The 57,671-nt window shown below is 44.7% G+C and carries 51 protein-coding genes, 1 tRNA gene and 1 pseudogene (2 of these 53 cut by a window edge); 15 read left to right on the forward strand and 38 right to left on the reverse strand.

Annotation, left to right across the window (positions count from 1 at the left end):
- Positions 1–383: the 3' end of a LysR family transcriptional regulator gene (locus BCV39_RS06470; protein ID WP_048660822.1), read on the forward strand. It extends 493 nt beyond the left edge of the window; 383 of the gene's 876 nt are visible here — the last part of the coding sequence; the start codon falls outside the window, past its left edge; its stop codon occupies positions 381–383.
- A gap of 76 nt (positions 384–459) precedes the next feature.
- Here BCV39_RS06470 and purF read toward each other — a convergent pair whose 3' ends face one another.
- The 9 genes from purF to BCV39_RS06520 form a co-directional block, all read right to left on the reverse strand.
- Positions 460–1,974: an amidophosphoribosyltransferase gene (gene purF, locus BCV39_RS06475; RefSeq protein ID WP_048660823.1), complete on the reverse strand. Its 1,515-nt coding sequence runs from the start codon at positions 1,972–1,974 to the stop codon at positions 460–462.
- A gap of 34 nt (positions 1,975–2,008) precedes the next feature.
- The gene (locus BCV39_RS06480) at positions 2,009–2,500 is read right to left on the reverse strand and encodes a CvpA family protein (RefSeq protein ID WP_009848678.1); all 492 of its coding nucleotides are present in this window, start codon (positions 2,498–2,500) and stop codon (positions 2,009–2,011) included.
- A 61-nt stretch (positions 2,501–2,561) separates the two neighbouring features.
- Positions 2,562–3,137 (reverse strand): SPOR domain-containing protein, encoded by a 576-nt coding sequence (locus BCV39_RS06485; protein WP_102433601.1) that lies wholly within the window; start codon positions 3,135–3,137, stop codon positions 2,562–2,564.
- Positions 3,138–4,400, reverse strand: coding sequence for a bifunctional tetrahydrofolate synthase/dihydrofolate synthase (gene folC, locus BCV39_RS06490; RefSeq protein WP_102433600.1), 1,263 nt, complete (start codon positions 4,398–4,400; stop codon positions 3,138–3,140). It lies immediately after the preceding gene.
- Positions 4,401–4,442: 42 nt separating this feature from the next.
- Positions 4,443–5,369, reverse strand: coding sequence for an acetyl-CoA carboxylase, carboxyltransferase subunit beta (gene accD, locus BCV39_RS06495; RefSeq protein WP_010436898.1), 927 nt, complete (start codon positions 5,367–5,369; stop codon positions 4,443–4,445).
- Between the two features lie 176 nt (positions 5,370–5,545).
- Positions 5,546–6,340, reverse strand: coding sequence for a tRNA pseudouridine(38-40) synthase TruA (gene truA / locus BCV39_RS06505; protein ID WP_004734161.1), 795 nt, complete (start codon positions 6,338–6,340; stop codon positions 5,546–5,548).
- A gap of 193 nt (positions 6,341–6,533) precedes the next feature.
- Positions 6,534–11,369, reverse strand: a complete 4,836-nt coding sequence (locus tag BCV39_RS06510; RefSeq protein WP_102433599.1) for a FimV/HubP family polar landmark protein — start codon at positions 11,367–11,369, stop codon at positions 6,534–6,536.
- A 207-nt stretch (positions 11,370–11,576) separates the two neighbouring features.
- The gene (locus BCV39_RS06515; RefSeq protein WP_010436890.1) at positions 11,577–12,590 is read right to left on the reverse strand and encodes an aspartate-semialdehyde dehydrogenase; all 1,014 of its coding nucleotides are present in this window, start codon (positions 12,588–12,590) and stop codon (positions 11,577–11,579) included.
- A 12-nt stretch (positions 12,591–12,602) separates the two neighbouring features.
- A complete protein-coding gene (locus BCV39_RS06520) occupies positions 12,603–13,736 on the reverse strand; it encodes a 4-phosphoerythronate dehydrogenase (protein WP_048660828.1) in 1,134 nt (377 codons plus the stop codon).
- An 86-nt stretch (positions 13,737–13,822) separates the two neighbouring features.
- Between BCV39_RS06520 and BCV39_RS23490 the strand changes: the two are divergent.
- Positions 13,823–14,116, forward strand: a pseudogene (locus BCV39_RS23490) (hypothetical protein).
- Positions 14,117–14,195: 79 nt separating this feature from the next.
- Here BCV39_RS23490 and fabB read toward each other — a convergent pair.
- On the reverse strand, positions 14,196–15,422 hold the full coding sequence (fabB, locus tag BCV39_RS06530; RefSeq protein ID WP_057622324.1) for a beta-ketoacyl-ACP synthase I: 1,227 nt from the start codon (positions 15,420–15,422) through the stop codon (positions 14,196–14,198).
- A gap of 56 nt (positions 15,423–15,478) precedes the next feature.
- Between fabB and mnmC the strand changes: the two genes are divergently transcribed.
- Entirely contained in the window at positions 15,479–17,629 is a 2,151-nt protein-coding gene (gene mnmC / locus BCV39_RS06535; protein ID WP_102433598.1) for a bifunctional tRNA (5-methylaminomethyl-2-thiouridine)(34)-methyltransferase MnmD/FAD-dependent 5-carboxymethylaminomethyl-2-thiouridine(34) oxidoreductase MnmC, read from the forward strand.
- A 120-nt stretch (positions 17,630–17,749) separates the two neighbouring features.
- Here the strand turns inward: mnmC and BCV39_RS06540 are convergent, their stop codons facing one another.
- The 3 genes from BCV39_RS06540 to BCV39_RS06550 form a co-directional block, all read right to left on the reverse strand.
- The gene (locus tag BCV39_RS06540; RefSeq protein ID WP_102433597.1) at positions 17,750–18,271 is read right to left on the reverse strand and encodes an NADPH-dependent FMN reductase; all 522 of its coding nucleotides are present in this window, start codon (positions 18,269–18,271) and stop codon (positions 17,750–17,752) included.
- Positions 18,272–18,446: 175 nt separating this feature from the next.
- Entirely contained in the window at positions 18,447–18,710 is a 264-nt protein-coding gene (locus BCV39_RS06545) for a YfcL family protein (protein ID WP_017632537.1), read from the reverse strand.
- A 9-nt stretch (positions 18,711–18,719) separates the two neighbouring features.
- Complete coding sequence (locus tag BCV39_RS06550; RefSeq protein WP_102433596.1) at positions 18,720–19,250, reverse strand: elongation factor P hydroxylase; 531 nt, start codon at positions 19,248–19,250, stop codon at positions 18,720–18,722.
- A gap of 299 nt (positions 19,251–19,549) precedes the next feature.
- Here BCV39_RS06550 and BCV39_RS06555 point away from each other — a divergent pair, with 299 nt between their 5' ends.
- Positions 19,550–20,173 (forward strand): trimeric intracellular cation channel family protein, encoded by a 624-nt coding sequence (locus BCV39_RS06555; protein WP_004734183.1) that lies wholly within the window; start codon positions 19,550–19,552, stop codon positions 20,171–20,173.
- Positions 20,174–20,285: 112 nt separating this feature from the next.
- Here BCV39_RS06555 and aroC read toward each other — a convergent pair whose 3' ends face one another.
- Together aroC and BCV39_RS06565 are read right to left on the reverse strand one after the other, a co-directional pair.
- On the reverse strand, positions 20,286–21,371 hold the full coding sequence (aroC, locus tag BCV39_RS06560) for a chorismate synthase (protein WP_004734182.1): 1,086 nt from the start codon (positions 21,369–21,371) through the stop codon (positions 20,286–20,288).
- A gap of 270 nt (positions 21,372–21,641) precedes the next feature.
- Positions 21,642–21,718 (reverse strand) — tRNA-Arg (locus BCV39_RS06565).
- 211 nt (positions 21,719–21,929) lie between these two features.
- Between BCV39_RS06565 and folD the strand changes: the two genes are divergently transcribed.
- Positions 21,930–22,787: a bifunctional methylenetetrahydrofolate dehydrogenase/methenyltetrahydrofolate cyclohydrolase FolD gene (gene folD / locus BCV39_RS06570; protein ID WP_017629535.1), complete on the forward strand. Its 858-nt coding sequence runs from the start codon at positions 21,930–21,932 to the stop codon at positions 22,785–22,787.
- 117 nt (positions 22,788–22,904) lie between these two features.
- On the opposite strand, the gene BCV39_RS06575 is transcribed toward folD, so the two are convergent.
- From BCV39_RS06575 to BCV39_RS06595, 5 genes are all read right to left on the reverse strand, one after another.
- A complete protein-coding gene (locus BCV39_RS06575; RefSeq protein ID WP_102433595.1) occupies positions 22,905–24,719 on the reverse strand; it encodes a sodium:proton antiporter in 1,815 nt (604 codons plus the stop codon).
- A 164-nt stretch (positions 24,720–24,883) separates the two neighbouring features.
- Positions 24,884–26,083: a NupC/NupG family nucleoside CNT transporter gene (locus tag BCV39_RS06580; RefSeq protein ID WP_019826134.1), complete on the reverse strand. Its 1,200-nt coding sequence runs from the start codon at positions 26,081–26,083 to the stop codon at positions 24,884–24,886.
- Positions 26,084–26,288: 205 nt separating this feature from the next.
- A complete protein-coding gene (locus tag BCV39_RS06585; protein WP_080967320.1) occupies positions 26,289–27,209 on the reverse strand; it encodes a LysR family transcriptional regulator in 921 nt (306 codons plus the stop codon).
- Positions 27,210–27,343: 134 nt separating this feature from the next.
- The gene (locus tag BCV39_RS06590; protein WP_102433616.1) at positions 27,344–28,342 is read right to left on the reverse strand and encodes a lytic murein transglycosylase; all 999 of its coding nucleotides are present in this window, start codon (positions 28,340–28,342) and stop codon (positions 27,344–27,346) included.
- A 30-nt stretch (positions 28,343–28,372) separates the two neighbouring features.
- Complete coding sequence (locus tag BCV39_RS06595) at positions 28,373–28,663, reverse strand: YcgL domain-containing protein (protein ID WP_017062372.1); 291 nt, start codon at positions 28,661–28,663, stop codon at positions 28,373–28,375.
- Between the two features lie 220 nt (positions 28,664–28,883).
- Between BCV39_RS06595 and minC the strand changes: the two genes are divergently transcribed.
- From minC to minE, 3 genes are read left to right on the forward strand one after another with little or no spacing between them, the layout of a single operon-like run.
- Complete coding sequence (minC, locus tag BCV39_RS06600) at positions 28,884–29,546, forward strand: septum site-determining protein MinC (protein WP_017629530.1); 663 nt, start codon at positions 28,884–28,886, stop codon at positions 29,544–29,546.
- Between the two features lie 21 nt (positions 29,547–29,567).
- Complete coding sequence (minD, locus tag BCV39_RS06605) at positions 29,568–30,380, forward strand: septum site-determining protein MinD (protein ID WP_009848498.1); 813 nt, start codon at positions 29,568–29,570, stop codon at positions 30,378–30,380.
- A gap of 6 nt (positions 30,381–30,386) precedes the next feature.
- Positions 30,387–30,650: a cell division topological specificity factor MinE gene (gene minE / locus BCV39_RS06610; protein ID WP_004737949.1), complete on the forward strand. Its 264-nt coding sequence runs from the start codon at positions 30,387–30,389 to the stop codon at positions 30,648–30,650.
- A gap of 113 nt (positions 30,651–30,763) precedes the next feature.
- On the opposite strand, the gene rnd is transcribed toward minE, so the two are convergent.
- From rnd to BCV39_RS06650, 8 genes are all read right to left on the reverse strand, one after another.
- Positions 30,764–31,882 (reverse strand): ribonuclease D, encoded by a 1,119-nt coding sequence (gene rnd, locus BCV39_RS06615; RefSeq protein ID WP_102433594.1) that lies wholly within the window; start codon positions 31,880–31,882, stop codon positions 30,764–30,766.
- Between the two features lie 143 nt (positions 31,883–32,025).
- On the reverse strand, positions 32,026–33,720 hold the full coding sequence (gene fadD / locus BCV39_RS06620; RefSeq protein WP_048664620.1) for a long-chain-fatty-acid--CoA ligase FadD: 1,695 nt from the start codon (positions 33,718–33,720) through the stop codon (positions 32,026–32,028).
- A 106-nt stretch (positions 33,721–33,826) separates the two neighbouring features.
- Positions 33,827–34,678 carry an alpha/beta hydrolase gene (locus BCV39_RS06625; RefSeq protein ID WP_102433593.1) on the reverse strand — a complete coding sequence of 284 codons (852 nt, stop codon included), beginning with the start codon at positions 34,676–34,678 and terminating at the stop codon, positions 33,827–33,829.
- 47 nt (positions 34,679–34,725) lie between these two features.
- Positions 34,726–35,286, reverse strand: a complete 561-nt coding sequence (locus BCV39_RS06630; RefSeq protein ID WP_048660838.1) for a Slp family lipoprotein — start codon at positions 35,284–35,286, stop codon at positions 34,726–34,728.
- A gap of 39 nt (positions 35,287–35,325) precedes the next feature.
- Positions 35,326–35,631: a hypothetical protein gene (locus tag BCV39_RS06635; RefSeq protein WP_017074520.1), complete on the reverse strand. Its 306-nt coding sequence runs from the start codon at positions 35,629–35,631 to the stop codon at positions 35,326–35,328.
- A gap of 91 nt (positions 35,632–35,722) precedes the next feature.
- A complete protein-coding gene (tsaB, locus tag BCV39_RS06640) occupies positions 35,723–36,424 on the reverse strand; it encodes a tRNA (adenosine(37)-N6)-threonylcarbamoyltransferase complex dimerization subunit type 1 TsaB (RefSeq protein ID WP_048664625.1) in 702 nt (233 codons plus the stop codon).
- Positions 36,425–36,483: 59 nt separating this feature from the next.
- The gene (locus tag BCV39_RS06645; protein ID WP_048660840.1) at positions 36,484–38,412 is read right to left on the reverse strand and encodes an ATP-dependent DNA helicase; all 1,929 of its coding nucleotides are present in this window, start codon (positions 38,410–38,412) and stop codon (positions 36,484–36,486) included.
- A 160-nt stretch (positions 38,413–38,572) separates the two neighbouring features.
- Positions 38,573–38,773, reverse strand: coding sequence for a hypothetical protein (locus BCV39_RS06650; RefSeq protein ID WP_102433592.1), 201 nt, complete (start codon positions 38,771–38,773; stop codon positions 38,573–38,575).
- 281 nt (positions 38,774–39,054) lie between these two features.
- Between BCV39_RS06650 and purU the strand changes: the two genes are divergently transcribed.
- Positions 39,055–39,888, forward strand: coding sequence for a formyltetrahydrofolate deformylase (gene purU / locus BCV39_RS06655; protein ID WP_048660881.1), 834 nt, complete (start codon positions 39,055–39,057; stop codon positions 39,886–39,888).
- Between the two features lie 288 nt (positions 39,889–40,176).
- On the opposite strand, the gene BCV39_RS06660 is transcribed toward purU, so the two are convergent.
- The gene (locus BCV39_RS06660; RefSeq protein ID WP_102433591.1) at positions 40,177–40,773 is read right to left on the reverse strand and encodes a VOC family protein; all 597 of its coding nucleotides are present in this window, start codon (positions 40,771–40,773) and stop codon (positions 40,177–40,179) included.
- A 347-nt stretch (positions 40,774–41,120) separates the two neighbouring features.
- On the opposite strand from BCV39_RS06660, the gene argS reads away from it, so the two are divergent.
- The 3 genes from argS (at position 41,121) to BCV39_RS06675 (ending at position 44,054) form a co-directional block, all read left to right on the forward strand.
- Positions 41,121–42,854 carry an arginine--tRNA ligase gene (gene argS / locus BCV39_RS06665; RefSeq protein WP_048660842.1) on the forward strand — a complete coding sequence of 578 codons (1,734 nt, stop codon included), beginning with the start codon at positions 41,121–41,123 and terminating at the stop codon, positions 42,852–42,854.
- A 106-nt stretch (positions 42,855–42,960) separates the two neighbouring features.
- Complete coding sequence (locus BCV39_RS06670; protein ID WP_048660843.1) at positions 42,961–43,389, forward strand: HIT domain-containing protein; 429 nt, start codon at positions 42,961–42,963, stop codon at positions 43,387–43,389.
- A gap of 137 nt (positions 43,390–43,526) precedes the next feature.
- Positions 43,527–44,054: a YqhA family protein gene (locus BCV39_RS06675; protein WP_102433590.1), complete on the forward strand. Its 528-nt coding sequence runs from the start codon at positions 43,527–43,529 to the stop codon at positions 44,052–44,054.
- Between the two features lie 66 nt (positions 44,055–44,120).
- On the opposite strand, the gene BCV39_RS06680 is transcribed toward BCV39_RS06675, so the two are convergent.
- From BCV39_RS06680 to BCV39_RS06695, 4 genes are all read right to left on the reverse strand, one after another.
- Positions 44,121–44,351, reverse strand: a complete 231-nt coding sequence (locus BCV39_RS06680; RefSeq protein WP_048660845.1) for a FeoC-like transcriptional regulator — start codon at positions 44,349–44,351, stop codon at positions 44,121–44,123.
- Positions 44,348–46,621, reverse strand: a complete 2,274-nt coding sequence (gene feoB / locus BCV39_RS06685) for a Fe(2+) transporter permease subunit FeoB (RefSeq protein ID WP_055319700.1) — start codon at positions 46,619–46,621, stop codon at positions 44,348–44,350. The genes BCV39_RS06680 and feoB overlap by 4 nt, the downstream gene beginning before the upstream one ends.
- Positions 46,622–46,843 carry a FeoA family protein gene (locus BCV39_RS23135; protein ID WP_004734203.1) on the reverse strand — a complete coding sequence of 74 codons (222 nt, stop codon included), beginning with the start codon at positions 46,841–46,843 and terminating at the stop codon, positions 46,622–46,624. It abuts the gene before it with no gap.
- Between the two features lie 625 nt (positions 46,844–47,468).
- A complete protein-coding gene (locus BCV39_RS06695; protein WP_102433589.1) occupies positions 47,469–50,852 on the reverse strand; it encodes an AraC family transcriptional regulator in 3,384 nt (1,127 codons plus the stop codon).
- A 26-nt stretch (positions 50,853–50,878) separates the two neighbouring features.
- Here BCV39_RS06695 and BCV39_RS23420 point away from each other — a divergent pair, with 26 nt between their 5' ends.
- Complete coding sequence (locus BCV39_RS23420) at positions 50,879–51,004, forward strand: hypothetical protein (protein ID WP_277870819.1); 126 nt, start codon at positions 50,879–50,881, stop codon at positions 51,002–51,004.
- Positions 51,005–51,099: 95 nt separating this feature from the next.
- On the opposite strand, the gene znuA is transcribed toward BCV39_RS23420, so the two are convergent.
- The gene (gene znuA, locus BCV39_RS06700; protein WP_102433588.1) at positions 51,100–51,984 is read right to left on the reverse strand and encodes a zinc ABC transporter substrate-binding protein ZnuA; all 885 of its coding nucleotides are present in this window, start codon (positions 51,982–51,984) and stop codon (positions 51,100–51,102) included.
- An 83-nt stretch (positions 51,985–52,067) separates the two neighbouring features.
- Between znuA and znuC the strand changes: the two genes are divergently transcribed.
- Positions 52,068–52,847, forward strand: a complete 780-nt coding sequence (gene znuC, locus BCV39_RS06705; protein ID WP_048617861.1) for a zinc ABC transporter ATP-binding protein ZnuC — start codon at positions 52,068–52,070, stop codon at positions 52,845–52,847.
- Positions 52,847–53,632, forward strand: coding sequence for a zinc ABC transporter permease subunit ZnuB (gene znuB, locus BCV39_RS06710; RefSeq protein ID WP_048660851.1), 786 nt, complete (start codon positions 52,847–52,849; stop codon positions 53,630–53,632). Before znuC ends, znuB begins: the two co-directional genes overlap by 1 nt.
- A 116-nt stretch (positions 53,633–53,748) precedes the next feature.
- On the opposite strand, the gene sucD is transcribed toward znuB, so the two are convergent.
- The 4 genes from sucD to sucA form a co-directional block, all read right to left on the reverse strand.
- Positions 53,749–54,621, reverse strand: a complete 873-nt coding sequence (gene sucD / locus BCV39_RS06715) for a succinate--CoA ligase subunit alpha (protein ID WP_004734209.1) — start codon at positions 54,619–54,621, stop codon at positions 53,749–53,751.
- Positions 54,621–55,787: an ADP-forming succinate--CoA ligase subunit beta gene (gene sucC, locus BCV39_RS06720; protein ID WP_010436793.1), complete on the reverse strand. Its 1,167-nt coding sequence runs from the start codon at positions 55,785–55,787 to the stop codon at positions 54,621–54,623. The genes sucD and sucC overlap by 1 nt, the downstream gene beginning before the upstream one ends.
- A 206-nt stretch (positions 55,788–55,993) precedes the next feature.
- The gene (gene odhB / locus BCV39_RS06725; RefSeq protein ID WP_009847318.1) at positions 55,994–57,202 is read right to left on the reverse strand and encodes a 2-oxoglutarate dehydrogenase complex dihydrolipoyllysine-residue succinyltransferase; all 1,209 of its coding nucleotides are present in this window, start codon (positions 57,200–57,202) and stop codon (positions 55,994–55,996) included.
- Between the two features lie 21 nt (positions 57,203–57,223).
- On the reverse strand, positions 57,224–57,671 hold the end of the coding sequence (sucA, locus tag BCV39_RS06730) for a 2-oxoglutarate dehydrogenase E1 component (protein WP_102433587.1). The gene runs 2,369 nt beyond the window's last position; only the last 448 of its 2,817 coding nucleotides appear in the window; its start codon lies beyond the right edge, outside the window — the gene reads right to left on this strand; it ends in the stop codon at positions 57,224–57,226.

The following is a 57,671-nucleotide window of genomic DNA, read 5'->3' on the forward strand; positions in this document are numbered from 1 at the left end:
TCGCGAGCCCTGAGTATTTAGCGAAGAACCCAGCACCAAGCCATGCTGAAGAGCTAGCGAACCATTCGCTACTCAAAGGCTACCCGCTGATTAAGTGGCAGCTGAGTAATTCGAATGAAGAGACGGTGGTGAATAGCGAGAAAGGCCGTTTCAATGCGAATGCGCTTAATGTCGTGAGACAAGCCTGTTCAGAAGGCCTAGGTATCACCCTAATGCCTGACGTGATGATCCGTGAATACATTGAAGATGGCAGCTTAGTCCAAGTTTTAGAAGACTGGAGCGCTAACCCTCGTGATATTTACATGCTTTATAACCACAAAGACCATCTACCAGAGAAAGTTAGATTGTTTATTGATTTTGTGATCGCGTACCACATTCATTAAGGTCAATCCCCTTCTCCGTAAACAAAAAAACCAGAGCCGATGCTCTGGTTTTTTATATTCTTGCCACTAACGAAAACTAAGCACCTTCGTTGTGTAACTCTAGGTTCGCTAGATCTTGTTGAATCTCACGCTGAACCTTTGAGTCGTCATTACGCAAAGAGTCTAGGAAATCTAGGTACGCTTGGTCGATATCACCCGTTACATACTCGCCGTTAAATACAGAAGTATCGAAACGAGAAATGTCTTGATTGCCCATGCCCACTGCCGAAATCAGATCTGGTAGTGTTTGGAAAATCAAGGCATCTGCGCCAATCTGCTTACAAATCGTTTCGTTATCACGACCATGAGCAATCAGCTCTGTCGCGCTCGGCATATCAATACCGTAAACGTTAGGGAAGCGAACCTCTGGAGCTGCTGAAACCATGAACACTTTGTTTGCGCCAGAATCACGAGCCATTTCAATGATCTGCTCTGATGTTGTGCCGCGAACGATAGAGTCATCAACCAATAGAACGTTCTTACCTTTAAACTCAGAACGGATTGCGTTCAGCTTACGGCGAACCGACTTCTTACGCTGTTGCTGACCAGGCATAATGAACGTGCGGCCAACATAACGGTTTTTTACGAAACCTTGACGGTATGGCTTATTGATCGCTTGAGCGATTCGCAGCGCAATATCGTTTGATGTTTCAGGGATTGGGATAACCACATCAATATCTAAGTCTGCGTACTCTTCTTTAATACGCTTACCAAGCATCTCACCCATCTCAACGCGTGCGCTGTAAACCGAGATTTTATCGATGAATGAATCTGGGCGTGCAAAGTATACAAACTCAAAGATACATGGGTTTAGTTGTGGGTTGTCTGCACATTGCTTAGTGAAAAGCTCACCGTCGAATGTTGCGTAGATAGCTTCACCTGGCGCTACGTCGCGCATGAAGTCGAAGCCAACAGCATCGAGTGCTACCGATTCAGACGCAACCATGTACTCTGTTTTACCATTAACTTCACGCTTACCAAGACACAGTGGACGAATACCATGTGGGTCACGGAATGCGATCATACCGTGGCCGATGATCATCGCAGTTACGGCGTAAGCACCGCGAATTGTGCGGTGCACATTTGCCACAGCGCGGAAAACATCATCCGAAGTCACGTTACCTTTAACAGTATCGATCTCATGAGCCAATACGTTCAGTAGAACTTCAGAGTCAGAGGTTGTGTTTACATGGCGACGGTCTTTTTCGAACAACTTCTCACGAACTTCGTTTGCGTTCGTCAGGTTACCGTTGTGCGCCAACGTAATGCCAAAAGGAGAGTTTACGTAGAAAGGCTGAGCTTCAGACGCACTTGAACTACCCGCTGTAGGATAACGAACATGGCCAATACCAACTTCACCTTGTAGGCGCTGCATGTGTTTTGCTTCAAAAACATCTTTTACTAAACCGTTCGCCTTACGCAGACGGAAACGATTGCTTTCTATGGTACAAATACCAGCGGCATCTTGGCCACGATGCTGCAATACCGTTAAAGCGTCATAAATAGACTGGTTTACAGGTGTTGAACCCACGATTCCAACAATACCACACATGTCCTAATCCTCGATTTTTCGACATTAACTGGCGCTAGAGCGCGCCAGATAAGAAACTAGATGTTGCTTGTAAATGCTCGAAGAACGGCGCAATGATTCGACTAAATTCCGGAACCAATTGCGAATTCTTCCACCACTCAGAACTTGGGAATGCAGTAAACGCATCCATGAAAAACAACACTGCAGAAACAATCAAAACACCACGTAAGCCACCAAAGACGACACCGAGGATTCTGTCTGTACCTGACAGGCCTGTTTTCTGAACTAGCTGACCGATGACATAGTTAACTAAGGCACCAACAACTAACGTTGCAACAAACAATGCTGCTATCGCAGTTCCGTTTCGAAACATCTCATCTTCGATATTGGTGAAGTACATCGCTAATTTAGCGTAGTACTGGCTAGCAATAAAAAATGCTCCAAACCAAATTACGAGTGACAAGGCTTCTTTAGCGAAACCACGAACTAAACTGATCACGGCAGAGAAGCCGATCACGCCTAAAATGACAAAATCTAACCAATTCATGAATTCTTCATCTTAAGTTGGCGCGCATTTTAACAGAAAAAATGCTGACGCAAACGTTTTCTTATGGATTTAACGGTTTAAATTTGAGCAATTGGCCTTTTGAACCCGTAATTTTTTCTAATTCCTTAATTTGTCGCTCAAGTTTGGATTTAGAGACATCCGGGCCAATAATTACTCGCGTAAAAGTTTTTTCTTGCTTGGTGTGAGCCTGATAACCACGCTTTTGCAGATCCTCAACAACGTTTTTTGCGTTGTCAGCATTCTTCAAAGCCATCAATTGAATAATCCAAGCACTGTCTTGGTATTCATTTTTTTCCGGTACTGGCTTAACTACTACTGCCACTTTGTCAGCTTCTTTATTATTGGAAGAAGACGCGGTTTGCGTGTTTGAATTATCAGTAGGACCACTTTCAACCACTTGCTCAACTGGAGAATCCGGTAGCGCTATCTGATCTTCAACGGGATCGAGTACTTCAAACACTTCAACATTACTATCAAGCTCAGGCTTAATCGGAATGCTTGCAAACTCTTCTTTATAGTGGAGCTTCTTACCATCTAGCACATCGGGTAATACAATCACGCCAATGGCCACTAAAATGATGGTGCCGACTAATCGGCTTTGGAATTTACTTGCCATTTAGTTTCCTTTTTTCTGCCAATGCTCCAACACTTCACCCACAGTATGGAAAGAACCGACAACCAACACAACATCATCACCTTTAACAGAAGCTAAAGCCGCTTCAAACGCTGCTACAGGGTTTAGATACTGCTCTACACCTTCAGGCAGACTTTGACACAATTCAGCCGCTGTTGCTGCGCGTGGGCCTTGCAACGAAGCTGGATACCAATGTGTTGTGATAGGGGCCAATACTTCCAATGTCGCTGGAATATCTTTGTCATGAAGCATAGCGACTACAACGTGTAAATTTTTGCCTGCGTATTGCTTCGTTACTTGCTGTGCAAAGTACTCAGCGGAATGTGGGTTGTGTGCCACATCAAGAACAATCACAGGTTGATCGCTAATTTGCTGCATACGCCCAGGAAGCTGTGCGTTCTTCATACCATTAACGACATTCACATCACTGATGCTAAGTTCTGATGTACCTAATGCCATCAACGCGGTTGCTGCGTTTGGTAGCGGTAGACTTGGAATCGGTAGCGACTCCAATTGGAATGCACCGCTGCGCCAGTTCCAAATATCACCATCCACATCGTAGGTGTATTGAATGCCAACTTGGTAGAACTCAGCCTTAATGTCATCAGCGTGCGCTGCAACCGTTGCCGGTGGTTTAGGTTGACCACAAATAGCGGGTTTACCACTACGATAAATGCCGGCTTTCTCAAAACCAATCACATTGATGTCATCACCTAGCCAGTCAACATGGTCGACAGCCAAACTAGTAATCAAAGAAACATCATGCTCAACGATATTGGTCGCGTCTAGACGTCCGCCTAAACCAACTTCTAATAGCACAACATCAACCGCTTCAATTTGAAATGCACGTAACGCCGCTACAGTGCCATATTCGAAAAAGCTCAGGCTGATTTCGCCACGCTCTTTCTCAATAAAATCGAAAGACTGAACCATCTTTTCATCAGATAGATCTTGGCCGTTGATACGCACACGTTCGTTATAGCGAATTAAGTGAGGAGAGCTGTAGACACCAACTGAGTAACCAGCGTCCAATAGAATCGCTTCCATCAGTGCACATGTTGAGCCTTTGCCATTGGTTCCGGCAACAGTAATAACATGTTGAGCAGGTTTGGTGAGGTTTGCCTTAGAGGCGACGGCCTGAACTCGGTCTAATCCAAGATCAATAGCGCTTGTGTGGATGTTTGATAAATAATCAAGCCACATCTCCAAAGAGGATGTGGCTTGAGGAATAGGTTGTTGACTCATCTAACTCATAACCATAATTAAGTTGGTTTGTTAGAAGGTACTTTACCCTTTTTCTGGCGCTTCTGGTACTTCATAAGTAGCTTCATTCGGTGAATCGTTCACAGAAACTACTAATGGTGAAGGCTGGTTGGTCATTTTAGCAACAAGGCTTGCAACGCGCTGACGCATCTCACGACGGTCAACAATCATGTCGATAGCACCGTGGTCTAGTAGGAACTCACTGCGTTGGAAACCTTCAGGAAGGTCTTCACGTACCGTTTGTTCGATTACACGACGTCCAGCAAAGCCGATAAGTGCTTTTGGCTCACCAATGTTGATATCGCCAAGCATCGCCAAACTTGCAGAAACACCACCCATTGTTGGATCAGTCATGACTGAAACAAACGGTAGGCCTTTCGCAGATAAACGCTCTAGAGCAGCACTGGTTTTCGCCATTTGCATTAGAGACATCAATGCCTCTTGCATACGCGCACCACCACTTGCAGAGAAACAAACTAAACCACAGTTGTTCTCGATAGCAGCATCTACCGCTTTCACGAAACGAGCACCAACAACAGAACCCATTGAGCCGCCCATGAATGAGAATTCAAAAGCACACGCTACGATAGGTAAACCAAGCAGTTCGCCTTTCATTGCAACTAGTGCATCTGTCTCACCACTGTTTTTCTGTGCAGCAGAGATACGTTCTTTGTAACGCTTAGAATCTTTAAATTTCAGCTTATCTTGTGGCTCAAGATCAGTACCTAGTTCAACACGTTCACCTTTGTCTAGGAATGTATCCAGACGACGACGTGCTTTCATGCGCATGTGATGGTCACATTTTGGACATACTTCTAGGTTACGCTCTAGTTCAGCATGGTACAGAACCTGCTCACAAGAAGTACATTTAGTCCAAACACCCTCAGGGATAGACGCTTTACGAGATGTTACGATGTTGCTTTTTTCTAAAATCTTTTCAAGCCAACTCATGGAAGACCTTTTTGTTTCGATTCTTCCGCTTGATTGCGAAAGAAATAAATTTGGGAATTATGCGTGGGAATTAAAGCACATAAAACAGCGACTGTAGATAAAAAACTGGTTGTACCTATTTTCTGGGACTATCTTACGCACTAAACCGTAATAATTTTTGAACCTAAGTCTCACATTTAGTTCAAATTATCCGGCAAAAATAGAGGACCAATTGGCTCTCGTGGTAGTTCAAAATGTTCGGGATAATCAACATCCACCAGATACAAACCTTCCGCTTTTGCAGTTGCGCCGGCTACTTTTCGATCTTTAGCTTCTAAAAGCCACTGGATCCACTCTGGTTTCTGCTCACCCTTACCAACGGCAATAAGGCTACCAGTAATATTCCTCACCATGTGGTGAACAAACGCATTCGCTTTAATATCGATCACAATGTAGTGTCCATGGCGAGTCACATTCAAGTGAATCATGTTTCTCCATGGGCTACGGGATTGACAATGTGTTGCCCTGAACGAAGTGAAGTCATTCTCACCAAGTAAGTACTGACCCGCTTCGTGCATTTTTTTCTCATCAAGATGACCATGATAATGGCTCACGCCTGAATTCAAAATGCCTGGGCGAAGTGCATGGTTAAAGATAATGTAGCGATAACGGCGGGCAGTTGCTGAGAAACGAGCATGGAAATCCTCATTCACTTCTGTCGCCCAACGAACCGCAATATCTTTTGGCATGTTGGCATTCGCGCCCATTGTCCATGCCACCATTTTACGATCGACATTAGTTTCAAAGTGAACGACTTGTCCCGTACCGTGAACACCGGCATCTGTACGACCTGCGCACATAACTTCTACAGGGTGATTCGCGACAACTGAAAGAGCCTTTTCCAATTCTTCTTGGACACTTTTCACGTCTCGTTGGCGCTGCCAACCAAAGTAGTGGGTACCGTTATATTCAATACCTAAAGCAATTTTCATGTTCTTGTTCTCTTTGAAAATGGGCGAGAAGTATATACGGAAATCAGTGCTAGCCCAAATAGGATGGGGCTAAAACTTCAATAAACAATCAGCATCGACCGAGACGATACTTTTAAGAAACCAAATAATACAATGGCGCTCTGTATTGCCTTAAAACAAAGGGTAGCCAACGCTACCCTTTATGATTTTTAATTTATCGACCGTTTAACGAATCGATCAGGTTTTTTGCCTCTCGACGAATATCATCGCTACCGTCAACGATTGCCTCTTCTAGAAGCTTAATTGCACCTTGCGAGTCACTCATCTCGATGTAAATTTTAGCCAAATCAAGCTTACCTGCAGCCTCTGCGTTGCTATCAACATCATAGTTGCCAATGTCGCCGATAACGTCTGGGAATTCATTTAGGCCAACATCCAGTTTAAGCTCTTCATCATCCGGATTAATGACCTCTTCACCTTCTTGCTCGACTTGAGCCATCAGTTCATCAATGGTCATGTATTGCTTATCACGGCTGCTGCCTGATTCGGTTAGGTTGTCTTGTTGAGCCCAGTTCTCTTCTTTGATCTTCGGTTCAGCTTGCTGTTCAGCCGACGCCCAAATCTCTTGTTGGTCATCAGGCACATCATTATGCATGCTCGATTGTTGCTCTGGCGCTAGGTTAAAACCTTTCCAGTCTTCGCCGCCCACTTCAAGCATGGCATCAATATCTAGCCCTGCACTATCAATCGATGTTGCATCCAATGGCTTATCGAACATGTTGTCGACAGAGTCTTGAACATCTTCAGAAAGCAACTCAGCTAATGCTGTCTCATCAAAGTCATCAAAGCCTTCTAGTGGCTCGTCTTGAACCGCTGCAGGCGTTGAGTTTAGCTCTGACGCAGCGCTCAGTGATTCTTCTGGCTGTGCAAAACCAGCCAACTCAGAGTCTTGTGCATTCGAGAAATCTTCAGCGTGACTGAAGCTCTGTGGGTTTGAGAACAAATCATGCAACGCATCTTGCTCTTCGCCTTGTGGACTGAAAGACGTTAGCGGTGTTGGCTTCTCAGCAAAAGCATCAGAGATGGCTTCATCTTCACCGTATTCTGGTAAATCAAGTTCATTGAACTCTACGCCTTCATCTTCTGCTACTGGCTCAGCACTGCTTTGCTCAATATCATCTAAGACAGAATCGGCTTTCGCACTCTCTTCATCGTATTCAGGCAGTTCAAGGTCATCGAATTCGAACTTCTCAGTGCCATCAGATAGATCTTGTTCTAATTGAGCTTCGTCTGGTTCGCTAACAACTTCAGCTAATGCATCTTCTTCACCGAATTCTGGCAGCTCAAAATCATCAAACGAGAACTCTTCTTCGCTTTCTGGTTTCGCAGTTTCAGCCAGTGGTGCAGCCTCTAGCTGAGGCGCAGCGGTTGGTTGCGATTCAACACTTGGTTGAGAGTCGATATCAGGCGTTGCTGGCTCTGATGTTGATTCAGCATCAGCTTCCGCCAGTGCGTCTTCTTCACTAAACTCTGGCAACTCAAAGTCATCAAACGAAAACTCTTCGTCGTCTTGACTCTTAGCTTCAGCTTGAGTCTCAACAGCAGGTACTACTGATTCTGGTGTTGCTTCAGCATCAGCTTCCGCCAGTGCGTCTTCTTCACCAAACTCAGGTAATTCGAAGTCATCAAACGAGAATTCGTCTTCGCTTTCTTGTTCTGCTACTTCCGCTTGTGGAGTAGCTTCAACTTGCGATTCAGCGTCTAATTTAGGTTCAACAACAGGTGCTACAGGTTCTGGTGTTGCGTCAGTTTCTGCTAATGCTTGTGGTGCAGACGTCTCATCTTCAATCAGCCAATCGTCGTCTTGTGGTACGCCAAATTCATTTGGAATAATTTCTGGCATATTGGCAGCACGAACTGGCTCTGGCTCTGGCTCTGGCTCTGGCTCTGGCAAGGGTTCAACGACATCTTCAAATTCATCGCTACCTTGAATTTTAGGCTCAAAGTCGAAATCAGAGTCGATGTTCGCTGGAGACTCTACATCGTCGATCGCTTCAGCTAACCAATCTTCAACCGTCTCTTCATCATCTTCAGAGATATCATTTAAAGAGGATGGCGAAGCTTGATCTTCAAAACTAACAGCAATGTCTTCACGCTGCTCTTGTACGTCGGCTTCTTTCGACTCTGGTTCTTGTTGTGCGGTTTCTTCTTGAACTCGCTCTTCAAAAGCTGGTTTATCAAAATCAGAATTCTCAGATAACAGCGAGTCGATATCCAGTTCATCATCTTCAACCGATGATGCGCTTTCTTCCGATGATACTTCGTTGCTGTTTGAAAAATGCGCTTGCTCTGATTCAACCGTATTTTCAAGAGATGGTTCAGCAGGCTCTTCTGTCGCTGGCAGCGAATCGTTGTCATCAGAAGTCATTAACTCATCAATCAACGCTTCGTCTGTTGTTTCTAGCGAGTCATCAAGCAAAGCATCCGTTGCCGGTGCGACACCGAACAAATCATCGATAAAGTCATCACGATTAAAGTCTTCATCATTTTCTGGCTTAACGTCAGCACTTTCTTGGATCAGTTCCGAATCTAACGACTCATCACTAACGGCTTCAGATTGTGGTGTTTCACTTATATCCGACGCTTGCTCAGGCTCAACTTCAGATGTTTCAGAGGTTAACGGAGTATGCTCAACGTCTGCGTTATTTGCAGACTCATCGTTAGCGTTGTCAAAACCAAAGGCCGCGTCTAGCTCTTTATCAAACGCCTTCTCTTCAGATTCAAGCTCGTCTTCAATGCCAGTTGTCAGTAAGTCATCAAACGGGTCTAAAGATTCCGCTTTTGGGGCATCTGCTTCGTCTGCTGACAGCCCATCATCTGACAATTCACTATCAAGGAAGTCATCCAATAAGTCGGTACTTTCGGCATCAAGTTCGAAATCATCATCGTCAGAATCACCTATCAATTCATCTAAGGTTTCCGTGCTGTCTTCTGCGATGTTTAGGTCATCATCGGTCGATAAACCAGAAAGCTCTTCAAGTTCAGATAATGAGTCAAAACCTAAAGGCTCACTTTCAGACTCATCACCCGATTCGTCTTCCAACATTTCATCAAGAAGGTCGGTCGAGTGACTTAGATCAACGTCATCCCCAGCCAATTGCTCATCAAGCAGGTCAACGCTGTCTTGAGGTTCTTCATCTACGATTGGCTTATCGAACCGAGACAAAATGTTTTCGATATCATCATCAGACGCTAAACCACTGTTTAGGTTAGTGGCAATCTCATCGTCATTATCGAGGTTGAAAGGGTCATTCGCCTGATCGTTCTGAGCGGCAACCTGGGCAAAGATGTCATCAATATCATCATTTGCTGTCGGTGACGCAGGCTCAGGGCTCTGTTGTTCAGAGATTAGAGCATCAATATCAAAATCGTCATTGCTCAAATCAGCAGGCTTGGTATCGCTTTGTTGCTCTGAGATAAGTGCATCAATGTCAAAATCATCGCTTGCTGGTGCTTCAGTGTTAGACGGCGAATTACTTTGCTCTTCCGAAATCAACGCATCAATATCAAAGCTGTCATCATCTTCGTCATCAAGAGCAAACAGATCATCTAATAAAGATTGGTCTAGCTCGTTAGAGCCTAAGTCCTCAGTTTCACCCTCTTGAGATAACAAGGCTTCAATGTCATCAGCAGACATTGCGTTATCATCAGAAAGGTCAAAATCGACTTCATCTGTATCAAGTGCGCTTTCCGCGGTTTTATCGAGCGCGCGCTCCATCTCTTCAAGACCAAGAGCCTTCTCTTCGCCATTAACACTAATGCCGTTACTGCTGTCTAAATCAAGATCATCGAAGTTGGTGTCTAAATCACCGTTTTCGCCAATGCTGGCAAACGGGTCATCATCTTCACCGTCGAGGTTAAAATCGAGATCCGACTCATCTAAACCGGCAAAGACATCGTCTTCTTCAGCTAGCGCTTGATCGTCAAACAACTTGTTGGCGTCATCTTCCGTACCAAACAAATCATCGTCTAACGACAGCTCGTTAAGGTCATCCATCTCGTCGCCCAATGTAATAGGCGCGACGACGCTTGGTTCTGGCTGAATCGGTTGCTCTTGAATAGTTTGCTGTTGCTCATCATTTTTAGAACGACGGCCTAACAACATCACAATGATCAAACCAAGTAGCAGACCTGGAATAATCGCAAGAGCCGCCACTAACCAACCATTCGATAACAATTCGTCCATGGCACTTGGTGCCATCTTTTCAATTTCGGCGTTCTTTCTGCGCTCTTCATCAAGCAGCTTTTCCACTTCGCTACGAATGCGGTCTTCATCACTGAGCTCAGTTTTTAGTTCATCAACTTCCGATTGAACATTCGACAACATCAAACGAAGTTGGTGGTTTTTCTCTTCAAGTGACAAGAGTTCAGTTTCTGAAAGCTCTAGCTGCTTCTCTAACTTGTTCATCTCTTGGGTTGGAGCGGATTGTTCTAGAGAAGACTGAGTTGGAGACAATGGTTTTTTTGCAGTTTCAGCAGAGCTTACTTGCTTGGCAGGAGTAGTATTTTTTGCATCAGAACTCGAGGTTTTTGGTTTTGAAGCGACAGGCTTGCTCGCAGGAGCATCAAGCTTAGCAAGATGTGAGTTCATGATGTTGATAGCTTGCTGCGTCGAACTTGCACGTGTTTGTTCTAAAGAAGGCACACGTAAATTGCTGGCAGATAGCAGACTATGGATATTCTGGTTTTCAAACGCTTGTGGGTTTAAGCGATAAATAGCCAACAGGGTTTGTTGGACTGAAACGGAGTTATCAGGGCGTAACTTTGAAGCAATAGACCACAATGTCTCTGAGCCGCGAGTTGGACCATAGAAACGTGAAGGCTCAGCGCTATTCGATTGCGCTCTTTGAAGAGGTTCTGAAAACGTAGGCGCTGATTGTATCTGACCATTAGGCCCTACAACTCGAATGGAATCTGCACGAACAACGGAAATCTGAGTCGCAATGATAAAGGCAAAAGGCATTAACCACGGCTTGAAAATTTGAAACATAAAAGGCTCAGCTAGGTGCTTAAATTCGGAAAAGTGATGATCTATTAAATATATCGGATAAATGACGTAAAACTATAGAGATGAAAACAAAAAATGTGTTGCAGCAACAATATTCGCAGCAATTTCACACAATTTGACTAACAATATTTTTAATCGATTAAAAAAGCCCCACTAAAGAGTGAGGCTTGTTTATCAAAGCAATAAAGCTTAGAAGTAATCGCGAATCAGAACTTCAGCGATTTGCACTGCGTTTGTTGCTGCGCCTTTACGAACGTTATCAGCTACAACCCACATATTCACGCCGCTGTGATGGCTGATGTCGTTACGAATACGACCAACCATTACGTGGTCTTTACCGCCTGCATCACGAACTTGAGTTGGGAAGTCTAGCGCTTGGAATACTTCAACACCTTCTGTGTTCTCTAGAAGCTGAACGACTTGCTCTGCACCGATAGGCGCGCGAGTTTCAATGTGTAGAGACTCTGCGTGACCGTAAAATACTGGTACGCGAACACAAGTCGGGTTCACTGTGATTGAAGAGTCAGCAAAGATTTTTTGAGTTTCCCAAACCATCTTCATCTCTTCACGCGTGTAGCCGTTCTCTGTAAATTCATCGATTTGAGGAATACAGTTGAAAGCGATCTGTTGTGAGAACGCTGAATTTTCAGCTGGCATGCCGTTAAGAAGCTTAGCCGTTTGACCCGCTAGCTCATCGATACCTGGCTTACCTGCACCAGACACAGATTGGTAAGTTGAAACGTTAATACGCTCAAGGCCCACTTCATCGTGAATTGGTTTTAGCGCTACTACCATTTGGATAGTCGAGCAGTTAGGGTTCGCGATGATGTTACGGTTACGGAACTCAGCAATTGCTTCAGGGTTCACTTCAGGCACAACCAGAGGAACATCGTATTCGTAACGGAAACGTGATGTGTTATCGATAACAACAACACCTTCATCAGCAGCAATTGGAGCCCAACGCTCTGAAAGTTCGCTACCTGCAGAGAAAAACGCAATATGTACTTGAGACCAATCGAAGTCTTCTACGTTTTGTACTTGTATTGTTTTGCCGTTAAAACGGGAAGTTTTGCCTTCACTACGTTCACTTGCTAGTAAGTGCAGTTCACCGACAGGGAATTTACGCTCTTTAAGTACTTCAAGAATGGTTTCACCAACCGCACCAGTCGCACCTAAAATAGCAATATTAAATTCTTGGCTCATTGTTTCTCTCTTTTATAAAGTTGGCTTTACCATAAAACCGAGTTTAGATAACGGCGTTAAATTACAAGATTCGTCGCCCGTTAACTCGACTGCACTGTATTCTCTGCGGTCCCAATATTCTTTACGCATCTTGTCAAAAGAACCCGGCGTAGCGATATTGCGACGGAATAAGGCGTCGTCTTTGCGCACATCATAGATCAACTGAGTCAAATTGTGCAGTGTTGCTTCATCCCAAGCTCTATCTAATTTCATTTGAGGTACAGGCGCTGTCGGCAATAAGTCACTTGCATACGCACGCTGTTCAGTACCTAAAAACTCACAATAACTGTTGAAGATCATCGTGGTACCACGCGCTTTACCCTCTAAACCGTAGCCCGCTACGTGAGGAGTTGCAAAAGCGAGTAACGGAAGAAGTTCAAAGTCGACTTCAGGTTCAAATTCAAACACATCAAGAACCGCAGTAAATCCATCAGCTTTTTGTAAACGAGCTTTTAGCGCTTGGTTATCCACCACAGGGCCACGAGCGGCATTAATCAGAATTTGATCAGCACGTAAGTTGTTCAGCACTTGATCATTGATCAAGTGATGCGTTGGAAACTCACCCGTCTTAGTGATTGGCGTGTGCAATGTAATAACGTCTGATTGCTCAAGCAGAGTCTCTAGCTCAGTAAATTCGCGAGAATCACCCTCTTGTTGTTTTAGAGGATCGTTCAGCAGAACTTTAATACCTATGCCTTCTAAGCACTTCGCTAAGTAGCTGCCCACTTGACCACAGCCGATAATACCAACCGTTTTATCAAAAACAGAGAAGCCTTGCTGCTGCGCAAGAACCATCATCGCACTGAACGCGTACTCAGCAACACCCACCTTGTTACAGCCAGGAGCCGCAGTAAAGAAAATGCCACGCTCTTTCATCAATTCTTGGTCAACGTGATCCATACCAGCCGTCGCAGTCCCGACAAACTTCAGCTTATTGGCTTTGCTGATTAATGACTCGTTTACTTTGGTAACAGAGCGAATCATCAATGCGTCTACGTCAACTAGGTCGTCAGCTGTTAATGTGCGACCAGACTTCATTGTCACTTCCCCTAGCTGGCTAAATAGCGCTTCAGCGTAAGGCATATTTTCGTCGATTAAGATTTTCATTTGGCGAGTACTTTCGTTGGGGTCTATCGACCTAAATGTGAATTGAAATGATTGTGCAAAATTCCACACACGGTGTCGAGTAGCAATTGGAATACATTATAAATAAAGGGCTGAATCGGCTAGCCTTGACAGACAAGAACCGAAACCAAAGTGAACACCCAAGATCAAACGGCTAAAACGAAAAATGCCCGATTGAATAAACAATCGGGCAAACATCCAGAACAAAAGGATCCTATCTCGCTCTCCAGGAGACAGAGTCTTGCGTCTGTTCAACCAGTACTAACTAAGTCACTACTGATCAAGCTCTGGAAACCTTTCAACTTTTAAACCTAGATTTAAAACCCATGTTTATAAAGCTTTGTTCTGTGGTTCATAATTAATGAGTTACCTGTGCGTGTTGAATCTACACTCGCGTAACCCTTTAACGATTAACCTTTGTATATCTGACTCAAGCCTAAATTAAGCTTGGTACTTTTTGATTACTAGCGTTGCGTTCGTACCGCCGAAACCAAAGCTGTTAGACATAACCGTTGTTAGCTCTTGTTCACGAGCTTCAGTTACGATATCTAGGCCAGCAGCTGCTTCGTCTAGGTTAGAAACGTTAATGCTTGGAGCGATGAAGCCGTTGTCTAGCATTAGCGTTGAGTAAATCGCTTCGTGTACGCCAGCTGCACCTAGAGCGTGACCTGTCATCGCTTTAGTTGCAGAAATTGCTGGGCTGTTACCGCCGCCATTACCTTGAGAGAAAACTTCTTGGATAGCGCCTAGCTCTTTCACGTCGCCAACTGGAGTTGAAGTACCGTGAGTGTTCACGTAGTCAACGCCATCAACGTTTTGCATAGCCATCTTCATACAACGAACCGCGCCTTCACCAGAAGGAGCAACCATGTCGTAGCCATCTGAAGTTGCGCCGTAACCTACGATCTCACCGTAGATTTTTGCGCCACGAGCAACTGCGTGCTCAAGCTCTTCGATTACTAGCATGCCGCCACCACCAGAGATAACGAAACCGTCACGGTCTGCATCATAAGTACGAGAAGCCAGCTCAGGAGTGTCGTTGTACTTAGTAGAAAGTGCGCCCATTGCGTCGAACATCATAGTCAGAGACCAATCCAGTTCTTCACCGCCACCAGCGAATACAACGTCTTGCTTACCAAGTTGGATAAGCTCCATTGCGTGACCAATACAGTGTGCAGATGTCGCACATGCAGAGCTCATAGAGTAGTTCACACCACGGATTTTGAAAGGAGTTGCTAGACAAGCAGAAACCGTAGAAGCCATTGTACGTGGAACCATATATGGACCAACGCGCTTCACGCCTTTCTCACGAATGATGTCTACCGCGTTTACTTGGTTTAGAGATGAAGCACCACCTGAACCCGCAACGATACCCGTGCGGTCATTAGATACTTGATCTTCAGTTAAACCAGAATCAGCAATTGCTTGCTCCATTGAAAGATAAGCGAATGCCGCTGCATCACCCATAAAGCGCATTTTTTTGCGATCGATATGGTCAGCAGGGTTCATTTTTAGGTTACCCCATACTTGAGAGCGCAAGCCATTTTCCTTGAACTGCTCTGAAGCGGTAATACCAGATTTACCCTCTTTCAGTGATGCTAAAACTTCTTCGACGTTGTTACCGATACTTGAAACAATACCCATACCGGTGATTACGACTCGTTTCATGTGACATTCCTATAATTCTAAATTCAGCTAGATGATAACTAAGAAGCCTAACAAAAGTGGTCAGCTTTCCTAGAAATTCGTACAATCCCTACCAACATATCGCTTCAAATCACAAAATGATAGATTTTATGACTTCAATTACTAATGCAGAACTGGAATGGAATGAGTCTGGCACGCCAGTTTCAGACCAATTTGACGACGTTTACTTCTCCAATGTTAACGGTTTAGAAGAAACTCGCTACGTCTTTTTAAAGCAAAACCACCTTCCAGAGCGTTGGCTTGAACATGAACAACGCCGTTTTGTGATTGCAGAAACCGGCTTTGGCACAGGTTTGAACTTTCTTGCAGTTTGGCAATGGTTCGATGCTTTTCTTAAAGATAACCCACAAGCGATGACCAAAGAGTTACATTTCATCAGTTTTGAAAAATATCCTTTAAATAAAGAGGATCTCATCAAAGCACACCAATCGTGGCCAGAATTAGCCGAGTATGCGACGCAACTCCAACAACACTACCCTATCGCCCTGCCTGAATGTCACCGCATTGTGCTTGGCGACGGTGCAATCACGCTTGATTTATGGTTTGGCGATATTAAAGATTGCATGCCTAACGTACCAACCCCACGTGAAGGTTTGGTTGATGCTTGGTTCTTAGACGGTTTTGCTCCGAGCAAGAACCCAGAGATGTGGAATCAAAACCTATTCAACGGTATGGCCAAGCTCGCCAAGCAAGATTGTAGTTGCGCGACTTTCACCGCGGCTGGCTTTGTGCGCCGTGGCTTAATTGAAGCTGGCTTTGAAATGAAGAAGGTCAAAGGTTTTGGCACCAAGCGAGAAATGATTGCAGGCCGACTTGGCGAAAAGCATGCTCACACCAACATCAAACCTTGGTATGGCCTATCACAGCACAACGAATCGCAAGACATCGCTATCATCGGTGGTGGTGTTGCTAGTGCAGCACTCGCTAAAACGCTGAGCCGCCGTGGTAAAGACATCACGCTTTATTGTGAGCACCCACAAGCAGCGGGTAATGCATCAGGCAACAATCAAGGTGCGATTTATCCATTGTTAAGCGAAGCCACCTCGAACGTGTCTCGCGTGTTTGGACCAGGCTTACTGTTTGCTCGCCAGTTCATTAATCAGGCGGCGCAATCTATTCAGTTTGACCACAGTTGGTGTGGCGTGAACATTTTGATGTGGGACGAAGGCTCCACTAAAAAGCTCAACCGCATGTTGGAAGGCAATTTCCATACAGATTTGATTCAGCGTTTATCGCCAGAACAAGCGAATGAAAAGATTGGCCTACCGGTCGATAAAGAGAGCGTTTACTTCCCACTGGGTGGTTGGTTGAGCCCTCTGCAACTGACACAAGGCCTGATCGGGAAGTTAGAAGAGACCCACCAAGTTAGCACTCACTATCAACATCAAGTGACTCAACTAGAATGGCTCGAAACTGAACAACAATGGTTGCTCATCATTGAGACACCACAAGGTGAGATTCAAACCAAGCATGACCAAGTGGTGGTTGCGAACGGCCACAAGTTCACTCAGTTTGAGCAGACTCAGCCAGTACCACTGACACCGGTTAAAGGTCAAGTGAGCCACATTCCGACCACGGATAACCTCAGTAAACTAAAAACCGTGTTGTGCTTTGATGGTTACTTAACACCACAAAACCCAAACAATGGACACCATTGTATTGGCGCAAACTACGACAAAACCAACATCGACCAAGAGTTTGATATTGAGGTTCAGCAACATAATGGCGAGCGTCTGCATGGGTCACTGCCAGACCAAGCATGGACAAAAGATGTCGATACCAGTAGCAACCTAGCGCGCCAAGGTATCCGTAGCGTGAGCCGTGACCACTTGCCATTTGTTGGCAATGTGGGCGATTTCGAAGCCATTAAAGATCAGTACCAAGATCTACACAACTTTAACCCACAGCGTGACTCGGTTGATGATGTTGAAACGGTGACAAGCTTCCCTAACCTATACTGTTTTATCGGATTAGGCTCACGTGGCTTGAGCTCTGCGCCATTATTGGCTGAAGTGTTAGCATCACAAATTTGTGGCGATCCGCTTCCCTTACCTGTCGATGTGCTTGAAGCGATTCACCCAAGCAGAATGTGGGTACGCAGGCTGCGTAAAGGTAAAGCATTAACCGCTGGCTGGGTTGCAGATAAGCACTCAAAAACAAATCAGTAGTTTCTAGTTCAACTATTCTGAATATCTAAATATTGGAAATACCTGAAACTAAAAGCTAAAAAGCCCGAGCGACATTATGTCCCTCGGGCTTTTTGTTGTTCGTGTTGATCTAACTTGTATTTACAGCTTAGCAACCGCGTCTTTGATCTGCTGAGCAATCTCTTCGTTGCTGATAGAACCAGACTCAAAATCAAAGTTATCGTAGAAGCTTGGTACTGAAACTGACGCTTTTACGTTTCCGCCAAAGTATGGCGCTGAACCTGTTGCTGCGCCAAGTACCGTTTGTGCACCGCCTGGGCCAGGTGAAGTCGCTAGGTAAACCGCCGGCTTCTCGCCAAACACAGAGCGCTCAATGCGTGTCGCCCAATCAAATAGGTTTTTGTACGCAGCTGGGTAGTGGCCGTTGTGCTCAGAAAAAGAGATAACAAACGCATCTGCTTCAGCTAAATCACGTAAGAATGCTTGTGCGCCTTCCGCTTGGCCAATCTCTTTTTCAGTGTCTTCACTGAACATAGGAACGTTGTAATCGTTGATGTTTAGAACTTTAACTTCAGCACCTTCAATCAAGTTAGCTGCGTAAGTTGCTAGAGTTTTGTTGATAGAAGTAGAGCTTGTGCTTGCGCCGAATGCGATAACTTTCATGATGTGACCTTTTCTGTAAATCCGTTAAGTGGGATTAGAATAACGTAGTCAGAAAATGGAACCATCACAAGGATTGAACGGACTCATTCAAAAATTTCGAATGAGTCTCAAATAATTAACAGCTCAGCAAAATGGAAAGGAAGGGACTGAGCGGATAGTGATAAATTGTTAGCTATTAAGCTTGGTTTTGCAGTTCAACCCAAAGGTCATTAACGATGGTGCGATCTGCTGGCGTTAGTTCAGAGCGAGCGTCATCTAGGCTCTTCTCGATGCGTGCTTTTACTTCAGCTACGTCTTCAATGCCTTCTTCTTCACATGAAGCCACTGACAGAGAAATATGACCACGTAAGTAACCACCAGCAAACAGTTCATCGTCTGATGCGTTTTCAATGCGAGCATCAATTACTTCAAGTAGTTTTTCTTCAAATTCGATAATCATAATATTCTCTTATTTCACAATAAATTGGCTAGTACATAAAGGTTCTACATCGTAGAAGCTGCGTAATGCTTCAGAGAGCATTTTTACGCGAGGCGGAAGACCAGCTTCAAAGATACCCATGACTTCGCTGTGTACTTTATTCATAAAGGCCAAACGATCTGGCTCAAAATCGCCGTGTAGATTGTCACAGCTGACATTAAAAGGAAAGCCTGCGCTCATCGCAATGATCCATTCATACGCTTGTGGGCGAATTTCTACTTTTTCAAACTCAGCTTGAACCGACTCAGTTCGACCATCAGGCTCATACCAATAGCCAAAATCTTCCAACAAACGACGCTCAGGACCAGCGACACACCAGTGCGCTATCTCGTGAAGTGCAGACGCATAAAATCCGCGAGCAAATACGATACGGTGATGAAGAACCTCCCCATCGGCTGGCAGGTAAATAGGCTCGTCTGCACCCAGTTCGAGTTTGGTATTGTAACTCTCGAAAAAGGTTTGATTGAAAATATCGATGATGTCTGGGTATTGGTGCGTCATAAAATCAAATTTAAGTAAAAAGAACCGGGGCATTTTGCGTTTTTTTAAGCGCTCGGTAAAGCCCTATCACGAGCAATGGCATTAGGTTGCCCCCAATACTTTACTGTGACAATCGATTGCTGATCCCAGATTACACTACTTTGAGGCGAATGATTAGTTTAGCTAATCTGAAACACCCATTCACGGTACAAATATTCATTCGTCAATCAGCGTTTTTACTACTACACTCGCGCTTCATTTTTATATCCCAAAGGCCTATAAGACTCCAATTTATAGACCTATATTATAGAGCTACAGCAATGCTACTAAGTGTTTTGTATATCATTGGCATCACGGCAGAAGCCATGACCGGCGCTCTCAGTGCTGGCAAACAAAAAATGGATTGGTTTGGTGTAATGTTGGTTGCCAGTGCAACGGCAATTGGCGGCGGTACAGTACGAGATATCTTACTCGGCCATTACCCTTTAGGTTGGGTTGAAAACCCACAGTATCTGGCAATCACCTGTATCGCAGGTGTTATTACAACCGGACTGGCTAAATGGGTTATCAAGCTCAAAGGGCTATTCATTCGTTTAGATGCACTAGGGCTTATCGTGTTCAGTATCATTGGTACTAAAGTAGCGATGACCATGGGTCTACATCCAATGATCTGCATGGTGTCTGCGCTAGTCACGGGTGTCTTTGGTGGTTTACTGCGCGACCTTATCTGTCGTCAAACACCATTGGTGTTGCATGAAGAGCTGTATGCCTCTGTTGCACTTGTCGCTTCAGGTTTATATCTAGGTTTGCTTGAACTTGGCATTAACGACGTAACCGCGACGATTGTGACGCTTGTAGTTGGTTACTTGCTGCGTATGGCAGCTGTACGATTCAAGTGGCGTTTACCTTCGTTCCAGCTTGATCCTGAAAGCTCGGTACATTAAATGATATATTCTCAATTACGCAGAATATAAAAAGGGTTGCTTCATCACGAAGCAACCCTCTTTGTTTTTATCAAATCAGTTTCAAATCTGTTCTGATTACAACGAAGCAGAACTAGATTTTTGGCGTTTCAGTTGTCACACCAAAGTTTTGACCACGGTGACGTAGCAAGTGATCAAGCAATACAATCGCTAACATCGCTTCTGCGATCGGCACGGCACGGATACCTACACATGGGTCATGACGACCTTTAGTGATTAGTTGCGTTGCTTCACCGTCTTTAGTGATCGTGTCACCAGGAACGGTAATGCTTGATGTTGGTTTAAGCGCAATGCTTGCAACAATATCTTGGCCAGTAGAAATACCACCTAAGATACCGCCAGCATGGTTGCTGCTGAAACCTTCTGGCGTTAATGGATCACGGTGTTCACTACCGCGTTGATTAACGACGTCAAAGCCATCACCAATCTCAACACCTTTCACCGCATTGATGCTCATTAGAGCGTGAGCAATGTCAGCATCTAGACGATCAAAAATTGGCTCACCAAGGCCTACAGGCACTTTAGTCGCAACCACTTGAATCTTCGCACCAATCGAGTTGCCTTCTTTTAGCAAGTCACGAATCAGTTGATCAAATTCTGGTACTTTGTCGGCATCTGGGCAGAAGAAAGCGTTGTTTTCAATCTCGTTCCAATCCACTTTATCAATTGAGATATCACCCATTTGAGAAAGGTATGCTTGGATTTCAACACCAAATTCTTGTTTTAGGTATTTCTTCGCTATTGCACCTGCAGCAACGCGCATTGCAGTTTCACGAGCTGAAGAACGACCACCACCTCGGTAATCACGTACACCGTACTTTTGATGGTACGTATAGTCAGCGTGGCCTGGGCGGAACTTGTCTTTAATTTCGGAATAGTCTTTAGAGCGTTGGTCTGTATTTTCAATCAATAGACCAATAGAAGTGCCCGTAGTTTGGCCTTCAAATACACCTGATAAGATTTTCACTTCATCCGCTTCACGGCGAGCCGTTGTATAACGAGAAGTACCAGGGCGACGACGATCCAAATCTCTTTGAAGGTCTGCTTCGGTAATTTCTAATCCTGGTGGGCACCCATCTACGATACATCCTAGTGCGATACCGTGACTTTCTCCGAACGTGGTCACGCGGAAATGTTGTCCGATACTGTTTCCTGCCATTACTTCCTCTAAATCAGCTATTGAGCAGAAGGTTTGATTCCGAAACCGACTGGCTAACAGCTTTACTTGTCTATTCTTCGTGAATTCATAGTGGCTTTATTACCAAATGATGTAAACCCCAAAAAACGAACAATTTTAACTTTCTATTACATGAGCCGAATGAAATGAATAACGCGGGGAAATGAGTGGCGCTTTGAGAAGAGTATTTTTATTATGGTAAGAAAGCAAAAAACCCGACAACTCGGAGAGTTATCGGGTTTCTTTAAATAATGGCACGCCCTGAAGGATTCGAACCTTCGACCACCTCCTTAGAAGGGAGGTGCTCTATCCAGCTGAGCTAAGGGCGCGCTACAGGAACGAATTATACGAATTCGAATCAGTAAAGCAACGGCTTTATGTAACATTCTGATCTAAGTGAGTAAAAAAAGGGCAACAAACATATAAGTGTTGGAAAATAGAACAAAGCAAACGTTTGCTTGATGGTAATCAAAAAGATTTTCTGGAATAATGCGCCAAAAACATCAGCCACTAACTTGAATATCAATACTAAGGAAATTCATGACTGCTCAAAATATTGATGGAAAGCTAATTTCTCAAACGGTTCGCTCCGAAGTTGCTGCACGTGTAAAAGCTCGTACTGAAGCTGGATTACGCGCTCCGGGCCTAGCGGTTGTTTTAGTGGGTGAAGACCCTGCTTCTCAGGTTTACGTTGGAAGTAAGCGTAAAGCGTGTGAAGAAGTTGGCTTCGTGTCTAAATCTTACGACTTGCCAGCCACTGCGACAGAAGACGAATTGTTAACACTGGTAGACCAACTGAACCAAGACCCAGAGATCGACGGTATTCTGGTTCAACTGCCTCTACCTGCTGGTATTGATAGCACTCACGTTCTTGAGCGTATCACGCCAGAAAAAGACGTTGATGGCTTCCACCCATACAATGTCGGCCGTTTGGCTCAGCGTATGCCTAAGCTTCGCTCTTGTACGCCAAAAGGCATCATCACGCTGCTTGACCGTTACAACATCGATTTACGTGGTAAGCACGCGGTTGTCGTTGGCGCATCAAACATCGTAGGTCGCCCAATGACGCTAGAGCTCCTTCTAGCAGGTTGTACAACGACAACATGTCACCGCTTCACCAAAGACCTTGAAGGCCACGTGCGTCAAGCAGACGTTGTTGTAGTTGCAGTAGGTAAGCCAAACTTCATTCCAGGTGCTTGGATCAAGAAAGGCGCTGTTGTGGTCGATGTGGGTATCAACCGTTTGGAATCTGGCAAACTAGTGGGTGACGTTGAATACGACGTAGCGAAAGAAAGCGCAAGCTTCATCACGCCTGTACCGGGTGGTGTTGGTCCAATGACGGTGGCGAGCCTAATCGAGAACACCATGATCGCTTGTGAGCAATTTCACTCGAAGTAATCCGCAGCGCATATAAATAAAATTAGAAGGCCGCAACGTGATGAACGCTGCGGCTTTTTTGATACTTAGACATTCGTTTTGAAACAGGGCGACTCGCTTTTGATGCACTGCTATTCGCTACTTATCTGGATTCTCGACTTTTTCCGTCTGTTCAGAAGGCGGTAATAAACTAATAAGCTCACACTCCGTTGATATGAGTTTTTCCAACTCAGATCCTTGTGTAATTAAACGGAAATCACCGCCAGTAATCACCCCAAGAGGAATGGCTTTAGGGTACAGCGCGTTAAACTCGTTTAAATCAAATGCCTCGGTCAAACCTGTACTTTTAATTTGGCTACCCTGAGCCATCAACGAGTTAAGCTTGGAATAGGTAACTCCTTCCGAAAACAAGCTTCTGTTGCCATCGCGGTTCACCTGATGCCTTTCATGTTTATTCTCTGATGACTCAAGCTCAAACACCTTATTTTCACCAAACTCGTCTTGATAGTGCATGCTAACTAATGGGTTGGTTTGACGATAAGGCGAGACGATCATCGCACGCCCTACTCCATCCAATTCCAGATTATTTTCAGCGTGACTCGAAGCTGGATTACCAAAGTAGACATTCAAGTTATCCATGCGTGCTAAGCGAATGCTTTCCCAGTTGGTATCGGCAAGCACACTATTGATGTTGTGTGTCGCCAATACTTTGGCAAACTGGCGTGAAAACTGAGTCGCACCAAAGAAGATAACGCCTTGTGCCTTCTCTTGAGTCACACCTAGCCTTCTTGCCCACCAACTCGCGGTGAGGCTTTGAATCACAACTGTACCGATGATGATCAAGAACACCATTGGTACCAGCAGGTCTGCGCCTTCTATTAATTGTTTTTCTTGAAGCTTGATTGCAAACAGAGAAGAAACCGCGGCTGCAACGATCCCGCGCGGCGCCATCCAGCTCAAAAACCATTTATCCGCAGAGGTAAGATCCGTGCCGATCCCGCTGATCCACACACTTAACGGGCGAGCCACCAGCATAACCACCGCTAATAAACTAATACCGCCCCAACCTATCGAGAGGAAGGTTCCTGAATCGAGTCTACTCGCTAACAGAATAAACAACGCTGAAATGAGTAATACGGTCAGGGTTTCTTTGAATTCGATGATGTCTTCGATATCCAAGCCTTTCACGTTGGCAAGCCAGATCCCCATGATGGTCACGGTTAATAAACCCGATTCTTCACTCAAGTCATTCGAGAAAGAGAACGCAGCGAGCATTAGCGTCAATACAGCCACATTACGTAAATAGTGCGGTACCCAATGCCCTTGCAGCATCTTGGCAATCAAATAGCCACCGATGATCCCTAAACCTAAACCAATGGTTAAGGTTAGTCCCAGAGCTGAAAGTACATGTCCTGTAGGGTCGGCCGAAGAGACGATGTATTCATAAACCAGAACAGCAAACAGAGCGCCAATGGGATCAATCACTATCCCCTCCCATCGCAAGATACTGCCTAGAGAAGATTTAGGCTGAATACTGCGAAGCATGGGTACGATCACCGTTGGGCCAGTTACCACGACTAATGCACCAAACAATGCGGCTAACGGCCAACTAAAGTCCACAAAGTAGTAAGCACCCACCACGATACAGGCCCAGGTAATCAACATACCGAAACTCACGAGGTGAGTCACCATCCGGCCATGGCCTCTGATTTCTTTAAAATTTAGGGTTAATGCCCCTTCAAACAGGATGATGGCAACCCCTAATGAAATCATAGGAAACAACACATCACCAAAAATGGCATCGGGATTTAAGATATTCAAGCCAGGACCTAACAATAGGCCGACGATAAGGAGAGGAAGAATCGCGGGAAGACGTAAACGCCAACCGAGCAGCTGACAAGCTAAAGACAAAAGTCCAATTAACGCCAAAGAAGAAGTAATCGACAAATCCATTTGTGCCCCTAAAAGGTTTGCACCACACCCTGTGGTACAAACTATTCAATGAAATAAGAAAGCCTACGTTCTTACACTATAGGCTCTCTTTTTCACGCTAACCGAATATTATTGTGATTAATCAGTCACTTTACTATAGGGAGAGTAAAGTCATGATCAGTTAGCTACAGAGAAAGTACAACACCAGCAATCGCTGCACTCATCAAGTTAGCAAACACACCCGCACAAATTGCTTTGAAGCCATATTGTGAGATGAAAGAGCGACGCTCTGGAACTAAGCTACCCAAACCACCGATCAAAATTGCCATGGTAGAGATGTTAGCAAAGCCACATAGAGCAAAAGTTACGATCGCTTGAGAGTGCTCACTCAGTGCCTCTTTAGCATCCATTAGTTGGATGAAAGCCACGAACTCGTTCACGACAATCTTGTTACCGATCAATGAACCTGCAACCACAGCCTCAGACCACGGTACACCGATTAGCCATGCAACGGGTGCAAACACATAACCTAGGATAAGTTCGAAGCTTAGGTTTACGCCAAACCAGCCACCAACAATACCTAGCAAGCCATTCAGCATTGCAATCACACTGATAAAGGCAAGAAGTGTTGCACCCACTGCAACGGCAATACGAAGTCCAGACATAGCCCCATCTGCCATTGCCTCAACTACGTTTGTTGCTCGTGGAATTTCTACATCAGACTCAATATTTTCTTGAGCGTCATCTGGGCTGCCAGGTACTAAGATTTTAGCCATCAGTAGACCGGCTGGTGCAGACATGAATGCCGCAGCGATCAGGAAGTTTAAGTCAACGCCAAGAGATGCATAACCCACTAACGTACCACCAGCTACAGAAGCCAAACCACACACCATCACAGCAAACAGTTGTGAATCCGTCATGTGCTTTAGGTAAGGTTTAACCACCAATGGCGCTTCAATCATGCCGACAAAGATATTGGCAGTCGCAGACAGTGATTCTGCACGACCTGTACCCAAGAACTTCTGTAGCGCACCACCAATAAGGTTGATCACCTTTGGCATAAAGCCAATGTGGTACAAACCTGAAATCAATGCAGAGAAAAAGATAATGATGCCAAGAACATTAATCGCGAAAACAAATCCGTTATTCGTTAGGCCACCAAATAGAAAGTTAATCCCCTCTTGACCGTAGTTGATCAAGCTAGATACCGCACCTGTGGCTGCATTCAACGCTTCTTTACCCATTGGTACATACAGAACCAACAGCGCGAATGAGATTTGTAATAAGAAAGCCAAAGAGACTGTTCTTAGTGGAATATTTTTTCTGTCCGTAGATAGTAACCAAGCGGCAACTAAAATAGTGATAATTCCAAGTAGGGAAGCCATGTGCGTCAACCTAAAAGTTATAGATAGGAAAGGCGACGCATTCTATAGAGGAAATCGTTTGCGGCAAGCTGAGGTTGTTAACGTGATGTTGGGGTAATCAAGGTTTAACTATGAGTATAATTAAGTTATTGAATTTTAATAATTAACTTTGATTAAAAAGCGTACTTTTTCCATATGGAAATTATATTTATAGATTAGGAAACAGTTAGCGATGCAGTTCAACACAAGTTTTGAGGTTTTTGTCCCAATACGTCGGCGACCCTATATGATCTTTAATGAACTCAATCACCGCTGAAAGCTTCTTCGGCATGTTCTTTCTGCTTGGGTAAACAGCATAGAATGGCATCAGCTGACTGGCTCTCCACTCTGGTAATACTTGAATCAACTTACCCGTTCTAAACTCTTCTTTCACTAAGTAAGTCGCCAAATAAGCAACACCCCACCCTGATACTGCTGCGTCTCGTACAGCCTCAGCCAAATCGACTGAGTAATCGCCCGCGACTTTAACACTAAGGTTTTCTTGCCCGTTATCAAACGCCCACGATGTGTAATCTCGCTCTCGGCTGCGATAGATAAGGCAATTGTGGTCAATCAGATCAGAAGGCACATGCGGCGTCCCGGCCTTAATCAGATAATCCGGTGATGCAGCCACTACAAACTGGCTGTCGGCTAATCGCTGCGCAATGTAACCTTCAGGCAAGTCTTCATTGTTGGTGATCCAGAGATCCAAACGCTCTTCAATCATATCCACCTTATAATCGAACAAGTGAACCTCGATTCTCAGCTGTGGGTAAAGCTGTCTGAGTTGGTCGATCGCGGGAATGATATGCAGCGTGCCAAATGACTGCGACAAACCGACGCGCAGTATTCCAGAGATATCATCGCGCTGGCTGTCCATATCCATCTGAGCTGATTTCACCGTGTTAAACAGCTGCTCACAGTGTTGATAGAACACGTCTCCCGCTTCGGTAAGCGTGAGGCTTCGTGTCGTCCTTTGCACCAGCTTGATTCCTATCGAGTCTTCAAGCAAAGCGACTTGCTTGCTGATATGAGACACTGAAACATTTAAGCTCTTTGCAGCACTGGTAAAGCCTTCATGCTTAATTAACGCATGGAATATCACCATCTGTGCAGCTCTATCTGTTAGCACAAGGCCACCTTCTCAAATCTCTAAAATATAAAATCAAAAAGGACTCCGAAGAGTCCTTTAGTTCGTTCTGCCTATGGTAGGCCAAATGCTATCAAAGCAAGCTATGCCAATTAATCAAACTTAATTCTGTCGGCTAGGTGGCTTACTGCCAAAGCAAAGTAGTAAGAACGATTCCACTTCATTAACACATTGTAGTTGTTATAAATGAGGTACGAACGTCCGGTTTCATCATCCGGCATGATTAACCAAGCTTTAATGTCTTCATCAAGTGTTGGCAGTGGGCGATCGTCATAACGCTTAATACCGAGTTCAGACCACTCTTTTAAGTATTTCGCTTTGTCTTCAGTTCGACCTTGTAAATCGATCGACACAGATGACGGAACATGAACCTGACGACCCCAAGTATATTTGTCATCCCATCCTGATTGGCTGAGATAATTTGCCGCTGAAGCAAATACGTCTTCTTCAGTGCCCCAAATGTCTTTCTTACCGTCGCCATTACCATCAGCCGCATATGCTAAGAATGAGCTTGGCATAAATTGAGGCTGACCCATTGCGCCCGCCCAAGAGCCTTTCATCTCTTTTGGTGCAATATGGCCTTGATCAAGAATCTTCAACGCCGCCATCGCTTCGCTGCGGAAAAACGCTTCTCTGCGTCCTTCGTAAGCCATGGTCGTTAGCGCATCGATAACACTGTAGTTACCAGTGAACTTACCAAAGTTACTCTCAACACCCCATAGCGCGACAATGAATCTTGGTTGAACACCATATTCATCACCAATACGCTTTAGCGCTGTGTAATGCTTCTTATAAAGTGATCTGGCTTGCTTCACTTTCCAATCAGGCACTGCTCGTGGAATGTATTCATCCAGAGTCAGTTTTTTCTCAGGTTGATTCTTGTCGGCTTTCACCGCTCTTGGCTTAAACGTTACACCATCAAAGGCTTCATCAATGATCGTTTCAGAGATGCCTTCTTCACGGCCTTGTTGCTTTAGTTTTTCTACATATTGTTCGAAGCTCAATTCTTCAGCGTGCACTGAGCTAATGGTCAAGCTATTACCCAATAGTAATGCCGACACAGCCAATATGGTTTTCGAAAATTTACTCAACAATCACTCCTCCTTGAATTGAGGTGGCTATCACTCTTCGTCTTGAGATTTCTGTTGAGCTTTACGCTCTTTATGAAGCTCAAGTTCGTTAACTGGTGGTGGCGGAACCTGCAAAAAGAAACCATCGGTATTCAGTGATTCTTTCACTTTTTCGATGTTCACTTGAGCCAGTTTACGGCCATCCATTTTAATTACCATTACAAAACTAGGTTTACCAAACATTTGCATCAATGCGTCAGGAACTTGTGAAAAATCATCCTTCTTAGGGATATAAAGGTATGTTCCTTCTTTCTTTGAGCTTTTATATATAGAACACAGCATGACAAACCTTTTTAATTGATTATGACTACAAAACTCTCACTTGCGAGATCAATAGTTTATGTTAGGGAAATATTGGGAACAAAACGTCCATTTGACAACAAGATTACTTGCTGTGCTTGGTTTGGGAATATAACATGATAAACCTAGTTTCAGGCAATGCCCTTTATTTTATTGATAAAGAAATTGTACCAATTCGCTATTGAGGTCCTGTAGTTTTTCGATGTCTAGTAACCCAGATCTAAAAGGTAGCAGCTTTACGCTATCTGTTTTGCACTTATCCGATGATCAAGTCGAAAATGCAGTGTCTTTTCTTCAAGAGAAGGTAGACCAAGCACCTACGTTTTTCGCCGCCGCGCCTGTTGTTATCAACATCAGTAAAGTCGCAGGCGATATCGATTTTGTGCAACTGAAAAATGGTATCTCTCAAGCGGGCATGATCCCGGTTGGCGTGGCTGGCTGTTCTGATAAGCGTATGCAAAATCTAGCGAAAGAAGCGGGCTTTGCAGTCATGACGGCAAGTAAATCTCCATCGCAAGCACCGGCTAAGATGGCGCCGATTAAGGTGGTTCGAACCCCAATTCGTTCTGGTCAGCAGGTTTATGCGAAAGATGGCGATCTGTTGATCCTTAGCCATGTGAGTGCGGGTGCAGAAGTGATTGCCGATGGCAGCATCCATATACATGGCACATTACGCGGCCGCGCGATTGCAGGTGCAAGTGGTCAAACTGAAGCAAAAATAATTTGTAATGATTTACAAGCCGAGCTGGTTTCCATTGCGGGAAATTACTGGCTCAGCGATCAAATTGAAAGCGAGTACTGGCAGAAGAAAACCATGTTCAGTATGGCAAACGATGTATTACACGTTGACGTCCTCGCAATATAAGAGAAATAAAAGGAAAACAGAATGGCACGCATTATCGTTGTAACGTCAGGTAAAGGCGGGGTAGGCAAAACGACCTCTAGTGCAGCTATTGCCTCAGGTCTGGCTTTAAAAGGGAAGAAAACCGCAGTTATCGACTTTGATATCGGTCTGCGTAACCTAGATTTAATCATGGGTTGTGAGCGTCGTGTCGTTTACGATTTCGTTAACGTTATCAATGGTGAAGCTACGCTGAACCAAGCGATGATCAAAGACAAGCGCACAGAGAACCTGTTCATTCTTCCTGCTTCTCAAACTCGTGATAAAGATGCACTAACCAAAGATGGTGTTCGTCGCGTATTTGATGAGCTAGATGAAATGGGCTTTGATTTCATCATCTGTGATTCTCCTGCGGGTATCGAACAAGGCGCTCTAATGGCGTTGTACTTTGCTGATGAAGCGATTGTAACGACTAACCCTGAAGTCTCTTCTGTACGCGACTCAGACCGTATTCTAGGTATTCTTGACTCTAAATCTCGTCGTTCAGAAGACGGCTTAGAGCCAGTGAAAACACACCTTCTACTGACTCGCTACAACCCAGCACGCGTAACTCAAGGTGAGATGCTAAGTGTTGAAGACGTTGAAGAGATCCTACACATCTCTCTACTGGGCGTGATTCCAGAGAGCCAAGCGGTACTGAATGCATCGAACAAGGGTGTTCCAGTTATCTTTGACGAAGCAACCGACGCAGGTATGGCTTACAATGATACTGTAGAGCGACTACTAGGTAGCCAAGTGGACTTCCGTTTCTTAACGGAACAGAAGAAAGGCATCTTCAAAAGACTGTTCGGGGGCTAATACGCAATGTCATTACTAGAGTTTTTCAGACCACAGAAAAAGACGACCGCAAACCTAGCCAAAGAGCGTTTGCAGATCATTGTTGCTGAGCGCCGCAGTCATGACGACCCTGCTCCATCGTACTTACCGCAACTGAAAGAAGACATCTTGAAGTGTATTGCAAAGTACGTTGAGGTCGATCCATCAATGGTTGATCTGACGTTCGAACACAAAGATGACGACATCTCAGTATTAGAGCTGAATGTTAAGCTACCAGAAGACGATAAGTGATCTTCGTTATCTTGTAAGTAGTCAGCAGATTAAATAAAAAAGAGAGCCTAGGCTCTCTTTTTTGTGTCTGCATTTTATATCTGTAGCTGGCTAACTCTTAGAACAAGAACAGGTTACTTAATCGCTTTATTCAGCTTTTCGCCAACCAGATCTAAACGCCAGCCTTGCATAACATCAGGCAGTTTTTCTGGGTTACGATCGTGCTTCCACACCCAGCTTAACACTTGGTTAAGTTGCTTCTTAGATGCTAAGAATTCCGTAGCCAAACCGCTGTGCTGTGATGCTGTTTTCACTTCATCTTTCAGCACTTTGAAAAGTTGCTTGTAGCCAGGGAAGTCCATTAAACGTTCTACTGGTGCTGGGTACTCTTCTTCAGGCGTGTGTTCCGCCAACTTAACGATTGAGCTAATCTTCGCACCATGGCGGCGTACAGAGCGGTAATCAAAACCTTCTTGCTCCATGTGCTTAGGATCTTTCATCGCGAAACGAGCCACAGCCCATAGGTCTTGTTCTTTGAAGACAAAGTTCAGCGCTAAATCGCGCTTGATTGCTTCTTTTAGACGCCAAGTTGCTAGAGGTCGTAAGATCGCTAGCTGCTTAGGTTTAAGCTGCCATGCCCCTTTAATATCAAGGTAGGCAGTATCTGGGTTTACTTTACGGATGCGCTTGGCAACTTGTAAATCAGACTCTTGTTGAGCCGCTTCCCACCAGCCAGCTTCCATCACTTTTTCAAGAAGCTTGTTGTACATTGGCATCAGGTAATGCACATCTGCCGCCGCGTAGTCCAATTGCTTTTGAGAAAGCGGACGCGCTAGCCAGTCAGTGCGAGATTCACTCTTATCGAGATCGACACCGACAAACTCTGAAACCAGAGCAGCAAAGCCTGTTGATAAACCATGACCCAAGAAAGCCGCCATGATCTGTGTGTCGACCATTGGAGTTGGCGTACAACCGAATGCGTTCTGGAACACTTCCAAATCTTCACCGCAAGCGTGCAGTACTTTCAGAACAGAAGCATCTTTCAACAATCCAACAAATGGTGTCATTTCACCAAGAGCAATAGGGTCAATCAGTGACAGCGTTTCACCATCAAATAACTGAATCAAGCCTAATTGAGGGTAATAGGTTCTTGTACGAACGAACTCCGTATCAAGCATAACGACATCGGCTTCACGTGCTTGTTGGCAAACTCGCTCAAGGTCTTTCAATTGGGTAATGATTTGATAATCCACAAAAACTCTCACTGGTTTCTATTTGATCGCCGGATACAAAAATGCCGACATTAACTGTCGGCATTCTAACACCATTTTTCAGCGCTCGCTTAGATTAAGCGCCTCAATGGTTATGGTGCAGTACTTTCGCGTAAACGGGCTAATTATTTGCTAGCGCGTTTCGCAAGTTCTGCATCGTTTTCTTCACGCAGTACGCGGCGTAAGATCTTACCTACGTTAGTCTTTGGAAGATCATCTCTGAACTCGACTAATTTAGGGATCTTGTAACCCGTTAGGTGCTCACGACAGTGCGCGATAATGTCTTCTTTAGTCAGGCTAGGATCGCGCTTAACAACGTAGATCTTAACCAGCTCACCAGACACTTCATGAGGCTGGCCGATAGCTGCTACTTCTAACACTTTGCCATGCAGAGCCACTACGTCTTCAATCTCGTTCGGGTAAACGTTGAATCCAGACACAAGAATCATGTCTTTCTTACGGTCTACGATGTACAACAAGCCTTCGTCATCAAACTTAACGATGTCACCTGTAGATAGCCAACCGTCTTGATCGATCACTTCTTTAGTCGCTTCAGGGCGCTGCCAGTAACCTTGCATCACTTGAGGGCCACGAACCTGCAATTCACCCACTTGGTCATTGCCTACTACTTTCCCTTCATCATCAACAATACGAACTTCTGTCGATGGTACAGGTAGGCCGATTGCACCTGTGTAGTCTTTTAGATCGTATGGGTTACCCGTTACCAGTGGTGAACACTCGGTTAACCCATAGCCTTCCAATAGGTGAACGCCTGTTGCTTTCTTCCATTGCTCAGCAACAGCGCGTTGAACCGCCATGCCGCCGCCAACAGATAAACGCATGTTACTGAAATCCAATTCATGGAAATCTTCGTTATTTACCAACGCATTGAACAGGGTATTTACGCCAGTAATCGCGGTAAACGGAACCTTTTGTAGCTCTTTAATGAAACCTGGAATATCACGAGGGTTAGTAATTAGAAGGTTACGACCACCCATCTCAACAAACAGTAAGCAGTTCACGGTCAGTGCAAATACGTGGTAAAGCGGCAGTGCTGTTACAACCAACTCGCGGCCTTCTTGCAGAACAGGACCGTAAGCCCCTTTCGCTTGAAGTACGTTCGCAATCATATTGCGGTGCGTTAGGATTGCGCCCTTAGCTACACCCGTTGTACCACCCGTGTACTGTAGGAATGCAATGTCATCACCCGCCATAAACGGCTTCACATACTGAAGACGGCGACCTTTGTGCAGTGCTTTTCTGAATGAAATAGCACCCGGCAGGTCATACTTAGGCACCATGCCTTTTACGTACTTCACTACGAAATCGACAATTGTACCTTTCGCGCGTGGCAGCATTTGCCCTAGGCTAGTTAGAACTACGTGTTTAACCGGCGTGTTATCAACCACTTTCTCTAGCGTGCTCGCAAAGTTAGATACGATAACAATCGCCTTTGCACCAGAATCGTTCAGTTGATGTTCAAGCTCACGAGGTGTGTACAGTGGGTTGACATTCACTGCAATCATACCGGCACGCAATACACCAAACAGTGCAATTGGGTATTGCAGTAGGTTTGGCATCATTAGCGCGACGCGATCGCCCTTCTTCAGTTTCAAGTCATTCTGCAGGTAAGCGGCAAAAGCACGGCTGCGCTCTTCTAGCTTACGGAATGTCATAATCGAGCCCATGTTCTCGAATGCAGGTTGGTCTGCGTACTTCTGTACCGACTGTTCAAACATTTCTACAAGAGATGGGTACTGATCTGGGTTGATCGTTTCTGGTACGTCACTTGGATAACGTGAAAGCCAAGGTTTATCCACGATGTTACTCCTCGTTTATCAGCTGACGACTGCTTCGCCGCTTTTTATCATTGCGGTATTACAGCACAGCTTTAGTGCATGAGCACTAAAAGGCTCAAACACTTGTTTAAATTTTGTTAACTACACCAAGAATTAGCTCTGAAACTAGCTCTGGGCTCTCTAAATGACAATGATGTCCGCCAGGAACAGTCTCTATATGCAGAGGACTATGCACTGATTTGTAGCGATTATGCTGCAAATGTCGGAATCCACCATTCCCTAGGATTATTAATTGAGGGCATTCAATAGCCGCCATAATCGCTTCAGCGTGCGCCTGTGACATTCGATATAACGAGTCACATTTTAGATTAGGGTCGCATCGCCATTGCCAAGAGTTCTCGAACTCGACAATACCTCGCTCAACAATAGGAGCGATTAATTCAGCATTAATTTGGTTGGCGTGAGCTCTCAGCTTAATAGCATCCTCAAGGCTTGCCAAAGGACGTGAAGGCTTTCTTCGCTGTCGAAGACGACTGAGTACCCCATCCCTCAAGCGAGAGACTGTTTCGTGGGGAGCTTCAGAAAGAGGTCCGTGACCTTCAATTTGAATTAATCCTGACACCTTTTCAGGAAAGGCGGCACTATAGCAACTTGCTATCAATGCACCAAGTGAATGTCCTACCAGTACCAGTCTGTTTGGCGATAATTTAGTCACCAACTGATGCAAGTCATCAATATAATCATGAAATGGGTAGTAACTTCCCAATTTATGCGACGAGAAGCCGTGTCCGAAGAGATCGATAGCAACAAGGTGAGCATTGGGAGCAAACTTGGCGACTTGCTGCATAACCTGATTAAAGCTGGACGAATTATCCAACCACCCATGAATAAAAACGACCGTCGTTGCGGTCGTTTGTGGGTTGCCTATCTGTTGTGTGGCAAGCGTCCCGCTCGCAAGGGAGTATGACTTTTCAATCATTGATTTTAAGTTGTCCCTATCGTTAAGTGTGTCGGGGTTAGGTTCGACTATTCCACATCTTGAATCACACGCCCTGACTTAGGCATGGTTTGAAAACTGCGACAATGCAAACTGCGGCAAGAGTAATAGTTCGGCGCAAAATCGTTGATAACCACTCGCTCAGTGATCTGCCATAAACGTTGATTGTAGACATTCATGACTGGGAAGGTGTAAGGGTAGTCACCAATGGTGCCATCTTCAGTGCCATTTGATGTGCCAACTAAAGTGACTAAGCGGCCTTCAGCAAAGCTCAATGGTTCAACGTAGCCATCAATGTAACCAACAAAACGCCCTTTGGGCTCGGCGTCAATATCTGGCTTACCATTGCTTGAAATAGGTAAATTAACCACTTCAACTCGAGTCTTATCTTTCAAGTTGGTCACTTTAGCAATCACGCCACCCAAGCGAACGTCACCCGCATCAGGCACTGTGTTAACCCACTCTTGGTAATCGGTGACCACTTGTTCAGAGTTTGCATTAAGTTCTTGAGGTAGCGAGGAGCACCCCATCACCATCGAAGAGAAAGCGATAAGGAAGAATAAGCGAGATTTAGAAATGAGAGAAAACATAATGCTGGTCCTTAGAACAGGATAAATAAAAGCACAAAGCTAGATGTAAATATCGACTCCAATAAGCTTCGCAAGTTCCTCTTTTTTAGCTTGATTCATCACATCCATATACTCTTCCATCGCACGTCGACCACGCCCTTCTGGAAGATCATACTGAACCTGAGCTTTGTGAATCTCAGATTCTTTGACTTGGCGAATGGAATGCGAGACAGCATTCGCGACCTTAGTTGGCTGACCAACTGAGGTTTTTGCATCGCCTTTTTTTACCTCATTCTTTTTATTGGTTCGATTGGTTTTGGATGTATTGCCTATCGAAGAAGGAGGTAAGCCGTTTATTGAAACCATGCTTAAGAAATTTTGTACCTAATTTAATGACTTTGTGTCTGGCTTTAATAGCGGCTCCGCAAAGTAAATGCAGAGCCAAAATAATATGTATTTACTCGCGGCCAGGCAGTTTTTTCCAAGTCACTTTATCACGAAGATAAACAGGCTCAGACTCTTCTGCTGCAACCGCCTTGCCTTCTGCATAAGCGAATTGAGCAAGGAAAGCCATATCTTGAGCTTCTGGGAATAGCACTTCACATGCTTTGGTGTTGATCGCTAGAGTATCCATATGTTCTGCGTACGCTTCCCAACCTGTACCGACTTTTGCCCATGTTTCAGAGTCCGCTTCAAGCTGCGCTGCCAACTCACTCGGTGGTGTAACACACTCTGCATCAACCGCAGTCCAACGACCATCTTCTTCACGGCTGTAGCGAGCCCAGTACACTTCACTCATACGCGCATCAATCGCTGTCGCAACATGAGTTTCACCAAATTTACGGTAGCTGCCTTGCGCCATCGCAGCCAGTGTAGAGACACCGATCATCGGTAAATCCGCACCAAAAGCCAAGCCTTGAGCAATACCAATACCAATACGTACACCCGTGAAACTGCCTGGACCTTGGCCAAACGCGATAGCATCAATATCGGTTAAAGCGACATTCGCTTCTTTCAGTACTTCATCAACCATAGGTAGAATTTTTTTTGTATGGTCTCGAGGAGCCTCTTCGCTACGTGCGAACACCTGGTCACCCATTACTAATGCAACTGAACAGTTTTCAGTTGCGGTATCTACTGCAAGAATTTTCGCGCTCATTTGTGTCTCAAATATCTGTTATCTAATCTAAAAATAATGGCTAAGCTCAACAATGCCAATTACTCAGCAGCGATTGAATGGTCTTTAGCTAAGAATTCTTTAATGACCCCTAAATCACGGGTACGTGGGATAGGCGGTAAACTCGCCAAAAATATGCCACCGTAATCGCGAGTCACCAATCGGTTATCGCAAATAATCAAAGCGCCATTATCGCGCTTGTCACGTATCAATCGGCCTACACCTTGTTTCAAGGTAATCACGGCGTCTGGCAACTGTACCTGTGCAAAAGGATCACCCCCTTTTAACTTACAGTCCTCGATTCGAGCCTTAAGTAAAGGGTCATCAGGGGCGGTAAAGGGCAATTTATCGATGATAACACAGCTTAATGCGTCGCCCCTAACATCTATCCCTTCCCAGAAAGCACCTGTAGCTACGAGCAATGCGTTACCTAATTCCATGAACTCGGCTAAGGTTTTTTGCTTGCTTGTCTCACCTTGTAATAGGACTGGTACAGTGAGGGTTTCTCGGAATCGCTCACCCAACTCTTTCATCATGCTGTGTGAAGTACACAAGAAAAAACAGCGGCCTTGGTTTTGCTCAATCACCGGAGTCAGCATTCGAACTAACTTATCCGCCAAACCCGGACTATTGGGTTCTGGAAGATAACGAGGCACACATAAACGTGCCTGATTCGGATAATCAAATGGACTCGGCAGTGAAAACTGAGCCGACGGCTTTAAGCCAAGTCGAGAGGTAAAGTGATCGAAATCATCTGACACCGCCAAGGTTGCTGAGGTAAATACCCAAGCGCCCGGTTTAAGTTCGATTTGCTCATGGAATTTATCCGCAACCGACAGTGGTGTGATGTGCAAAGCGAATTGCCTTGGTGTTGTGTCATACCAATAGGAGTAACCCGTAATCGACACATCGCACACACGTTCAATGCGTGACTTAATCATGTTCGCACGTTCAAAAGCGGTGTCTAACAGTTGGCTTCGACCCAATGCTAGCTTCAATACATCGACGGCCAGTTGCAACGCATCTTGTAGACGAACAAGTTCTCGTGCAATTGACTCAGACTTTAGTGCTTCACGCCAGTTACCACGAAAGCCGGTATCGCCCAACACAATGCGTAGGTCGGCAGCTGACTGAACGAGCCTGTCCCCCACCTTTTGTAACTGACGCATGTCTTTCGCTTCGGTTCGGTAGGCGATCTCGATGTCTTTAGCGAGCTCATTAATCTGTCGGCTCGACACGGACTGACCAAAGTATTGGCTGGCAATATCAGGAAGCTGATGGGCTTCATCGAAGATAAACACGTCTGCTTCTGGGATTAGCTCACCGAACCCGGTTTCTTTAATCGCTAAGTCCGCTAAGAATAGGTGATGGTTTACAACAACCACATCCGAATCCATCGCTTTTTTACGCGCCTTAAGCACAAAGCAATCGGTGTAGCTTGGGCACTCTTTACCTAAGCAGTTGTCGTTAGTGGAAGTAATCGTAGGAATGATTGGGCTGTCTTCAGCGATATCATCACAATCGCCTAAATCCCCCGTTTGAGTGGATGACGACCAACTACGAACTTTGACTAACTGAGCCAGCAGTGTTGGATCGGTATGAGCACCATGACTCTCGATCATTTGACGGCTGAGTCTGTCCAAACACAAATAGTTTGAACGCCCTTTAAGTAACGCAACCTGACCATAAAAGCCAAGCGCATCGACCATCAATGGTAAATCTCGGTGAAACAGCTGTTCTTGAAGGTTTTTAGACCCCGTACTAATGATGGTTTTCTTGCCACTAAGCAGCGCTGGCACTAAGTAAGCAAAGGTCTTACCGGTACCCGTTCCCGCTTCAACAACTAATTGGCTCTGTTGCTCAATAGCTTGTGAAACCGCTTCAGCCATGTCTAGCTGAGCTTGTCGTGGCTGAAACCCTGGGATCGCTTTACCCAGAGCACCATCAGCAGAAAACGTTTTAGATATCATAGAATACGAAGTTTAGAAAAATAGAAGACGAATTATGGCAGGTTTAGTGAGCCGGCGCGAATCAAGAATGACTTCGCACCGGAGGTGTTTGGTTTAGTTTGACGTGACTTGAGTTACCTTAAAGGTAAGAACTGAAGAAGTAAGAATTAGAGAGTCATTTTTATTTTCGACTTAGATAACGTGACAACCAAGAGGCGCCTTCAAAATGGTTATCACAAGGTTGCATGGCCTTCACTGCATCGGTTGGCGAGGTCTTGCTTACCCACATTTCATCTAGAACATTACCATCTAACTCCGTACCACCCACCAATGAATTCACTCGCTGGCAGTACAGTTTTTTTGCTAGTAACTCTTTATCCATAAGTATCACCTCTATTTTTGGCCAAGGCGTAAATGCCTCGGTTGAAGTTCAAATGCGTACTACGGTCAAAACTTTAAAAATGAAGCTTCTGCCTGTTTTCCTATCTAAAAACTGATATTTCTATATCAAACAATTTATCAAAGCGATAAATGAGCAGCAGAATTTGTTGAAACCAACTTGATAATAGATTAATTATAACGGTGATATTGCGGCTCAGTTCACCGTTCGACGGCCTGCATTTAATTTGAAGAATAAAAATATTTCATGGAAGTAAGATGCAAATGGAAAGAAAAACTTTACTAACACATTGTACTGATGCCCCGGGCCTCATCTCTAAGATCACCAACATTTGTTATAAGCACCAACTCAATATTATTCACAACAATGAGTTCGTAGATAACACAAGTGGCCATTTCTTTATGCGCACCGAGCTTGAAGGGTATTTCAATGACGAAACCTTGCTTGCCGATTTAGACCAGGCGCTGCCACAAAATACGAAGCGTAAACTTGTTGATTCATCTCGCAAGCGTGTTGTGATACTCGTGACCAAAGAGGCGCACTGCCTTGGCGACATTCTAATGAAGAACTTCGATGGCAGTTTAGACGTGGAAATCGCAGCAGTGGTTGGCAACTATGACATTCTACAAAGCCTAACCGAGCGTTTTGACATCCCTTACCACCATGTTTCTCACGAAGGGCTAAACCGTGAAGAGCATGAGAAGAAGATGCTAGAAGTGATTGACCAATACGAGGCGGATTACCTTGTTTTGGCTAAGTACATGCGAGTACTGACTCCGGGATTTGTTGAAAGGTACAACCACAAGATCATCAATATCCACCACAGCTTCTTGCCAGCGTTTATCGGTGCGAAGCCATACCAACAAGCGTATGAGCGTGGCGTAAAGATCATTGGTGCAACGGCACACTTCGTGACTAATGATCTCGATGAAGGACCGATCATTAAGCAAGACGTTATTCCAGTGGATCACAACTTCAGCGCGAAAGACATGGCGCAAGCGGGTCGTGACGTAGAGAAGAACGTATTGAGTAAGGCGCTAAACAAGGTGATCAATGATCACGTGTTTGTTTACGGCAACAAGACTGTGATTCTGTAAGTTGCTAATTTAAGTTCGACTTCCAGCTAGAATCCAATAAAAAACGCGCAATAGGGTTAACCCACTGCGCGTTTTTTATATTTAATGTTCAGGGTAACTTTAAGAGATTCCCGACTACGCTCCTTCGTCGCTATCGGGAATGACGTCGTTCTCTAGCTAGCAAAAACTATGGCTCGGAAACAATCCACTCAAACCGAATGATTGTAAGGCACAAGCCTAGCCCACATCCGTCATTCCGACGAGCCTAGGCGAGTTCAGGAGTCTTTTCCTAGCAACTCTCTACTCAAATTAAGCCTGTTCAGATTCAACAATACGCTTAAGTGAGTGTGGGTGCAGCTTGATGCAAATCCCTTGATGTTTAAAAGCCACTGTTGGGTTATTCAAGCGTTCCCCCTCGCCTTTCGGACTAGAGAGTTTGATCTTAATACCTTGCTCAGCCAGCGTTTCAAAGTTAGCAGCGAACTGCGGGTAAGTTTCTTTAAGATCCGCTAGATACTCATCAGCCGTTTGGGCATGAGACGGAATCACAAACTCTACATGTTCCCAATCTTGGCTTGGGTAAATCTTACCTTCTGCTGGATATGGCAACTCCAAGCATTCAATTTTCCAGCCAAGGCTTTGCAAGGGTTCATCGAAAGCCAACACCACAATTGGACGACCATTGATCATCGCCTCTGAAATGGTAGAGCCGTACTCAGACCATGCTTGATGCGCAGATTTGGCTAACTCAGTGTCATTGACTCGCAGCGCAATATGATCCGCTTGAGCAAAGCTTAAATCTAAACCCAGTGTATTTCCTAGGTTCTCGATTTTTGCCATAAAGGTATCAAGGCGGGCGATCATTTGTTGTGGTTCTAGTTCAGCTTGCTTCAGGCTCATCATCATTGTCTGCGTTCTCCAAATAATGGCTGCATGTTATCAGTTTTGCCTTTTGCAACAAGCGTTGCTTTTACAAAAGATACTCAATAACTATGTTCTTTCCGATCCTTAAACATGCAAACGCGTCTTGGTAAAAGTCGATTGTCAAAAACCACTCAGGAAATGTTAATTTTCTATCAATTCGACCTATAAGAAACCCCACAAAATTGGTATGATTACCGCCATTTCTGTGAACTTAAACAGAGTCTGCTGCTGATTTTGGCATTAAATCGTTAACTAGAAGCATAATTAACCAGTTTAATGACCAAGAATTAACGGCCACTCTTATCATCCTTGAATTGAAGGAAACGCGTGTGAATATCCAAGCACTTATTAATGACAAAGTATCTCAGGCTCTAGAAGCCGCTGGCGCACCTGCAGGCTCTCCTGCTGCTGTTCGTCAATCTGCAAAACCACAGTTTGGTGACTACCAAGCAAACGGCGTTATGGGCGTTGCTAAACGACTAGGCACTAACCCACGAGAATTTGCTCAAAAAGTATTGGACGTTCTAAACCTAGACGGTATCGCGTCTAAAGTTGAAATCGCAGGTCCGGGTTTCCTAAACATCTTCCTAGATGAAGCTTTCCTAGCAAAACAAGCAGACGCAGCATTGGCTGACTCTCGCCTTGGTGTTGCAGTTGCTGAAACGCAAACTATTGTTGCAGATTACTCTGCACCAAACGTTGCTAAAGAAATGCACGTTGGTCACCTACGTTCAACTATCATCGGTGATGCAGTTGTTCGTACTCTAGAATTCCTAGGCCACAACGTTATCCGTGCTAACCACATCGGTGACTGGGGTACTCAATTTGGTATGCTTATCGCAAACCTTGAGCGCGTTCAGGCCGAGTCTGGCGAAGTTTCAATGGAACTTGCTGACCTTGAAGGCTTCTACCGTGAGTCTAAAAAGCTTTACGATGAAGACGAAGAGTTCGCAGTTAAAGCACGTGGCTACGTTGTGAAACTGCAAAGCGGCGACGAGTTCTGCGCAGAGATGTGGAAGAAGCTTGTTGACGTTACAATGATTCAAAACCAACGCAACTACGATCGTCTAAACGTATCTCTAACACGTGATGACGTAATGGGCGAAAGCATGTACAACCACATGCTGCCAACTATCGTTGCGGATCTGAAAGAGCAAGGTCTTGCTAAAGAAGATGACGGCGCACAAGTTGTATTCCTAGACGAATACAAAAACAAAGATGGTGACCCAATGGGCGTTATCATCCAGAAACGTGACGGCGGCTTCCTATACACAACAACCGACATTGCTTGTGCAAAATACCGTTTTGAAGAGCTAGGCGCAGACCGCGTACTTTACTTCATCGACTCACGTCAGCACCAACACCTAATGCAAGCTTGGACTATCGTTCGTAAAGCAGGTTACATCCCAGAATCTGTTTCTCTTGAGCACCACGCGTTCGGCATGATGCTAGGTAAAGACGGCAAGCCATTCAAGACTCGTGCAGGCGGTACTGTTCGTCTTGCTGATCTTCTTGATGAAGCAGAAGTTCGTGCAGCACAACTGATCGAATCTAAGAACCCAGAACTAGCAGAAGACGAGAAGAAAGTGATCGCTAACACGGTTGCTATGGCAGCGGTTAAGTACGCAGACCTTTCTAAGCACCGTACTACTGACTACGTGTTCGATTGGGACAACATGCTTGCGTTCGAAGGTAACACAGCACCGTACATGCAATACGCATACACTCGTGTTGCTTCAATCTTTGCTAAAGCTGGCATTTCTATGGACTCTCTTGAGGGTGAAATTAAAATCACTGAAGAGAAAGAGAAAGCACTTATCGCGAAACTTCTACAATTCGAAGAAGCGGTACAGTCTGTTGCTCGTGAAGGTCAACCACACATCATGTGTAGCTACCTGTTCGAACTAGCGGGTCAATTCTCTAGCTTCTACGAAGCATGCCCTATCCTAGTTGCTGAAGACGAAACTGTTAAGCAGAGCCGTCTGAAGCTTGCTGCACTAACAGCGAAGACTATCAAGCAAGGTCTATCGCTTCTAGGTATCGATACTCTAGAGCGTATGTAATTCCCTTAGGGTTACAAAGAATAAATACAAAGGTTGATGTGAGAGCATCAACCTTTTGTTTTATCTAACGTATACTGAATTCAAGAAATCGAAATGGATAATAATAATGAGCTTTGAACTTCACCCACAGTTAGCGAAAGACACCACGCTTATCGGCGAGTTTCCTCTGAGCCTAGTACTACTAAGCAAAGATAACGCAGTGCCTTGGGTTATCTTGGTACCAAAACGTGCCAACCTGAAAGAGCTGCACCACCTACCAATGAAAGAGCAACAGCAGTTCTTACATGAATCTCAAGCGGTAAGCCAAGCACTAGAAGCAACGTTCCAACCGGATAAGCTCAACCTAGGCGCGCTGGGTAACATGGTGCCACAACTGCACATTCACCATATTGCGCGTTTCAAAGATGACATTGCTTGGCCTGGTCCTGTATGGGGCAACACCAAAGGTGAACAACGTAGTGAAGAAGAGCAAGCTGCTATTCTGACTCGTATTCAGAACGTTCTGTCACTAAGCTCTATCTTTAAGAAAGCTTAACCTTCTGACACAGGTGATGCCTCCTAGCTAGGTATCACCATTATTACCACTGCGTAATAATAATTCACAAAAACACCCAATTATCACAACATAGACTCCCACGTATACTCTCTTGCACACAACATAGAGAGAGCATCATGAAACAAACCTTCAACTTATTTCGTCATATCAGCTGGATCGCCATCATCTGTTCTATGCTCGCTTCCCTACTCTTATTCTTTATGGGAGCAACCAAGACTTACTCTGCTTTTGCGATCTTCATGCTCAATCAGGTACCACCAGAATCGCTCGCGCATTTAGACACAACAGATATCGCGATCTCGTACTTGATTAAGTCTCTGGATACATTCTTGATTGCTTTTGTACTCTTCATCTTTTCTCACGGTGTGTTCACTTTATTCATCTCGGATAAAAGTAATACCGCGAAAAGTGACCAGCAAATCAATAAAAGCAAAGTACTGAGTTGGATAAAAACACCCAACATTGGTCACCTGAAAAACATTTTGGCTGAAGTGATTATCATCATTCTCTTCGTGAAATTTTTGGAGCTTGTGCTCGTTAATTTCGACAGCATTGGATGGGACATTTTGGTTCTTCCAGTATCCATACTGTTACTGAGTATCGGCCTTAAAGTTCTTGGGTTAGGTGAGACCAAAGAGTCTTAAGTCTATAAACACAAACAAAAAAACCGCAGTTCATAGGCTGCGGTTTTTTATTAGATATTGACCAAACTACATCATCACATTCAGCGACAGGCCATCTTGTTTGCTGATGGTGTAGCGAACACGTGTTGTATGACCATGCTTGTTGGTGTCGACCAAGCGAGATACTTTCCCTTTCTTAACCCACACACTCAGCATCGCATCGACGCCATCTTCACTCATGCCAAACTTTGCAGCGAGTTCTTTACGAGCCGCAACACCTTGGCTATCAATGTATTGATGAAGTTCAGTTAAAATCATACGACTTGCACCTCTAGCGCTTTCTGCTTACTGCCGACTTTCTTGAACACGCGATACGTCACCACAAAACCACCAGCAATTGCCACCATCCACACTGCACTTGTCACCGGATGTGCAGCAAAGTTTGCTGCTTGGTAGTAGAAGGTCGCACCAAAGTAACCAAGCGCCATTGTCCAAACCGCAATAAAGCGTGCAAACATTTGACCAAATTCACGAACGTAAGCACCCATCGCTGCCACACAAGGCGTGTAAAGCAAGATAAGGATTAAGTAAGCAAATGCAGCATGACCAGAAACAAATTTGTCTTTTAGGTTACCGAAGATTGATGAGTCTACCTCTTGCTCTTCAGCAACTGCGCCTGAATCGCTTAAATCGCCAACCTCAATACCTAGCGGATCTGAGTAACTCAAGCCTGATAGGTTTTCAGGGATCGTCATTACCGCTTCTTGCAAGCTTGCTGCCAAATCGAATTCAGCTGCTTCTTCGTCTGATGGTGTTGTGTAAAGGCTATTCAACGTGCCGACTACCGCTTCTTTCGCGAAGATACCCGTAATGATACCTACTGTTGCTGGCCAGTTTTCTTCTGTGATACCAATTGGTTGGAATACAGGGGTCACTACTTGAGCTGCCTTAGAAAGTACTGAATTTTCGCTGTCTTCGTTACCAAAGCTACCGTCCATACCTAGCGAATTTAGGAAGCTAAGAATAGCCACAACCATCACGATGGTTTTACCTGCGCCCAGTACGAAACGCTTTAGCTTCTGCCAAGTTTTCAGCATTACGTTTTGCACTGTCGGCAGTTCGTAATCTGGCATTTCCATCACTAAGCTATCACTGCTACCCGGGTAGATCGTATTTTTCAGGAACAGCCCCGTAAATACAGAAGCAACGATACCCATGATGTACAGAGCGAATACTACGTTTTGGCCAGCACCAGGGAAGAATGCCGCTGCGAACAATGCGTATACCGGTAAACGAGCACCACATGACATAAACGGCGCCATTGATGCTGCCAATTTACGTTCGCGCTCTTGGTCAAGAGTACGAGTTGCCATGATTGAAGGCACGTTACAACCAAACCCTAGTACAAGTGGGACAAATGCTTTGCCCGGCAGACCAATCTTTTGCATCACTTTATCAAGTACGAATGCAGCACGAGCCATGTAGCCTGAACTTTCTAGCACCGCTAAAAATAGGTAAAGCGCTGCGATAACTGGAATAAAGGTCGCAACGGTTTGAATACCGCCGCCAATACCATCAGCAAGTATAGTAACTAACCAAACCGGCAAATGACCATCCAATAAGTGGTGTCCACCATCAACTAATATTGCCCCAACACCAATATCGAAGAAATCGATAAACGCACTACCGATATTGATAGAGAACATGAACATTAAGTACATGATGACGAAGAAGAAAGGAATACCGACCCATTTGTTCAAAATGAATTGGTCTGCTTTCTCTGTAAAGTTTCGGCTTAGTTTGCCTTCGCTGCGACGAACACGTTTACAAAGGTCATGTAAGAAAGTGTACTTAGCGTCAGCAACAGCAAGGTCAATATCGAAATCGGCACCTAGACGCACATTGTCAATTTGAGTGCGAGTTTGTGGAGCCAGTCCATTCAATACCAAGTAGTCATTTTCTAAAGCACGAATCGCGAGCGCTCGGTGAGATACGTCAGCATCATCAAATTGTGACTCAACAGAAGGGATGAGAGCTTCTAACGCGACATCGTAATCAATAGAGATAGGGTCAAGACTCACACCCTGAACAAGCAGTTTATGAAGGCGTTCTTTAAAGCGAACTACTTGACCTTTGTCGTTTGCGGACAAGCTCAGAACTGGGCAACCTAGCTCTTTCTCTAGCGCTTTAAGGTTAATCACCTGACGCTCGCGCTTTAATACATCCATTTTGTTCAACACAACGATCATTGGGCGACCCAACTCACGTAGTTGTAATGTCATGTATAAGCTTCGTTCTAGACAGCTAGCATCAACAACATTGATGATCACATCTGCAGGGTGAGTCAGAACAGCGCGAGACGCGATAGATTCATCGATGCTGTTCGCGTCATTACCACTGTCTAGCGCGTAAATACCGGGTAAGTCGGTAAGCTGGAACTGATCACCTGCGTGTGAGTATAAACCCGTCTTCTTCTCTACGGTGACACCAACCCAGTTACCAACGTGCTGCTTGGCACCAGTTAGTGCATTGAACAGTGTTGTTTTACCACTATTCGGGTTACCAACGGTAAGAACTTGATAATCCATTTAGATAACCTCGATTTGTTCTGCAATGCTTTCACGAATGGCGATCGAAACACCTCTCACTTCAACTTGAAGCGGATCCCCCATAGGTGCACGGCGGATAAGCGTCACCTCGGTTTTTGGCAACATACCCATGACCATAAGTTTTTTTCTTACGTCTGGAGTTAAACCTGTTAGTGCAACAATAGAAGCCGCCTTTCCTTGCTCTAGTTGTGAGAGTTTCATAAATACCCAATTCGTGACTGATAATGAGAAAGATTGTTATTACCGCCATGATACACATACATGTCCACAATTCCATTGTGTGAAATCAATGTTTTCGAAAATACATACTCGTAAATTTCGTTAAAAACGTTTACGTCAAAAACGTTACTTTCAACAATTAGCGAGAACTACCTCACTAGTACAAATCGCCCCCGCTAAAAACAAACTGAAAATTATCAAGCACTTAAGATAATGTCGGTTTTCTCATAGCCTTCTGTCGTTAATTTTATAAGTAAAATAAGTACCTGAACGTATAGTTATTCCATCGAAGAGAAACTCCTTCTCTTTAATTTTATTCCAGAGGTGATATGGCTTTGCTATATCACTCCGGCAGCAAGCGAAGGTGTCATTGGCACCCGTGGTATAGTCCCCCCGGCTATACCACGATATTTTTTTTCTTCCCTTTTGCTTTATCCCAACAACCTTTTTGCACTCCATATCAATCTCGTATCTCGTATCTCGTATCTCGTATCTCGTATCTCGTATCTCGTATCTCGTATCTCGTATCTCGTAGGAACATAAAAAAGCCCCAACACGAATGTCGAGGCTAAAGTATCTTTATCTATGTTCTATTATCTGCAGCTCACTACTCTTCGTTGTTTTCCGCAAATTTAGATGGTGACATACCAAAGTGGTGCTTAAACCTTTGACTGAAATAGGAAGGGTCATTGAAACCCGAATCAAAAGCGACGTCAGATATCTTTTCTCCAGCGAGTAAGCGCTCGCACGCATGCTCTAGACGTACTTCATTCAAGTGTTCTTTGAAGGTCTTGTTGTAAGCCAATTTAAAGCGTCTCTGCAAGCTTCTCTCAGACATGAACAAATACTTGGCAGCAGTTGCAGTGCTGAACTCAGCATCAGCGTAGTTTTCACTCACAAGCTGAGACACTCTGTTCTTCCACTCTTGTTCCGCTGTCAGTTTTTGCTGCTCTGGCGTTGAAACGGTAAGTTTAATGGTTTCAATCTGTTCAATTGTGCTGGCTTCAAGATTATCGAGTACTTGATATTCAATTGGCCACGAAAGCTGAACCTTATTTTGAGATTCCGAAACAAAGGCGTTAAGCTCGCCACCGCTTTGATTCATCAATAGAGGCAGCTTTTCGATGTTAAGATCGGTCGACTTTCCGGTATTGTCACTCATACTTGATGCCAGTTTAGGGAAAGGCATCCCATGATCTCGAATGGTAACAACAAGATGCTCCTTAACCTCTTCAACCAGAACCACCATACTCTGAGACTTAAAGTTTCTCTTGATGATGCTCGCAACCAAGCTATTGAAGATAATATCGAGATTAAAATACAACAAAGAGACATATCGTTGCTTTGTTTCGACTTTAATATCCAGTTCAATACCGGCTTTGGCTAAGTCATCTTGCCAAGCTTTGAGTACCGCCTCTAAGATTAAAATTATATCGTAACAAACTTGCCCTTCCCCTTGAGGGGTATTACTCAATTGAGCTAAGCCATTTTTCAAGGTTAGAATTGGCGACTTCCCGTGCTCGTCATTCCAATTAGGGATCATCGCAGCAATATGATTCACTTCAGAAGAGAGTTCATTGGCAGTGTGAGATACAAGCGCATTCTTAACCGATAGCTGCTTTTTAAGCTGTTGATTGGTCGTAAGTAGTATACGGCTTTGGTGTCTCAATTGATCCGTCTTCAATGCAACTTGCGCTTTTAAGTGCCTGTTGGCAAAAGTGACATAACGCGAACGCCAAAACACCAAGATAGTTACAACGCCAATCAGTAACATCAGAGAGCTTGCTGCAGCCCAATTCGTCAGATACCAAGGCTCCGCAATCGAAAAACTTTGGTTCGTTGACACAAAGCGGTAATGGGAGTCCTTAACCGGCTTCACTTCAAGTGTGTAATCTCCAGGAAGAAGATGGTCGAGCGTTAACAATCCCCCTTCAAACTCACTCCAAGGTTCATCATCGCTCAGTCGATACTCCATCGCAGGCGCGAACGTTGCTGGTAAGATGCCTAGCTTAAAACCCATCGAGGAACCATAAGGGATCTCATCCAGTTCAGCCGTCCTTCCGCCAAGAGATACCGTTTGTTGATCGACACTTATCTTACTCAATAAGGCACGGCTATGAGGTGTTGTTGATACCAGTAATTCGTTGGATAATGCGCTGACTACGCCATACTTTGAGCCGAAAACCAACCTCGAAGATTGGCTCTCTTCGCTGTAAAACAGAGCACATGCTCCCGCCGCCAATTCATTGGTGATCAAACCAAATGGTGAACCGATGTGTTTATGCAACTGTCCATCCAACCCGTAATAACTGATGCCTTTCGAAGAGCCTAACCACACACCATTATCATCGCTTATCAAGCAGTTAGGGCTAATATTATCTTCAACAAGCGTGATTTCTTGAATAATAGAGCTGTCATCAGGGATTCGATACACGCCATAACTGCTTGCAAACCACTGAGCCCCGTCCTTCGCTTTTTCAATATCGACGACTTTGCCAAAACGCTCGCTGGAACGACTAAAACTAATTCGTTTATCAATGAACGAGTAGAAGCCATGGTCAGTGCCTATATAGATACGACCGAGCAAGCCTATATTGAGATCAGTGATCTTCGCAGGCAAAAACTTGTCGACTAACCAGTCAGTGCCATAGCTCGTTAGTTTCATGGTTTCGATAGATAACGAATAAAGGTTTTGCCCAGAAGTCATCCAAAGTACGTTGTCTGCCTGAAGCGCAAAGTTTTCAACGTGTACTCCCTTAATCGGCCTTGGTAAATCAAGGGCTTCAGGTTGTAGCGTTTCCGTATTTAGACTAATGATGCCTTCTTCGGTCGCCAACCAAATTGACGAGCCAAAAATCTCAAAATCATTAACGGAATTAGAGTAAACACGAATTGGATTCTCTTTACTTTCAGAATCAACCAAGTAGAGCCCCATTGAGGACGCGACCCAAGATAACTGTTCACTGACAGGCAGTACTTTGTTGATCACCACACTACTCGAATGCATGCCCATACCAGTTAGGGGCGTTCTCGAAAAAGTTTTGCTGAACAGTGAGAAATATCGGATACCGTTGTTTGTCGCAATCCACATCCCACCTGCATGGTCATTGATCAATGAATATATTTTCTCACCCGGTAACGAGAAGTCTTGATTGGCGGCTTGTTTGAATCGAGTAATTTGTCCCGTAATAAAATTGTAGCTAATAAGGCCGTGCTCTGTACCAATCCAATACTGGTCCGAAGTTTCGGCCAACGAGAGAACATGCGACCCTTTAACGATGGTCTCTTTATCTGGGTTCGCGAGATCAACAATCACAGCACCATTTAAGGTACCAATCACTAACTCACGTCGAGCATTCGAAAAATAAACCGTCTCAATATGGCTCTTGTTTGATGCGGTGACATGGGTAAACTCTTGATTCTCTGAAAGGTAAACGCCTGAACTGGTCGCCAGTACCCACTTTGACAGCACCCACTCCGCATCGTTAATCGCAATGTCACTACTGTTATTGTATCGGTACAATTTAAGTAAAGAGTACGTGTTGAATTCTAAAGATTGAGTGTTGTAGGTATAAAAATTACTGCCGTCAGTGACCCAAATATAATCGCCTGATGCACCGATATTCGTTATTTCAGCGCCGGGACTTAGGCTAAACGCCAATTCATTGCCAATTCCTGGGCTATGTCGATACACCTCGTTGTCGAAAAATGTCCAAAACTCATCATTAAGAAACGCGACTCTTTCTGAAGAAAATTGCAGCAAGCTACCTTTGCGAGGAAATAAGGTTCGGCCATCGTAAAAAAGTATTTTTCCATGCACATCATGAACCCAAAGCCCACCTCCAGCACCTAGGTACAAGTTTTTAGCCGCAAGAAAATTCCCTTGCGCTTGAACGGGCAAAGGATAGAAAACGGAGGGTGATGTATTTACCGCTAGAACGCTAAATGAAATGCTCATAAACATGAACATTTTAAAGATAATTCGATACAACTCTTAATCCTGAACAGCAACAACGCATGAAATTTTGGACACCACAACGTCTTATCGTTGCTGAACCAAAAACTGAGTTTTTTTGTGATTATTATTATCTTTCTATTTTAGCGGAAATTAGAAAAGGAGAAAGGAGGTTTGCTATTTGTTAGGAGGTTTTATCTTAACGGTCACGAAAATGCCGCAAAAAGCGGCATCATTCATAAATTAACGAGAGCAAAGTAGAGTAAAGAATACTCGTTATGAATTACTTCCCACTTAAGCAGCTTGTGTAGCTATCTGTAAGTTGCTGAAGAAAATCGAAATAACTTCCACTCTTCACTTCAACCGTTGAACCGATCGGATCAAGCTGGCCTTGTTTAGCGTTACTTCCACGAGTCACCGATTCGATCACAGCCGGAGTAAATTGAGGCTCTGCGAATACACATTGAACATTGTCACGCACCAAGGTTTTCTTGATAGCAATCAGGCTTTTTGCGCCCGGTTTACGCTCTGGGCTCACCGTAAAGTGGCCTAAGTTATTTAGTTCAAACTCTTGCTCAAAGTAGCCATACGCATCGTGAAATACGTAGTAACCTTTATCTTTCACTGGCGCAAGTTGTTCATGAATAGACTGCTGCTTTTCTTTTAAAGCAATCAGGAATGAATCTAGGTTCTCTTGATACGCCATTGCGTTATCAGGGTCAGATTCAATCAACTTTGCTGAGATGTATTTTGCGGCCACTTCAACTTGATCGATACCTAACCAAAAATGCGGGTCATGGCTACCATGATTATGTCCTTCATGAGCATCGTGGTCATCGTGTCCGAACTCTCGCAAGTTAATTCCTGGAATCTCGCTGATCTTGATAACGTTTTCTTTTGAACCAATCACCTTAGTCAAAAAGGCTTCTAGGTCAGGGCCAAACCAGATAACCATATCGGCACTGTGAACTTTTTTGACATCAGATGGCTTAAGCGCATAATCGTGCGGCGAAGCATTGCTGTTCATCAACACATCCGGTTCACTAACGCCCTGCGTTAATTCCGTCACAATCATTTGAATTGGTTTAAAGCTTGTTAGAATAGTATTGGCACTTGCGACACTTGGCGCTAAAAGCAAAGTAGCAAGTATAAAAGATGAACGTGACATAATCCCTCGATAATAGAAAAGTAGCTTAGGCTTGAGGTAAATGTTACATTATAACATTAGTGAATTGCAAATGAGTTCTATTCATGGATAACTTAATCCAACTAGATTCTGTGAGCGTCGAATTTGACGGTCGAAAAGTTCTAGACAACATCTCTCTAAATTTAGAGCGCGGCAGAATCACCACCCTGATTGGGCCAAACGGTGCAGGAAAGTCGACATTAGTAAAAGTGGTACTGGGTTTACAGACCAAATTTTCAGGCACAATAACAAAAGCCAAAAAACTGAAAATTGGCTATGTACCACAAAAATTAAAGCTCAATGACTCACTACCGCTCAACGTAGAGCGTTTTCTAAAGCTCACTGGCAAGTTCAGTCAGCAAGAAATCCTTGAAGCATTGAAGCTCGTTGGTGCTGAACATCTGCAAAAGAGCAACATGCACCAGTTATCAGGCGGTGAAAACCAACGTGTGCTCATTGCTCGTTCATTACTAAGAAGACCAGACCTACTGGTTCTTGATGAACCGGCTCAAGGAGTCGACGTTCAAGGGCAAATTGACCTGTATGACTTGATTGACACCATTCGTCACCGCTTTGGTTGTGCCGTATTTATGGTTTCGCACGACCTGCATTTAGTGATGGCAAAAACAGACGATGTTATCTGTTTGCACCACCACATTTGCTGTTCAGGTGCACCTGCAGACATCAAACACCATCCTTCGTATATTGCGCTCTTTGGCACCGCGACCCAAGAGACGCTAGCGTTTTATCACCACCAACACGAACATCACCATCATGATCTTGCAGGCCAACCAGTAACGGGCGGTGCACATGAATGTTCAAACCATAAACACGGACACCACTAATGCTTGAGTTTCTTCTTCCCTCTATTTTAGCGGGTTTGGGTATTGCACTGATTGCAGGCCCACTAGGTTCATTCGTGGTTTGGCGCAAGATGGCTTACTTTGGTGACACGCTTGCTCACGCTTCTTTGATGGGATTAGCACTTGGCTTCCTGTTCAACATTAACTTGTACTTCGCGCTGCTGATCTGTTGTTTGATGCTGGCTGTGTTGCTCGTAACATTGCAAAAACAAAAACTGGTCGCGACCGATACCCTACTCGGTATTTTGGCGCACAGTGCGCTCTCTTTAGGCCTTGTAGCGGTAAGCTTCTTAGACAACGTTCGAGTTGACCTAATGAGTTACTTATTTGGCGACTTGCTTGCGGTATCGCCGACTGATTTAGTGTTTATCTATGCGGGTGCAGCCGTGATTGGATTGGTACTTGCTATCTTTTGGCGCCCACTACTATCCACAACGGTTAACGAAGACCTAGCGGCGGTTGATGGCATCAACATTGATTTAATGCGTCTGATTTTGATGTTGCTTGTTGGTATCGTGATTGCTGTCGGTATGAAGTTTGTTGGTGCGTTAATCATGACATCGCTGCTGATCATCCCTGCGGCTACAGCAAGGAAATTCGCGAATACACCCGAGCAAATGGCCTTCATCGCATCGATTATTGGCTCTATCGCAGTGTTCGGAGGACTAAGCTTGTCTTGGTTCTATGATACGCCTGCAGGCCCGTCTGTTGTTATTAGTGCTGCAGCAATGTTTATGTTATCTCAAATGATTAGAAGTCGCGCTTAAGCGTACGATTTTCGTATCTCGTAAGATTGAAAACAGACAAAAAAGGCTTGGTCAGTGACCAAGCCTTTTTAATATCGTTCAGTTAACTTCTATCTCAATCGATAAAAGCCAGCTGATTACCAACCCGTGATTTCACGTAGGCCTTTACCGATGTCAGCAAGAGACTTAACAGTCTTAACGCCTGCTGCTTCTAGTGCTGCGAATTTATCTTCAGCAGTACCTTTACCGCCAGAGATGATTGCGCCAGCGTGGCCCATACGTTTACCCGGAGGAGCAGTAACACCAGCGATGTAAGATACAACTGGCTTAGTTACGTTTGCTTTGATGAACTCAGCCGCTTCTTCTTCCGCAGTACCACCGATCTCACCAATCATTACGATTGCTTCAGTCTCTGGGTCTTCTTGGAAAAGTTTTAGGATATCAATGAAGTTTGAACCTGGGATAGGGTCACCACCGATACCAACACATGTAGACTGACCAAAGCCTTCATCTGTTGTTTGCTTAACTGCTTCGTACGTAAGAGTACCTGAACGAGATACGATACCTACTTTACCCTTCTTGTGGATGTGACCAGGCATGATACCAATCTTACACTCGTCTGGAGTGATAAGACCTGGGCAGTTAGGACCGATCATGCGAACGCCAGTTTCTTCTAGCTTCACTTTAACGTCGATCATATCTGTTGTAGGGATACCTTCAGTGATCGTTACGATCAGTTCGATACCTGCATCAATTGCTTCTAGGATTGCATCTTTACAGAAAGGAGCTGGTACATAGATAACTGTTGCTGTTGCGCCAGTTACTTCTACTGCTTCGCGTACTGTGTTGAATACTGGAAGGCCTAGGTGAGTTTGACCACCTTTACCAGGTGAAACACCACCAACCATTTGCGTGCCGTATGCGATAGCTTGGTCTGAGTGGAATGTACCTTGACCGCCAGTGAAACCCTGACAGATTACTTTAGTGTCTTTGTTAATTAATACAGACATTATTTAGCCTCCGCAGCAGCAACAACTTTCTGAGCAGCATCTGTTAGAGATTCAGCTGCAATGATATCAACATCAGAATTAGCAAGTACTTCGCGACCTAGGTCTGCGTTTGTACCTTCTAGACGAACAACTACAGGAACTGTTACGCCGACTTCTTTAACCGCACCGATAATACCTTCAGCGATCATGTCACAACGAACGATGCCACCGAAGATGTTAACTAGTACTGCTTTAACATTGTCATCAGAAAGGATGATCTTGAATGCTTCAGCTACACGCTCTTTCGTCGCGCCGCCGCCTACATCAAGGAAGTTTGCTGGCTTGCCGCCGTGTAGGTTTACGATATCCATCGTACCCATTGCAAGGCCTGCACCGTTAACCATACAGCCAACGTTGCCATCTAGTGCTACGTAGTTCAGTTCCCACTGTGCTGCGTGTGCTTCGCGCTCATCTTCTTGAGATGGATCGTGCATTTCACGAAGTTTTGGCTGACGGTACATTGCGTTTGAGTCAATGTTGATCTTGCCGTCAAGACAAAGCAGGTTGCCTTCGCCAGTAATTACAAGCGGGTTGATTTCTAGTAGAGCTAGGTCGTACTGAGAGAACATTTGGCCAAGACCCATGAAGATCTTAACGAACTGTTTGATTTGATCGCCAACTAGACCAAGTTTGAACGCAAGTTCACGGCCTTGGTAAGCTTGAGGGCCCACTAGAGGATCGATCGCTGATTGGTGAATCAACTCTGGAGTTTCTTCAGCGATTTTCTCAATGTCCACACCGCCTTCAGTTGACGCCATGAATACAATTTTGCGCGTTGCACGGTCAACAACAGCACCTAGGTAAAGCTCGTTAGCAATGTTCGATGCTTCTTCAACTAGGATCTTTGTTACAGGCTGACCATTAGCGTCTGTTTGGTACGTTACTAGGTTTTTGCCTAGCCACTTTTGTGCAAACTCTTTAACGCCTTCTTTTGTGTCATGCAGCTCTACGCCGCCCGCTTTACCGCGACCACCAGCGTGTACTTGACACTTAACGACTTTCTTGGCTGTACTGATACGACCTGCAGCTTCGAAAGCTTCTTGTGCAGTATCACATGCGAAACCTTCTGGTACAGGCAAACCGAATTCTGCAAACAGCTGTTTGGCTTGGTATTCATGCAAATTCATTTTGATATTCCGTTTATTTTCCCTTAAGGGATTATTATTTCCATAACGACACAGTTTCCTGTGTTACGTCTGTAGGGTCTTCTCAAATCAACTGCTGTCCATTTTCTAATGGCTTTACAGTTCAATTGAAGGCCAGACGTTGAGCAGCCTAGCCTTTGAAACTTTTTACGTCTAGCTAACGGGGTTAACTAGACGTTTTAGCGATACTAAACGTCTAGCAGCAGACGTGCAGGATCTTCTAGAAGCTCTTTGATGGTCACTAGGAAACCAACTGATTCACGGCCATCGATTAGACGGTGGTCGTAAGAAAGCGCTAGGTACATCATTGGTAGAATCTCTACCTTGCCATCAACAGCCATTGGACGGTCTTGGATTTTGTGCATACCCAAAATTGCCGCTTGAGGCGGGTTGATGATTGGCGTAGACATTAGAGAACCAAATACACCACCGTTTGTGATAGTGAAGTTACCGCCCATCAGCTCATCAACAGTTAGCTTGCCGTCACGGCCTTTGATTGCTAGCTCTTTGATGCCTTTTTCGATGTCAGCGAAACCTAGTGTGTCACAGTCTTTCAGTACTGGAGTTACTAGACCACGTGGCGTTGATACTGCCATGCTGATGTCGAAGTAGTTGTGGTAAACGATATCTGTACCGTCGATAGAAGCGTTCACTTCTGGGAAACGTTTTAGCGCTTCTGTTACTGCTTTCACATAGAAAGACATGAAGCCCAGACGCGTGTCGTGACGCTTCTCGAATTGGTCTTTGTACTGCTTACGAAGGTCCATGATTGGCTTCATGTTCACTTCGTTGAAAGTAGTCAGCATTGCTGTACTGTTCTTCGCTTCTAGAAGACGGTTTGCAACTGTCTTACGTAGGCGAGTCATAGGTACGCGTTTTTGGCTACGAGCTGCTGCTGGCGCTTCAACTGCTGGTGCAGATGCTGCTGCCGGAGCCGCTTTCGCTGCTGCTAGATGTGCGTCGATGTCTTCACGAGTAATACGACCACCAACACCAGTGCCTTTAACGTCAGCTGGTTGTAGGTTGTGCTCTGCAAGCAAGCGACGAACAGCTGGGCTTAGTGCGTCGTTGCTCTCTTCTGTAAGAGCCGCTTTGTGGCGCTTATCAGGAGAAGCTTCTGTATCTTCCGTTGTATCTTTCGTTGGTTCACCAGCGACAGCACCCGGCTTGATTTTAGCCAGAAGCTGTTTAGAAAGTACCGTAGCACCTTCTTCTTCGATGATAGCTTCCAGAACACCCGCTTCAGGAGCTGGTACTTCTAGAACTACTTTATCTGTTTCGATATCTACAATGACTTCATCACGTGCAACCGCTTCGCCCGGTTTTTTGTGCCAAGTAGCAACTGTTGCATCAGCCACAGATTCAGGTAAATCTGGAACCAGAATTTCAATTGTCATGTGCGTATTTTCCTTTTACTTCTAGTTCTTAAGTAGGGTCAAAGCGTCGTCAACTAACGCTTTTTGTTGTTTCAAGTGTACCGACATATAGCCAACAGCTGGTGATGCTGATGCAGGGCGACCTGCGTATTGAATATCAGCACCCACTGGGATAGCAGCTCGGAAATTATGTTGGCTACTGTACCAAGCACCTTGGTTTTGTGGCTCTTCTTGACACCAAACGTAATCGACTACATTTGTGTACTGTGCGATGGCAGCTCTCACGTCCTCGTAAGGGAACGGGTAAAGTTGCTCGATACGCACAATAGCGACATCGTCTTGCTCGTTCTTACGTCGTTGGTCAAGCAGGTCAAAGTAAACCTTACCTGAACAGAACACGACGCGTTTTACGTTCTCAGGCACCAGATCATCAATTTCTGCGATAGCTGGTTGGAACGTGCCTTCTGCCAAATCTTCAAGAGAAGAAGTA

The sequence above is a fragment of the Vibrio sp. 10N.286.55.E10 genome (assembly GCF_002872555.1).
Taxonomy (GTDB): Bacteria; Pseudomonadota; Gammaproteobacteria; order Enterobacterales; family Vibrionaceae; genus Vibrio; species Vibrio crassostreae.

Bases quoted from the DNA above. Each gene is read 5' to 3' on its own strand.
- BCV39_RS23420 (WP_277870819.1), top strand. From the start codon at position 50,879: ATGAAATTTTGGACACCACAACGTCTTATCGTTGCTGAACCAAAAACT.
- minC (WP_017629530.1), top strand. From the start codon at position 28,884: ATGTCTAGTAACCCAGATCTAAAAGGTAGCAGCTTTACGCTATCTGTT.
- BCV39_RS06650 (WP_102433592.1), bottom strand. From the start codon at position 38,773: ATGGATAAAGAGTTACTAGCAAAAAAACTGTACTGCCAGCGAGTGAAT.
- BCV39_RS06515 (WP_010436890.1), bottom strand. From the start codon at position 12,590: ATGAGCCAAGAATTTAATATTGCTATTTTAGGTGCGACTGGTGCGGTT.
- BCV39_RS23135 (WP_004734203.1), bottom strand. From the start codon at position 46,843: ATGAAACTCTCACAACTAGAGCAAGGAAAGGCGGCTTCTATTGTTGCA.
- BCV39_RS06580 (WP_019826134.1), bottom strand. From the start codon at position 26,083: ATGGCTTCCCTACTTGGAATTATCACTATTTTAGTTGCCGCTTGGTTA.
- sucD (WP_004734209.1), bottom strand. From the start codon at position 54,621: ATGTCTGTATTAATTAACAAAGACACTAAAGTAATCTGTCAGGGTTTC.
- BCV39_RS06540 (WP_102433597.1), bottom strand. From the start codon at position 18,271: ATGAAAGTTATCGCATTCGGCGCAAGCACAAGCTCTACTTCTATCAAC.
- truA (WP_004734161.1), bottom strand. From the start codon at position 6,340: ATGAAAATTGCTTTAGGTATTGAATATAACGGTACCCACTACTTTGGT.
- BCV39_RS06510 (WP_102433599.1), bottom strand. From the start codon at position 11,369: ATGTTTCAAATTTTCAAGCCGTGGTTAATGCCTTTTGCCTTTATCATT.
- aroC (WP_004734182.1), bottom strand. From the start codon at position 21,371: ATGGCAGGAAACAGTATCGGACAACATTTCCGCGTGACCACGTTCGGA.
- BCV39_RS06660 (WP_102433591.1), bottom strand. From the start codon at position 40,773: ATGATGATGAGCCTGAAGCAAGCTGAACTAGAACCACAACAAATGATC.
- purU (WP_048660881.1), top strand. From the start codon at position 39,055: ATGGAAAGAAAAACTTTACTAACACATTGTACTGATGCCCCGGGCCTC.
- feoB (WP_055319700.1), bottom strand. From the start codon at position 46,621: ATGGATTATCAAGTTCTTACCGTTGGTAACCCGAATAGTGGTAAAACA.
- BCV39_RS06670 (WP_048660843.1), top strand. From the start codon at position 42,961: ATGAGCTTTGAACTTCACCCACAGTTAGCGAAAGACACCACGCTTATC.
- minD (WP_009848498.1), top strand. From the start codon at position 29,568: ATGGCACGCATTATCGTTGTAACGTCAGGTAAAGGCGGGGTAGGCAAA.
- BCV39_RS06485 (WP_102433601.1), bottom strand. From the start codon at position 3,137: ATGGCAAGTAAATTCCAAAGCCGATTAGTCGGCACCATCATTTTAGTG.
- BCV39_RS06545 (WP_017632537.1), bottom strand. From the start codon at position 18,710: ATGATTATCGAATTTGAAGAAAAACTACTTGAAGTAATTGATGCTCGC.
- BCV39_RS06555 (WP_004734183.1), top strand. From the start codon at position 19,550: ATGCTACTAAGTGTTTTGTATATCATTGGCATCACGGCAGAAGCCATG.
- folC (WP_102433600.1), bottom strand. From the start codon at position 4,400: ATGAGTCAACAACCTATTCCTCAAGCCACATCCTCTTTGGAGATGTGG.
- tsaB (WP_048664625.1), bottom strand. From the start codon at position 36,424: ATGAGCGCGAAAATTCTTGCAGTAGATACCGCAACTGAAAACTGTTCA.
- BCV39_RS06575 (WP_102433595.1), bottom strand. From the start codon at position 24,719: ATGGATTTGTCGATTACTTCTTCTTTGGCGTTAATTGGACTTTTGTCT.
- BCV39_RS06480 (WP_009848678.1), bottom strand. From the start codon at position 2,500: ATGAATTGGTTAGATTTTGTCATTTTAGGCGTGATCGGCTTCTCTGCC.
- accD (WP_010436898.1), bottom strand. From the start codon at position 5,369: ATGAGTTGGCTTGAAAAGATTTTAGAAAAAAGCAACATCGTAACATCT.
- folD (WP_017629535.1), top strand. From the start codon at position 21,930: ATGACTGCTCAAAATATTGATGGAAAGCTAATTTCTCAAACGGTTCGC.
- BCV39_RS06585 (WP_080967320.1), bottom strand. From the start codon at position 27,209: ATGGTGATATTCCATGCGTTAATTAAGCATGAAGGCTTTACCAGTGCT.
- BCV39_RS06680 (WP_048660845.1), bottom strand. From the start codon at position 44,351: ATGATTTTAACTGAACTTCATCAATACATTGATAGCCAAGGTGTTGCG.
- odhB (WP_009847318.1), bottom strand. From the start codon at position 57,202: ATGACAATTGAAATTCTGGTTCCAGATTTACCTGAATCTGTGGCTGAT.
- BCV39_RS06675 (WP_102433590.1), top strand. From the start codon at position 43,527: ATGAAACAAACCTTCAACTTATTTCGTCATATCAGCTGGATCGCCATC.
- znuB (WP_048660851.1), top strand. From the start codon at position 52,847: ATGCTTGAGTTTCTTCTTCCCTCTATTTTAGCGGGTTTGGGTATTGCA.
- BCV39_RS06520 (WP_048660828.1), bottom strand. From the start codon at position 13,736: ATGAAAATCTTAATCGACGAAAATATGCCTTACGCTGAAGCGCTATTT.
- purF (WP_048660823.1), bottom strand. From the start codon at position 1,974: ATGTGTGGTATTGTTGGAATCGTGGGTTCAACACCTGTAAACCAGTCT.
- znuA (WP_102433588.1), bottom strand. From the start codon at position 51,984: ATGTCACGTTCATCTTTTATACTTGCTACTTTGCTTTTAGCGCCAAGT.
- BCV39_RS06550 (WP_102433596.1), bottom strand. From the start codon at position 19,250: ATGACGCACCAATACCCAGACATCATCGATATTTTCAATCAAACCTTT.
- BCV39_RS06645 (WP_048660840.1), bottom strand. From the start codon at position 38,412: ATGATATCTAAAACGTTTTCTGCTGATGGTGCTCTGGGTAAAGCGATC.
- znuC (WP_048617861.1), top strand. From the start codon at position 52,068: ATGGATAACTTAATCCAACTAGATTCTGTGAGCGTCGAATTTGACGGT.
- BCV39_RS06635 (WP_017074520.1), bottom strand. From the start codon at position 35,631: ATGGTTTCAATAAACGGCTTACCTCCTTCTTCGATAGGCAATACATCC.
- BCV39_RS06630 (WP_048660838.1), bottom strand. From the start codon at position 35,286: ATGTTTTCTCTCATTTCTAAATCTCGCTTATTCTTCCTTATCGCTTTC.
- minE (WP_004737949.1), top strand. From the start codon at position 30,387: ATGTCATTACTAGAGTTTTTCAGACCACAGAAAAAGACGACCGCAAAC.
- BCV39_RS06625 (WP_102433593.1), bottom strand. From the start codon at position 34,678: ATGATTGAAAAGTCATACTCCCTTGCGAGCGGGACGCTTGCCACACAA.
- BCV39_RS06595 (WP_017062372.1), bottom strand. From the start codon at position 28,663: ATGCTGTGTTCTATATATAAAAGCTCAAAGAAAGAAGGAACATACCTT.
- sucC (WP_010436793.1), bottom strand. From the start codon at position 55,787: ATGAATTTGCATGAATACCAAGCCAAACAGCTGTTTGCAGAATTCGGT.
- fabB (WP_057622324.1), bottom strand. From the start codon at position 15,422: ATGAAACGAGTCGTAATCACCGGTATGGGTATTGTTTCAAGTATCGGT.